Source organism: Ramlibacter sp. (genome assembly GCF_035554825.1).
In the GTDB taxonomy this organism is placed as follows: Bacteria; Pseudomonadota; Gammaproteobacteria; order Burkholderiales; family Burkholderiaceae_C; genus Ramlibacter.
Window position 1 is genome coordinate 57,672 of record NZ_DATMHS010000173.1, and the last position, 55,351, is coordinate 113,022.

The 55,351-nt window shown below is 68.0% G+C and carries 58 protein-coding genes and 1 tRNA gene (2 of these 59 only partly in view); 7 read left to right on the forward strand and 52 right to left on the reverse strand.

Annotation, left to right across the window (positions count from 1 at the left end):
- Positions 1-106, reverse strand: partial view of an acetylornithine deacetylase gene (gene argE / locus VNT59_RS21030; protein WP_325501788.1) — the 5' end (the start) only. Its footprint begins 1,070 nt before the window's first position; the window shows 106 of its 1,176 coding nt (coding positions 1-106); its start codon is at positions 104-106; its stop codon lies off the left edge, out of view.
- Positions 107-194: 88 nt separating this feature from the next.
- Between argE and VNT59_RS21035 the strand changes: the two genes are divergently transcribed.
- A complete protein-coding gene (locus VNT59_RS21035) occupies positions 195-1,388 on the forward strand; it encodes a M20 aminoacylase family protein (RefSeq protein ID WP_325501790.1) in 1,194 nt (397 codons plus the stop codon).
- A 7-nt stretch (positions 1,389-1,395) separates the two neighbouring features.
- Here VNT59_RS21035 and VNT59_RS21040 read toward each other — a convergent pair whose 3' ends face one another.
- Together VNT59_RS21040 and VNT59_RS21045 are read right to left on the reverse strand one after the other, a co-directional pair.
- Entirely contained in the window at positions 1,396-2,166 is a 771-nt protein-coding gene (locus VNT59_RS21040) for a type III pantothenate kinase (protein WP_325501792.1), read from the reverse strand.
- Positions 2,167-2,219: 53 nt separating this feature from the next.
- The gene (locus VNT59_RS21045) at positions 2,220-2,861 is read right to left on the reverse strand and encodes a helix-turn-helix transcriptional regulator (protein ID WP_325501794.1); all 642 of its coding nucleotides are present in this window, start codon (positions 2,859-2,861) and stop codon (positions 2,220-2,222) included.
- 187 nt (positions 2,862-3,048) lie between these two features.
- Between VNT59_RS21045 and VNT59_RS21050 the strand changes: the two genes are divergently transcribed.
- Positions 3,049-4,290, forward strand: coding sequence for a HAMP domain-containing sensor histidine kinase (locus VNT59_RS21050; protein ID WP_325501796.1), 1,242 nt, complete (start codon positions 3,049-3,051; stop codon positions 4,288-4,290).
- Between the two features lie 34 nt (positions 4,291-4,324).
- Positions 4,325-5,302, forward strand: a complete 978-nt coding sequence (locus tag VNT59_RS21055; protein WP_325501798.1) for a response regulator — start codon at positions 4,325-4,327, stop codon at positions 5,300-5,302.
- A gap of 35 nt (positions 5,303-5,337) precedes the next feature.
- On the opposite strand, the gene cqsA is transcribed toward VNT59_RS21055, so the two are convergent.
- Positions 5,338-6,603, reverse strand: coding sequence for an alpha-hydroxyketone-type quorum-sensing autoinducer synthase (cqsA, locus tag VNT59_RS21060; protein ID WP_325501800.1), 1,266 nt, complete (start codon positions 6,601-6,603; stop codon positions 5,338-5,340).
- Positions 6,604-6,737: 134 nt separating this feature from the next.
- The gene (secA, locus tag VNT59_RS21065; protein WP_325501802.1) at positions 6,738-9,500 is read right to left on the reverse strand and encodes a preprotein translocase subunit SecA; all 2,763 of its coding nucleotides are present in this window, start codon (positions 9,498-9,500) and stop codon (positions 6,738-6,740) included.
- A gap of 245 nt (positions 9,501-9,745) precedes the next feature.
- Between secA and VNT59_RS21070 the strand changes: the two genes are divergently transcribed.
- Positions 9,746-10,066 carry a DciA family protein gene (locus VNT59_RS21070; protein ID WP_325501804.1) on the forward strand — a complete coding sequence of 107 codons (321 nt, stop codon included), beginning with the start codon at positions 9,746-9,748 and terminating at the stop codon, positions 10,064-10,066.
- A 32-nt stretch (positions 10,067-10,098) separates the two neighbouring features.
- On the opposite strand, the gene VNT59_RS21075 is transcribed toward VNT59_RS21070, so the two are convergent.
- The 6 genes from VNT59_RS21075 to petA form a co-directional block, all read right to left on the reverse strand.
- Positions 10,099-10,173: transfer RNA gene (locus VNT59_RS21075), tRNA-Thr, on the reverse strand.
- A 35-nt stretch (positions 10,174-10,208) separates the two neighbouring features.
- Positions 10,209-10,718, reverse strand: coding sequence for a ClpXP protease specificity-enhancing factor (locus VNT59_RS21080; RefSeq protein ID WP_325501806.1), 510 nt, complete (start codon positions 10,716-10,718; stop codon positions 10,209-10,211).
- A 22-nt stretch (positions 10,719-10,740) separates the two neighbouring features.
- Positions 10,741-11,352: a glutathione S-transferase N-terminal domain-containing protein gene (locus VNT59_RS21085; RefSeq protein WP_325501808.1), complete on the reverse strand. Its 612-nt coding sequence runs from the start codon at positions 11,350-11,352 to the stop codon at positions 10,741-10,743.
- 96 nt (positions 11,353-11,448) lie between these two features.
- Complete coding sequence (locus VNT59_RS21090) at positions 11,449-12,207, reverse strand: cytochrome c1 (RefSeq protein ID WP_325501810.1); 759 nt, start codon at positions 12,205-12,207, stop codon at positions 11,449-11,451.
- A gap of 14 nt (positions 12,208-12,221) precedes the next feature.
- On the reverse strand, positions 12,222-13,667 hold the full coding sequence (locus VNT59_RS21095; RefSeq protein WP_325501812.1) for a cytochrome bc complex cytochrome b subunit: 1,446 nt from the start codon (positions 13,665-13,667) through the stop codon (positions 12,222-12,224).
- Between the two features lie 57 nt (positions 13,668-13,724).
- Positions 13,725-14,321: a ubiquinol-cytochrome c reductase iron-sulfur subunit gene (gene petA / locus VNT59_RS21100; protein ID WP_325501814.1), complete on the reverse strand. Its 597-nt coding sequence runs from the start codon at positions 14,319-14,321 to the stop codon at positions 13,725-13,727.
- A 138-nt stretch (positions 14,322-14,459) separates the two neighbouring features.
- On the opposite strand from petA, the gene mscL reads away from it, so the two are divergent.
- Positions 14,460-14,891 carry a large conductance mechanosensitive channel protein MscL gene (mscL, locus tag VNT59_RS21105; RefSeq protein WP_325501816.1) on the forward strand — a complete coding sequence of 144 codons (432 nt, stop codon included), beginning with the start codon at positions 14,460-14,462 and terminating at the stop codon, positions 14,889-14,891.
- Here mscL and pdxA read toward each other — a convergent pair.
- Together pdxA and VNT59_RS21115 are read right to left on the reverse strand one after the other, a co-directional pair.
- Positions 14,888-15,931, reverse strand: a complete 1,044-nt coding sequence (gene pdxA, locus VNT59_RS21110; RefSeq protein WP_325501818.1) for a 4-hydroxythreonine-4-phosphate dehydrogenase PdxA — start codon at positions 15,929-15,931, stop codon at positions 14,888-14,890. The genes mscL and pdxA overlap by 4 nt on opposite strands.
- Positions 15,928-16,683, reverse strand: coding sequence for a Nif3-like dinuclear metal center hexameric protein (locus VNT59_RS21115; RefSeq protein ID WP_325501820.1), 756 nt, complete (start codon positions 16,681-16,683; stop codon positions 15,928-15,930). Before VNT59_RS21115 ends, pdxA begins: the two co-directional genes overlap by 4 nt.
- A 133-nt stretch (positions 16,684-16,816) precedes the next feature.
- Between VNT59_RS21115 and VNT59_RS21120 the strand changes: the two genes are divergently transcribed.
- Together VNT59_RS21120 and VNT59_RS21125 are read left to right on the forward strand one after the other, a co-directional pair.
- Positions 16,817-18,073, forward strand: a complete 1,257-nt coding sequence (locus VNT59_RS21120; protein ID WP_325501822.1) for a GGDEF domain-containing protein — start codon at positions 16,817-16,819, stop codon at positions 18,071-18,073.
- 76 nt (positions 18,074-18,149) lie between these two features.
- Positions 18,150-19,298: a S1C family serine protease gene (locus tag VNT59_RS21125; RefSeq protein WP_325501824.1), complete on the forward strand. Its 1,149-nt coding sequence runs from the start codon at positions 18,150-18,152 to the stop codon at positions 19,296-19,298.
- A gap of 18 nt (positions 19,299-19,316) precedes the next feature.
- Here VNT59_RS21125 and tatC read toward each other — a convergent pair whose 3' ends face one another.
- From tatC to VNT59_RS21320, 39 genes are all read right to left on the reverse strand, one after another.
- Complete coding sequence (tatC, locus tag VNT59_RS21130) at positions 19,317-20,102, reverse strand: twin-arginine translocase subunit TatC (RefSeq protein ID WP_325501826.1); 786 nt, start codon at positions 20,100-20,102, stop codon at positions 19,317-19,319.
- On the reverse strand, positions 20,102-20,575 hold the full coding sequence (tatB, locus tag VNT59_RS21135) for a Sec-independent protein translocase protein TatB (protein WP_325501828.1): 474 nt from the start codon (positions 20,573-20,575) through the stop codon (positions 20,102-20,104). The genes tatC and tatB overlap by 1 nt, the downstream gene beginning before the upstream one ends.
- 93 nt (positions 20,576-20,668) lie before the next feature.
- Positions 20,669-20,911, reverse strand: a complete 243-nt coding sequence (gene tatA, locus VNT59_RS21140) for a Sec-independent protein translocase subunit TatA (RefSeq protein ID WP_325501830.1) — start codon at positions 20,909-20,911, stop codon at positions 20,669-20,671.
- Positions 20,912-21,061: 150 nt separating this feature from the next.
- Positions 21,062-21,424 carry a histidine triad nucleotide-binding protein gene (locus VNT59_RS21145; protein WP_325501832.1) on the reverse strand — a complete coding sequence of 121 codons (363 nt, stop codon included), beginning with the start codon at positions 21,422-21,424 and terminating at the stop codon, positions 21,062-21,064.
- A gap of 14 nt (positions 21,425-21,438) precedes the next feature.
- The gene (locus tag VNT59_RS21150) at positions 21,439-21,795 is read right to left on the reverse strand and encodes a hypothetical protein (RefSeq protein WP_325501834.1); all 357 of its coding nucleotides are present in this window, start codon (positions 21,793-21,795) and stop codon (positions 21,439-21,441) included.
- Positions 21,796-21,799: 4 nt separating this feature from the next.
- On the reverse strand, positions 21,800-22,192 hold the full coding sequence (locus VNT59_RS21155; protein WP_325501836.1) for a phosphoribosyl-ATP diphosphatase: 393 nt from the start codon (positions 22,190-22,192) through the stop codon (positions 21,800-21,802).
- A 5-nt stretch (positions 22,193-22,197) separates the two neighbouring features.
- Positions 22,198-22,587: a phosphoribosyl-AMP cyclohydrolase gene (hisI, locus tag VNT59_RS21160; RefSeq protein ID WP_325501838.1), complete on the reverse strand. Its 390-nt coding sequence runs from the start codon at positions 22,585-22,587 to the stop codon at positions 22,198-22,200.
- Positions 22,588-22,633: 46 nt separating this feature from the next.
- Entirely contained in the window at positions 22,634-23,413 is a 780-nt protein-coding gene (hisF, locus tag VNT59_RS21165) for an imidazole glycerol phosphate synthase subunit HisF (RefSeq protein WP_325501840.1), read from the reverse strand.
- A gap of 30 nt (positions 23,414-23,443) precedes the next feature.
- On the reverse strand, positions 23,444-24,184 hold the full coding sequence (gene hisA / locus VNT59_RS21170) for a 1-(5-phosphoribosyl)-5-[(5-phosphoribosylamino)methylideneamino]imidazole-4-carboxamide isomerase (protein WP_325501842.1): 741 nt from the start codon (positions 24,182-24,184) through the stop codon (positions 23,444-23,446).
- A gap of 24 nt (positions 24,185-24,208) precedes the next feature.
- On the reverse strand, positions 24,209-24,853 hold the full coding sequence (hisH, locus tag VNT59_RS21175) for an imidazole glycerol phosphate synthase subunit HisH (protein WP_325501844.1): 645 nt from the start codon (positions 24,851-24,853) through the stop codon (positions 24,209-24,211).
- 34 nt (positions 24,854-24,887) lie between these two features.
- A complete protein-coding gene (gene hisB / locus VNT59_RS21180) occupies positions 24,888-25,478 on the reverse strand; it encodes an imidazoleglycerol-phosphate dehydratase HisB (RefSeq protein WP_325501846.1) in 591 nt (196 codons plus the stop codon).
- Positions 25,475-26,551, reverse strand: a complete 1,077-nt coding sequence (hisC, locus tag VNT59_RS21185) for a histidinol-phosphate transaminase (protein ID WP_325501848.1) — start codon at positions 26,549-26,551, stop codon at positions 25,475-25,477. Before hisC ends, hisB begins: the two co-directional genes overlap by 4 nt.
- Positions 26,548-27,867 carry a histidinol dehydrogenase gene (gene hisD, locus VNT59_RS21190; RefSeq protein ID WP_325501850.1) on the reverse strand — a complete coding sequence of 440 codons (1,320 nt, stop codon included), beginning with the start codon at positions 27,865-27,867 and terminating at the stop codon, positions 26,548-26,550. The genes hisC and hisD overlap by 4 nt, the downstream gene beginning before the upstream one ends.
- Positions 27,864-28,529 (reverse strand): ATP phosphoribosyltransferase, encoded by a 666-nt coding sequence (gene hisG / locus VNT59_RS21195; RefSeq protein ID WP_325501852.1) that lies wholly within the window; start codon positions 28,527-28,529, stop codon positions 27,864-27,866. The genes hisD and hisG overlap by 4 nt, the downstream gene beginning before the upstream one ends.
- Before the next feature lie 4 nt (positions 28,530-28,533).
- Positions 28,534-29,799, reverse strand: coding sequence for a UDP-N-acetylglucosamine 1-carboxyvinyltransferase (gene murA, locus VNT59_RS21200; protein WP_325501854.1), 1,266 nt, complete (start codon positions 29,797-29,799; stop codon positions 28,534-28,536).
- 6 nt (positions 29,800-29,805) lie between these two features.
- The gene (locus VNT59_RS21205) at positions 29,806-30,051 is read right to left on the reverse strand and encodes a BolA family protein (protein ID WP_325501856.1); all 246 of its coding nucleotides are present in this window, start codon (positions 30,049-30,051) and stop codon (positions 29,806-29,808) included.
- 22 nt (positions 30,052-30,073) lie between these two features.
- Positions 30,074-30,829, reverse strand: a complete 756-nt coding sequence (locus VNT59_RS21210) for an ABC transporter permease (protein ID WP_325501858.1) — start codon at positions 30,827-30,829, stop codon at positions 30,074-30,076.
- Complete coding sequence (locus tag VNT59_RS21215) at positions 30,826-31,752, reverse strand: ABC transporter ATP-binding protein (protein WP_325501860.1); 927 nt, start codon at positions 31,750-31,752, stop codon at positions 30,826-30,828. Before VNT59_RS21215 ends, VNT59_RS21210 begins: the two co-directional genes overlap by 4 nt.
- A 58-nt stretch (positions 31,753-31,810) precedes the next feature.
- Entirely contained in the window at positions 31,811-32,083 is a 273-nt protein-coding gene (locus tag VNT59_RS21220) for an STAS domain-containing protein (protein WP_325501918.1), read from the reverse strand.
- 40 nt (positions 32,084-32,123) lie between these two features.
- Positions 32,124-32,786: an ABC transporter substrate-binding protein gene (locus VNT59_RS21225; RefSeq protein ID WP_325501862.1), complete on the reverse strand. Its 663-nt coding sequence runs from the start codon at positions 32,784-32,786 to the stop codon at positions 32,124-32,126.
- Between the two features lie 117 nt (positions 32,787-32,903).
- Positions 32,904-33,731, reverse strand: coding sequence for a VacJ family lipoprotein (locus tag VNT59_RS21230; protein ID WP_325501864.1), 828 nt, complete (start codon positions 33,729-33,731; stop codon positions 32,904-32,906).
- Entirely contained in the window at positions 33,728-34,207 is a 480-nt protein-coding gene (gene mlaD, locus VNT59_RS21235) for an outer membrane lipid asymmetry maintenance protein MlaD (protein ID WP_325501866.1), read from the reverse strand. Before mlaD ends, VNT59_RS21230 begins: the two co-directional genes overlap by 4 nt.
- Positions 34,208-34,220: 13 nt before the next feature.
- On the reverse strand, positions 34,221-35,003 hold the full coding sequence (gene mlaE, locus VNT59_RS21240; protein WP_325501868.1) for a lipid asymmetry maintenance ABC transporter permease subunit MlaE: 783 nt from the start codon (positions 35,001-35,003) through the stop codon (positions 34,221-34,223).
- Between the two features lie 37 nt (positions 35,004-35,040).
- Complete coding sequence (locus VNT59_RS21245) at positions 35,041-35,859, reverse strand: ABC transporter ATP-binding protein (RefSeq protein WP_325501870.1); 819 nt, start codon at positions 35,857-35,859, stop codon at positions 35,041-35,043.
- Positions 35,860-36,024: 165 nt separating this feature from the next.
- Positions 36,025-37,491 (reverse strand): glutamate synthase subunit beta, encoded by a 1,467-nt coding sequence (locus VNT59_RS21250; protein ID WP_325501872.1) that lies wholly within the window; start codon positions 37,489-37,491, stop codon positions 36,025-36,027.
- Between the two features lie 61 nt (positions 37,492-37,552).
- On the reverse strand, positions 37,553-42,277 hold the full coding sequence (locus VNT59_RS21255; RefSeq protein ID WP_325501874.1) for a glutamate synthase-related protein: 4,725 nt from the start codon (positions 42,275-42,277) through the stop codon (positions 37,553-37,555).
- A 130-nt stretch (positions 42,278-42,407) separates the two neighbouring features.
- Positions 42,408-43,112 carry a transposase gene (locus tag VNT59_RS21260; RefSeq protein ID WP_325501876.1) on the reverse strand — a complete coding sequence of 235 codons (705 nt, stop codon included), beginning with the start codon at positions 43,110-43,112 and terminating at the stop codon, positions 42,408-42,410.
- A 42-nt stretch (positions 43,113-43,154) separates the two neighbouring features.
- Positions 43,155-44,033, reverse strand: coding sequence for an SAM-dependent methyltransferase (locus VNT59_RS21265; protein WP_325501878.1), 879 nt, complete (start codon positions 44,031-44,033; stop codon positions 43,155-43,157).
- A 5-nt stretch (positions 44,034-44,038) separates the two neighbouring features.
- On the reverse strand, positions 44,039-44,686 hold the full coding sequence (locus tag VNT59_RS21270) for a hypothetical protein (protein WP_325501880.1): 648 nt from the start codon (positions 44,684-44,686) through the stop codon (positions 44,039-44,041).
- 34 nt (positions 44,687-44,720) lie between these two features.
- Positions 44,721-45,956, reverse strand: coding sequence for an MFS transporter (locus VNT59_RS21275; RefSeq protein WP_325501882.1), 1,236 nt, complete (start codon positions 45,954-45,956; stop codon positions 44,721-44,723).
- Position 45,957: 1 nt separating this feature from the next.
- Positions 45,958-47,088: a deoxyguanosinetriphosphate triphosphohydrolase gene (locus VNT59_RS21280; RefSeq protein ID WP_325501884.1), complete on the reverse strand. Its 1,131-nt coding sequence runs from the start codon at positions 47,086-47,088 to the stop codon at positions 45,958-45,960.
- 1 nt (position 47,089) lies between these two features.
- Positions 47,090-48,196 (reverse strand): 3-dehydroquinate synthase, encoded by a 1,107-nt coding sequence (aroB, locus tag VNT59_RS21285; RefSeq protein WP_325501886.1) that lies wholly within the window; start codon positions 48,194-48,196, stop codon positions 47,090-47,092.
- 10 nt (positions 48,197-48,206) lie between these two features.
- Positions 48,207-48,746, reverse strand: a complete 540-nt coding sequence (locus VNT59_RS21290; protein WP_325501888.1) for a shikimate kinase — start codon at positions 48,744-48,746, stop codon at positions 48,207-48,209.
- Positions 48,728-50,929, reverse strand: coding sequence for an Ig-like domain-containing protein (locus VNT59_RS21295; protein ID WP_325501890.1), 2,202 nt, complete (start codon positions 50,927-50,929; stop codon positions 48,728-48,730). The genes VNT59_RS21290 and VNT59_RS21295 overlap by 19 nt, the downstream gene beginning before the upstream one ends.
- A 28-nt stretch (positions 50,930-50,957) precedes the next feature.
- Complete coding sequence (pilQ, locus tag VNT59_RS21300) at positions 50,958-53,087, reverse strand: type IV pilus secretin PilQ (RefSeq protein WP_325501892.1); 2,130 nt, start codon at positions 53,085-53,087, stop codon at positions 50,958-50,960.
- On the reverse strand, positions 53,084-53,626 hold the full coding sequence (locus tag VNT59_RS21305; RefSeq protein WP_325501894.1) for a pilus assembly protein PilP: 543 nt from the start codon (positions 53,624-53,626) through the stop codon (positions 53,084-53,086). The genes pilQ and VNT59_RS21305 overlap by 4 nt, the downstream gene beginning before the upstream one ends.
- Positions 53,623-54,294: a type 4a pilus biogenesis protein PilO gene (locus VNT59_RS21310; protein ID WP_325501896.1), complete on the reverse strand. Its 672-nt coding sequence runs from the start codon at positions 54,292-54,294 to the stop codon at positions 53,623-53,625. Before VNT59_RS21310 ends, VNT59_RS21305 begins: the two co-directional genes overlap by 4 nt.
- A gap of 2 nt (positions 54,295-54,296) precedes the next feature.
- Entirely contained in the window at positions 54,297-54,992 is a 696-nt protein-coding gene (locus VNT59_RS21315; RefSeq protein ID WP_325501898.1) for a PilN domain-containing protein, read from the reverse strand.
- On the reverse strand, positions 54,989-55,351 hold the 3' portion of the coding sequence (locus VNT59_RS21320; protein ID WP_325501900.1) for a pilus assembly protein PilM. Its footprint extends 717 nt past the window's final position; 363 of the gene's 1,080 nt are visible here — the last part of the coding sequence; its start codon lies beyond the right edge, outside the window — the gene reads right to left on this strand; its stop codon occupies positions 54,989-54,991. Before VNT59_RS21320 ends, VNT59_RS21315 begins: the two co-directional genes overlap by 4 nt.

Here is a 55,351-nt window from a genome sequence, read left to right on the forward strand (position 1 = left end):
AGTGGATGAGCGCCAGGTTGGAGTTGGCGCTGACGGTGTTCATCCGGATCAAGGTCCGGGCCAGCTCGAGCGCACGGCTGGACGGCGCGGCAATCGTGGAATGCATCCGGGGATTTTCGCGGATATCCGGCCGGACGTCGGCGCGCACGGCGGGCCGGCGCTAGACTCGCGGCTTCCGCGACCGAGATTTGCCCATGAACCTGCTCGATTCCGTTCTGACCCAGGCTGCCGCCATCACGGCGATCCGCCGCGACATTCATGCCCATCCCGAGCTGTGCTTCGAGGAAACGCGCACGGCGGACGTCGTCGCGGCCAAGCTGACCGAATGGGGCATTCCGATTCACCGCGGCCTGGGCACCACCGGCGTGGTGGGGATCATCAAGAACGGCACGGGCTCGCGCGCCGTCGGTCTGCGCGCCGACATGGACGCCCTGCCGATGCAGGAATTCAACACGTTCGGCCACGCCAGCAAGCACGCGGGCAAGATGCACGCCTGCGGCCACGACGGCCATGTGGCGATGCTGCTGGCCGCGGCGCAGCACCTGTCGAAGAACCGCAATTTCGACGGCACGGTCTACGTGATCTTCCAGCCGGCCGAAGAAGGCGGCGGCGGCGCGCGCGAAATGATCAAGGACGGCCTGTTCGAGCAGTTCCCGATGGAAGCCGTGTTCGGCATGCACAACTGGCCGGGCGAGCAGGTCGGCAAGTTCGCCGTGAGCCCGGGGCCGGTCATGGCCTCGACCGCCGAGTTCAAGATCACCATCCGCGGCAAGGGCAGCCATGCCGCGCTGCCGCACAACGGCACGGACCCGGTGCCGATCGCGTGCGCCATGGTGCAGGCGTTCCAGACCATCATCAGCCGCAACATGAAGCCGATCGACGCCGGCGTCATCTCGGTCACCATGATTCACGGCGGCGAGGCGACGAACGTGGTGCCCGACAGCTGCGAACTGCAGGGCACGGTGCGTGCGTTCAAGGAGGACGTGCAGGACCTGATCGAGCGGCGGATGCGTCAGGTCGCCGAGCACGTCTGCGCCGCGCACGATGCGAAGTGCGAGTTCGAATTCCGCCGCAACTACCCGGCGACGGTGAACTCGGCGGCCGAAGCGGAGTTCGCCCGGCAGGTGATGGCTTCGATCGTCGGGCCGGACAACGTGTCGGTCCAGGAGCCGACGATGGGCGCCGAGGACTTCGCGTTCATGCTGCAGGCCAAGCCCGGAGCCTATTGCTTCATCGCCAACGGCGACGGCAGCCACCGCGAGATGGGCCACGGCGCCGGCCCGTGCATGCTGCACAACCCGAGCTACGACTTCAACGACGACCTGATTCCGCTGGGCGCGACCTACTGGGTACGCCTGGCCGAAGCCTGGCTGAATCGCAAGGCCTGACCCGCCCTCAGCGGGCCTGCCGGCCCTGCGCGATCACCAGCAGGCCGTCGAAGATCAGCGTCTCGACGAGTTCGAACGGCATCACGATGTGGGGCGCCATCTTCCAGCCGGCGCCGCCGGTCATGTAGCACACCGGCTCGGCGCCGCAGCGCCGCCACAGGTGCTGCACCATGCGTTCGATGGCGCCTGCGATGGCGTAGGTGCCGCCGCTGGTGAGCGCATCGCTGGTGTTGGTCGGGAATTCGCGCACTTCCCCGGTCGGCACATGCAGCCCGGCCGTGCCCGATTCGAGCGCCCGCAGCATGATGCCGTGGCCCGGCAGGATCAATCCGCCCAGGAACCGCCCGTGCTGGTCCACGGCTTCCACGGTGACCGCCGTGCCGACCATCACCACCACCATCGGCCGGGCCGGACCGCGCGAGAGCATCCGGTGCCGCGCCCCGATCATCGCCACCCAGCGGTCGGCGCCCAGGCGGCTGGGATGGTCGTAGCCATTGATCAATCCGGCTTCGGCGGCGCTGGGCACCACCCAGTGCGCGGGCACCGACCACAGCTCCTCCATCTGTTCCTCGACGCTGCGCCGCACCGGATGCGCCGCCACGCAGCACCCCAGCATGCCTTGCGGCGGCGGCAGCGCCGACCACGCGGTGTCCGCCAGCTTGTGGATGTTGTCCAGGAAATCGACGCCGTGCGCCAGCACCGGCGCGGCCGGACGCGGCGCTTCGAACAGCGACCACTTGAGCCGGGTGTTGCCGATGTCGATTGCCAGGAAAGCCATGGTGCGCCGATGGTAAACCCAGCAGAGGGCGGGGGCCCGGGCGCCGGGGTTTCCTAGATGGCGCCGAGCCAGCAGGCGCGCTGGATGGCCGCCATCTTGTTGTCGACCCTCAGTTTGCCCATCGCATTGGCGAGGTGGTAGTTCACCGTGCGCTCGGTGCAGCCGAGCCGCCCGGCCGTCTCGCGAGCGGTAAGGCCCTGGAAGGCCAGGACCAGGCATTCGCGCTCGCGCGGGCTCAGCGTGCAGCGGGCCTGGGCGATCGCCCGCTTCACGAGCGGCCAGATGTTCATCGCGGACCACACCAGCGAAGCGGCCTCCGCGCGGTCGGTCAGCTCGCGCGGGCTGAACATGAAGCATTCGAACGCCCGGCCCGCGGGCAACGCGAACTCGACCCGCACCACCGTCTGGTAGCCGTGCGCGAGCCACAGCATGCGCCAGCGGCTCGAATTGAGCTGATCCGACTTCGCGATGTGCTGCCATGCCACCAGCGGGGCGTCCGAATCGCGCCACGGGGCGCCGAAGTCGCGGCTTTGCGCCAGCGCCTGCGCCGCGTCGGCCAGCACCGGCGGGTGCACGGCCACCACCTCGCGGTCCTCGCTGCCGCCGAAGGGGTCCGGCCCGAGCACCGCCACCGCCTCCACCGAAAACTCGCGCAGCGCGGTGATCCAGTCGCTGAGCAGCCCATCGAGGCTCACACTGTCAAAGTTAACAGGTACGCCCATGGCGCCATTTCTTCCGGTCTGAGAGGCCTGTGACAATAGCATCATTCGCCGCCGCCGCAGCCTGGGGCGGCCGTCCTGAGAGGGGACCTGTTTGTCTTCGATTCGTACGGTTTACGTCGGTGCCAACGAGGTGCTGCGATCGTGGGCCTCGAACGAGGTGGTGCGTCCACTCGTCGAGCCGATCCTGCATCCGTCGCGCTGGCGCATCCGCGCCCTGGGCCTGACCACCACCTTCGGCCACCCCTTGTTCTACTGGGCCTGGGCCAAGCTGCTGCCGCAGCCGTACGAGAGCCTGTTCCTGCGCATCCTCATGAGCGTGCTGGGGATCAGCCTGCTCGTGTTCCCCGCCATCACCGCGACGCCGCCGCGCAAGGCGGCGGTTGTGGTCTTCACGGCCATCTTCTGGGTCACGCTGCCCTTGTTCTTCTCGTGGATGTACTTCTGCAACTCCGGCAATCAGGTCTGGCTGGCGAGCTTCGGCGCGATGTTCCTGATCTACTACCACGTCACTGACTGGCGCATTGCCACGATCGGCAGCGCCAGCGGCGTGCTGGTGGCGTGGCTCGCGTTCGAGGCGTTCGGCCCGGCGACGCCGGCCTGGTCCTTCGTCCATGTGGCGTCCAACACCTTGGTGCTCGCCTTCTGCTGGATCATGGGTGTGATTCTCGCGATCTCTTCATCCAACCTGCGGCGCGAGCAGCTCAATTACACGCTGGCGACCATGGGCATCATGGCGCACGAGCTGCGCACGCCGCTGGCGACCGTCTCGCTGATCGGCGACGCCGTGCGCAACGAGGCCCCCCACTGCGGACCCGAGGGCGCCGCAGCGCTGGAGAAGCTGGCCGGACGGCTGTACGCCACCGTGCGCAACATGAATCACCAGATCGACACCCAGATCGCCAATGCCCGGCTGACCCGCCTCCCGGCGCACCACGACACGGTGAGCGCGGCCGAGCTGGTGCGCGAAGCGGTGGCCGGCTACCCGTACCGCACGACTCGCGAGCGCGAGTGCGTGGCCGTGGAGGTGCAGCAGGACTTCCAGTTCCGCGGCTCCCGCGCGCTGTTCCTGCAGGTGGTCGACAACCTGGTGAAGAACGCGCTGCGCTCGCTCGCAGCGGCGGAGCACGCGAGCCGGCCCGGCGACCTGCGCCTGGAAGTGCGCACCAGCGGCGGGCGCGGCCAGATCGTCGTGCAGGATCGCGGCGTGGGCATGGACACGCGGTTGAAGGCGCTGATCTTCACGCCCTTCTTTTCCACCGACCGCGGCACCGGCCACGGCCTCGGGCTGGCCTTCTGCCAGCGCGTCGTGGAAAGCGCCGACGGCAGCATCCATGTCCAGTCGGAGTTGACGCAGGGCGCCCGGTTCACGATCGAGCTGCCGGTCCTGGGGGCCGGGACATGAACGCCTCACCCTCCACTCACACCCGCCGACCATCATGAGTTTTTCGCTCTTCCACCGACCGGGCACCGTGGTGTTCCTCGACGACGATCCGGACTATCTCGAGATGCTCGCGATGGTGCTGCCGCGGCACTGGCACGTGAAGCTCTTCATGCGCCCGGTGCAGTGCATCAACTACCTGCAGCAGGAGCCGCCGTTCTGGGAAGCCGATGCCTGGCACCAGCAGCAGCTGATCGACAACTGGCGCGAAGGCAAGCCGCTGATCCCGCAGCTGCTCTCGTACTGGTCGACCTACACCGAGCGCTACGCGCTCACCCGGGTGTGCGTCTTCGACTACTCGATGCCGGGCATGGACGGCCTGGAAGCGCTGGGGGAGCTCGTCGACTGGCCGGGCTCGCGGGTGCTGCTGACGGGCCAGGCCGACGAGCAGGTGGCGGTGCGCGCGTTCAACCGCGGCCTGATCGAGCAGTTCATCGCCAAGCAGTCGTCCGACATCTCGCGCCAGCTGATCGACGCGGTGGAGCATCTGCTGGCCACGCCCAACGCGCGCCATTCGCAGACCTGGCGGGTGACGCTGGGGCCCGAGCAGAGCGCGCTGCTGCGCCTGCCCTCGGTCGGACGCGACCTGTCGACGTTCGCGGCCAAGCAATGGGTTGAGCATGTCGTCATCGGCGACCCGTTCGGCATCCTGGGCATGGACGCGGCCGGCCGCGTGAGCTGGCTGCAGCTCGAGACCGCCGAGGGCCTCAAGGCGCTGGCCGAGCTCGCCGAACTGGAAGGCCTGGCGCCGTCGAAGCTCGATGACATCCGGCACGGCCGGTTGCTCGCGGACCTCGAATTGCGGCAATCGCTGGGCCAAGGGGGTGCGCCCGACCTGGCGAAGGCGTTTGCGCTCGGCCAGGAACGGGTCCTGGTCGGCGCCCTGTTTCCGGTGAACTCACCGCTGTGCCCCGATCCCGGCAACAGCTACAACAGCTGGCTCGCGCGGCAGAAGCGGCGGCACGTGCAGGACTGATGCCGTGGCGCCCGAGGTCCTCCCCGCGACCGCGGCTACGCGGCGTCGTTGCCTCGCGCCAGGCGGCGGGCGATCGGCCACTCCCACGGCTTGACGCTGGGTGCGATCTCCTTGGCCACCGCCGCGACGTGGTCCATCTCGGCATCGGTCAGCGCCGCGTTCAGGGTGAGGCGGACCATGGCGCGATTGCGGCTGGTCGCCGGAGCGCAGAACACCGCGCCGAAGACGCCGCGGGCCTCCAGCGCGTCGCGCAGCACCAGCGTGTCGGCCTCGGCGCCGGCTTCGAGCGAGATGATCTGCTCGGTCCCCTGGTGGATCGGGTAGCCGTGTTCGACGAAGGCGCTGCGAACCCGCGCGGTGTTCGCGCGCAACTGGCGCCGCGCATTGTCGCTTTCCTTGATCACCTCGAAGGTGGCCGCCAGGCCCGCCACCTCGTGCGGCAGCAGGCACGAACTGAAGATGCTGGGATGGCTGTGGCACATGAGGTAGTCGCGCAGCTCGGTCGGCATCGTGAAGAAGCCGGCCCGTCCGGCGAAGGCCTTCGCCAGGCTGGCGCTGATGAAGTGCACGCGGTCGGTCAGGCCCAGTTCGGCGCACAGGCCCTTGCCGCCGGGACCGTGGGTGCCCAGCGAGTGCGACTCGTCGACCAGGATCATGCAGTCATGCTGTTCAGCCACCTCGACGATCTCGTGCAGCCGGGCGACCGCGCCGGTGGTGCTGTAGACGGAGTCGACGACGACGACGCCCGGACCGTGGCGGGTCGCCATCTTGGCCAGGTGGGCCGGGTCGTTGTGGCGGAAGGCATACGACGGCGCACCGGCCGCCTTGGCCCCTTCCCACAGCGACATGTGGGCCAGTCCGTCGAGATACACCGGCGTCTGCGGGTCGGCGATCACCTGCAGCAGGCCGAGATTGGCGGTGTAGCCGGACTGGCACAGCAGGCCCTCCTCCTTGCCCACCCACGCCGCCAGCACGCTCTGGAACTGGGACGCGGCACTGCCGTCGTGCTGGAACACGCCGGACTGGACGATGAATTCCTGGCCTTGCCGCAGCGAATCCAGCTGGGCCTGGACGATCCTGGGGTTGCCCGTGACGGCCAGGTAGTCGTTGCCGTCGAGCCGGACGGCGTCGGAGCCCGGCACCTTGCCGTGGGTGACGAACTTGCCGCCCCATTCGTCTTCCCACCGTGACTTGAAGTCACGGTCGATGCGCGCGCGCAGTTTGGTGGAGAGGGCCGGGCCCGGGCGGCGGGCGACTGCGGGGGTGGTGGCGGTGGTGGTGCGGTCGATGACTTCTTGCATGGAAAACTCCTCGAGAGTTCCGCATTGAAGAAGTTCTTGGGCCGCAGCCCGACCGAACCCCTGTCAGATCTGACAGGGTTTGTTACACTTTGTTTCCAAACGTTGTCGGCGCCGGCCCGCCGGTGGCCCCGCGTTCAGGCCAGCTTGCCGTGGCAGTGCTTGTATTTTTTCCCGCTGCCGCAGGGGCAGGGATCGTTGCGGCCGACGTGCCGGACCGGCGCCGCCTGCGGCGTTTGTTGCCGGGCTGTGTTTTCGTCCAGCTTGCTTTCGACCTCGCCGGTCTCGGTCGGCGCGGTGTAAGTGACGTTGGAGATCCGCTCGGCGCGGCTTTCCATGTCCTCCGCCGCCTGCTCCAGCTGCTCGCTCGATTGCACGGTGACCGTCATCAGGACGCGGCTGACCTCGTTCTTCACCGAGTCGAGCAGCTGCCCGAACAGTTCGAAGGCCTCGCGCTTGTACTCCTGCTTCGGCTGCTTCTGCGCGTAACCGCGCAGGTGGATCCCCTGCCGCAGATAGTCGAGCGCGGACAGATGCTCGCGCCAGTGGGTGTCGATGCTCTGCAGCAGCACCACGCGTTCGAACTGTGTGAAGTTTTCCTCCCCGACCTGCTGCACCTTGGCAGCGAACGCGTCGTTGGCGGCCGCCAGCACCCGCTCGAGGATGTCCTCGTCGGTGATGCTGCTGGCCGCCTGGACATGCTGCTGCAAGTCGAGCTGGATGCCCCATTCCTTGGCCAGCACCTGCTCGAGGCCGGCGACGTCCCACTGCTCCTCGACCGATTCGGCCGGCACGTACTGGTGCACCAGATCCGTGAAGCAGCCCTCGCGCAGCGACGCGATCTGCGCCGACAGGTCCTTCGCGTCCAGGATGTCGTTGCGCTGCTGGTAGATCACCTTGCGCTGGTCGTTGGCGACGTCGTCGTACTCCAGCAGCTGCTTGCGGATGTCGAAGTTGCGGGCCTCGACCTTGCGTTGCGCGCTTTCGATGCTGCGCGTGACGATGCCGGCCTCGATGGCTTCGCCGTCGGGCATCTTCAGGCGCTCCATGATCGCCTTGACGCGGTCGCCGGCGAAGATGCGCATCAGCGGATCGTCCAGGCTCAGGTAGAAGCGCGACGAGCCGGGATCGCCCTGGCGGCCGGATCGGCCACGCAGCTGGTTGTCGATGCGGCGCGACTCGTGGCGTTCGGTCGCGATGATCCGCAAGCCGCCCTGGCCGACGACGAACTCGTGGTCCTTCTGCCACTGCGCGCGCAGCTGCGCGATCTTTTCCTGTTTCGCGGCCGCATCGAGGGTCTCGTCCGCCTCGACGGCTTCCACTGCCTTTTCCACGTTGCCGCCGAGCACGATGTCCGTGCCGCGGCCGGCCATGTTGGTCGCGATCGTGATCATCTTGGGCCGGCCGGCCTGCGCCACGATCTCGGCTTCGCGCGCGTGCTGCTTGGCGTTGAGCACCTGGTGCGGCAGGTCCTCCTTCTTCAGCAGCTCGTCGATGATCTCGGAGTTCTCGATCGAGGTCGTGCCCACCAGCACCGGCTGGCCGCGCCCGTAGCACTCGCGGATGTCCTTGATCGCCGCCTCGTATTTCTCGCGCGTGGTCTTGTAGACGCGGTCGAGCTGGTCGTCGCGGCGGCTCGGCTTGTTGGGCGGGACCACCACGGTCTCGAGCCCGTAGATCTCCTGGAACTCGTAGGCTTCGGTGTCGGCGGTGCCGGTCATGCCGGCCAGGCGCGTGTAGAGGCGGAAATAGTTCTGGAACGTGATCGAGGCCAGGGTCTGGTTCTCGGCCTGGATCTGCACGCGTTCCTTGGCCTCGACGGCCTGGTGCAGGCCGTCGCTCCAGCGCCGGCCCGACATCAGGCGGCCGGTGAACTCGTCGACGATGACCACCTCGCCTTCCTGGACGACGTAGTGCTGGTCGCGGTGGTACAGGTGGTTGGCCCGCAGCGCCGCATACAGGTGGTGCATCAGCGTGATGTTCGCCGGGTCGTACAGCGACGCGCCTTCGGGAATCAGGCCGTGACTGGCGAGGATGCGCTCGGCGTTCTCGTGGCCCTGCTCGGTGAGGAACACCTGGTGCGTCTTCTCGTCGAGCGTGAAGTCGCCGGGCTTGGTGACGCCCTCGCCGGTGCGCGGATCGGCCTCGCCTTCCTGCTTGGTGAGGAACGGCACGAGGCCGTTGATGGCGATGTACAGGTCGGTGTGGTCCTCGGCCTGGCCGCTGATGATCAAGGGGGTGCGCGCCTCGTCGATCAGGATCGAGTCCACCTCGTCGACGATCGCGTAGTTCAGGTGCCGCTGCACGCGGTCCCCCGACTCGTACACCATGTTGTCGCGCAGATAATCGAAGCCGAACTCGTTGTTCGTGCCGTACGTGATGTCGGCGTTGTAGGCCGCCTGCTTTTCCTCGCGCGACATGTTCGGCAGGTTCACCCCCACGGTGAGGCCGAGGTAGCCGTACAGCTTGCCCATCCACAGGGCGTCGCGGTTGGCGAGGTAGTCGTTGACGGTCACCACGTGCACGCCCTTGCCCGTCAACGCGTTCAGGTACACCGCGAGCGTGGCCGTCAGCGTCTTGCCCTCGCCAGTGCGCATTTCGGCGATCTTGCCTTCGTGCAGCGCCATGCCGCCGAGCAGCTGCACGTCGAAGTGCCGCATCTTCATGACGCGCTTGGAGCCTTCGCGCACGACGGCGAACGCCTCGGGCAGCAGATCGTCGAGCGTGGTGCCGGCAGCGACCCGCTCCTTGAACTCCTGCGTCTTCGCGCGCAGTTGCTCGTCGTCGAGTTGCTCGAATTGCGCCTCGAGCGCGTTGATGCGATCGGCCTTCTTCCGGTATTGCTTGAGCAAGCGGTCGTTGCGCGAACCGAAAATCTGGGTCAGGAAGTTCTTGGCCATGAACGCGGTGCTGCCCTGCCGGGGCCGGGGCGGCCGGCAGGACAGCGCAATCCTTTGATGATCAGGATGAAATAGGGCTGCGCCGGCCCAATAGCAATGGCTGGCCGCAGCGGCAAAACCACCGATTTTACCTGGGGGCCGCCTGGGCGCGTGCGGCGCGGCGCGCTGGCGCGCGTCCAGGCCAGTGGGCGACTTCCGCGCCGCAAGCCGGGCATCCCCGATAATGAAATGCACACCGATCCCAGATGCCGCCCTCGCCCCAACGCCGCCCGCACCCCGTCACACTGCAGCAGGCCGCGGAGGAATCGCCGACGCTGGCCCGACTGGCGCAGCTGGCCCGCGAATCCGCCGAGCAGCTCAAGGCGGTCGAGTCGTTGATCCCGGCGGCGCTGCGCTCCGCCGTGCAGGCCGGGCCGATCGAGGAGAACTCCTGGTGCCTGCTGGTGGACGGCAACGCCGCGGCCGCGAAACTGAGGCAGCTGCTGCCCGCGCTTCTCAACCGCCTGCGCGAACGCGGGTCGCAGGTCACCGCCATCCGATTGAAGGTCCAGATCGCGCGAAGGTAGGCGGCCGCTGCCGGTTCCCCTGGCGGGGACAGTGGTGCCGATTGTCGGATTCGAACTGACGACCTACCGCTTACAAGGCGGTTGCTCTACCCCTGAGCTAAATCGGCGGGACCTGAATTCTAGGGCGCGACCCGGGCCAGGGTCACTTGACGCGCTTGAGCGCCGGCCGCGGCCCGCTGGGCGGACGGGGCGGCTCGGTCTCGGGGCCGGTGTTGGAAGCGGGCGGCTCCGGCGTGACCAGTTGGACGACGCGCGGTTCGTCGTCGCTGCCGGCGCCGGCCGCCGGCACGCTGGACAGCGGCGAAGGCTTTTCCTCGCCGGCCGCCGCCGGCACCGCCACCGGGAACGCCATGCCCTGGCCGTTCTCGCGGGCGTAGATCGCGATCACCCGGCTGACCGGGACCATGATTTCGCGGGCCGTGCCGGCGAAGCGCGCCTTGAACTCGATGAAGTCGTTGCCGAGCTTGAGCGAACTGGTCGCGTCGAAGCTGATGTTCAGCACGATCTCGCCGTTCTTGACGTACTCGCGCGGCACCTGCACGGTGTCGTCGACCAGCACCGCGATGTACGGCGTCAGGCCGTTGTCCGTGCACCAGTCGTAGAGGGCACGGATCAGGTAGGGACGGGTGGACGTCGATTCCAGGGCGTTCATCGGGCAGGCGCGGCCGCCATCCTCACTTGCGCATGACCTTTTCGGACGGGGTCAATGCCTCGATGTAGGCCGGACGCGAAAAGATGCGCTCGGCGTACTTCAGCAGGGGCGCCGCATTCTTCGACAGCTCGATGCCATAGTAGTCCAGGCGCCAGAGCAGCGGCGCAATCGCGACGTCCAGCATCGAGAAATTATCGCCCAGCATGTACTTGTTCTTGAGGAACACGGGCGCGAGTTGCGTCAGGCGGTCGCGGATGTGCGAGCGGGCCTTTTCCAGCGCCTTCTCGTTGCTCTTGGCCAGACGCGACTCGAGCGTGCTCACGTGCACGAACAGTTCCTTCTCGAAATTGAGCAGGAACAGGCGCACCCGCGCACGGTCCACCGGATCGCCGGGCATCAGCTGGGGATGCGGGAAGCGCTCGTCGATGTACTCGTTGATGATGTTCGACTCGTACAGGATCAGGTCGCGCTCGACCAGGATCGGCACCTGCCCGTACGGGTTCATCACATTGATGTCTTCGGGCTTGTTGTAGAGGTCGACGTCGCGGATTTCGAAGTCCATCCCCTTTTCGAACAGGACGAAGCGGCAGCGGTGGGAGAAAGGACAGGTGGTTCCCGAGTACAGCACCATCATGATGGAAGCTCCTTCAAATCAAAAAGAGTGGACGCGGGTCGCGGCCACTCCAGCGGGCAGATCGCGCGGCCGGTTCGTGGCCGGCCGCGTCGCCACTTAGGTTATGTCTTTCCAGTAGGCGGCATTGAGCCGCCATGCGATCACCGTGAAGCCGACGAGGAACAACAGCACCCAGACGCCGACCCGCAGCCGCGAGTTCTGGGCGGGCTCGCCCATCCACTGCAGATAGGCGACCAGGTCGCCCATCGCTTCGTCGTACTGGCGCGGCGTCATCGTGCCCGGGCTCAGCTGCTTCCAGCCGCTGAACACCCTGGTTTCGTGGCCGTGCTCGTTGCGGGTCTCGAACACCGGCTCGCGCTCGCCCTGCAGTTCCCACAGCACGTGCGGCATGCCGACATTGGGGAACGTCAGGTTGTTCCACCCCGTCGGCTTGGTCGGGTCGCGGTAGAACGTGCGCATGTAGGTGTAGAGGTAGTCCGCACCCGTGCCGCCGTGGCCCGCGCGCGAGCGGGCGATCAGCGTCAGGTCGGGCGGCGTGCCGCCGAACCAATCCTTCGCTTCCTTCGGATTGATCGTCGCCTTCATCGTGTCGCCGACCTTGTCGGTCGCGAACAGCAGGTTGTCCTTGATCTGCTGCTCGGACAGGCCGATGTCGCGCAGCCGGTTGTAGCGCATGAACGCCGCCGAGTGGCAGCTCAGGCAGTAGTTGACGAACAGCTTCGCACCGTTTTGCAGGGCCGGCAGGTCGTTCACCTTGGCCGGCGCCCGATCCCAGGCGATGCTTTCGCCGCCGGAGGCATGCGCGGCGCCCGCGATACCCGCGGCCATCAGCAACGAGAGGATGAGTTTCTTCATTCTTGTGTCCACCCCTAGTGCGCGGCAAACGTGATGCGCTGCGGCAAGGGCTTGAATTCGCCCAGCCGGCTCCACCAGGGCATCAGCAGGAAAAAGCCGAAATAGAACAGCGTGCCGACCTGCGACACCCGCTCGCCGATGGGCGACGGCGGCTGCGTGCCAAGGTACGCCAGCACCAGGAAGTCGATCACGAAGACCCCGAGCATCAGCTTGTGCCAGCCCGGACGGTAGCGGATCGACTTCACCGGGCTGTGGTCCAGCCACGGCAGGAAGAACAGGATCAGCACCGAGCCGATCATCACCACCACGCCCCAGAACTTCGCGTCGATGCCTTCCAGGAAGCGCACGTGGGTGAAGGCGAAGGCATTGAACATCCAAAGGAACGCGACCATCAGCACGATCAGCAGGCCCTTGGTCATCGACGAGGCGCGGGTCTTGAGCAGCACGTAGCCGACGCTGAGGACGAGGATCAGCGACAGCGCGTACATCATCTCGGTGGTGATCGCCCGCAGCATCGAATAGAAGGGCGTGAAATACCACACCGGCGCGATGTGCGCGGGGGTCTTCAGCGGGTCGGCCGGGATGAAGTTGTTGTACTCGAGGAAGTAGCCGCCGAACTCGGGCGCGAAGAACACGATCGCCGTGAACACCAGCAGGAACACGGACACGCCCAGGACGTCGTGGACCGAGTAGTACGGATGGAAGGGGATGCCGTCCACCGGATGGCCGTTGGCATCGAGCTGCGCGCCCGGCCCCTTGATCTCGATGCCGTCCGGGTTGTTCGAGCCGACGTCGTGCAGCGCGAAGATGTGCGCGACGACCAGGCCCAGCAGCACCAGCGGCACGGCGATGACGTGGAAGCTGAAGAAGCGGTTCAGCGTGGCGTCGCTCACGACGTAGTCGCCGCGGATCAGGAGCGCGAGGTCCGGGCCGACGAACGGAATCGCGGAGAACAGGTTCACGATCACCTGGGCGCCCCAGTAGGACATCTGGCCCCACGGCAGCAGGTAGCCCATGAACGCCTCGGCCATCAGCACCAGGAAGATGGCGCAGCCGAAGATCCAGACCAGCTCCCGCGGCTTGCGGTGGCTGCCGTAGATCAGCCCGCGGAACATGTGCAGGTAGACGACGATGAAGAACGCCGACGCGCCGGTGGAGTGCATGTAGCGGATCAGCCAGCCCCAGGGGACGTCGCGCATGATGTACTCGACCGACGCGAACGCCACGCTGGCGTCGGGCTTGTAGTTCATCGTCAGGAAGATCCCGGTGACGATCTGGATCACCAGCACCAGCAGCGCCAGCGAGCCGAAGAAGTACCAGAAGTTGAAGTTCTTCGGCGCGTAGTACTCGGACATGTGCGTCCGGTAGGCCGCCCCCGCGGTGGGGAAACGGTTGTTCCACCAGTTCGCGAGCTTGTCCGTCGCGCTGGCATTCGGTGAGATTTCCTTGAATTCAGCCATGTCGTCCCTCTGATCAGTTGCACCGGCCGCCGCGCAGGGCGCGCCGCTGCAAGGTCATCATCCTTTCTTGTCTTCGCCGATCACCAGCCGGCTGTCCGAGAGGTACATGTGCTGCGGCACCTCGAGGTTGTCGGGCGCGGGTTTGTTCTTGAACACCCGGCCCGCCAGGTCGAAGGTGGAGCCGTGGCACGGGCACAGGAAGCCGCCTTGCCAGTCGTCCGGCAGCGAAGGCTGCGCCCCCTTCTGGAAGCGGTCCGAGGGCGAGCAGCCCAGGTGCGTGCAGATGCCGACGGCGACCAGCACCTCGGGCTTGATCGAGCGGTGCTGGTTGCGGGCGTACTCGGGCGTCGGGTAGGCGGCACGCTCGGACTTCGGGTCGGCGACTTCGCCGTCCGTCTTCTGCAGCGTGGCCAGCATTTCGGGCGTGCGCTTCAGGATCCAGACCGGCTTGCCGCGCCACTCGACGGTGATCTTCTCGCCCGGCTGCAGGGCCGAGATGTCGACTTCGACGGGGGCGCCAGCGGCCTTCGCGCGCTCGGACGGCTGGAAGCTGCTGACGAACGGAACGGCGGTGAAGGCTGCGCCCGCGGCGCCGGCGCAAGTGGAGGCGATCAGCCACGTCCGCTTGCTGGCGTCGGTTGGGGTGTCACTCATGGGGCTCCTCGAGGTGGGGCTTGATTTGGGTCAACCCGCGATTCTAGCTGACGGTTTCCGGGCGCCTGCCGCGCGGCTGCTCGGCATCCGTGCGCGAATGCCCGATACTCCACCCGGCCAACAACACAGGAGCGTGCGATGGGAATGATGCGTGAGTTCCGCGAGTTCGCGATCAAGGGCAACGTGATCGACCTGGCGGTCGGGGTGATCATCGGCGCGGCCTTCGGCAAGATCGTCGAATCGGTGGTCGGCGACCTGATCATGCCCGTGGTGGCGGCGCTGATCGGCCGGATCGACTTCTCGAACCTCTTCGTCGTGCTCGGGCCGGTACCGGCCGGCACCGCCATGACCCTCGATGCGCTCAAGAAGGCCGGCGTGCCGGTGCTGGCCTACGGCAACTTCCTGACCATCGCCGTGAACTTCCTGATCCTCGCGTTCATCATCTTCCTGATGGTCAAGCAGATCAACCGGCTCAAGCGCGAGGCGACCCCCGCCGAGAAGGCGCCGCCGGCGCCGGCCGAGGAAGTGGTGCTGCTGCGCGAGATCCGCGACAGCCTGCGCCGCCCCTAACCGGCCAGCTGGCGCGCCATGCGGATCGCCGCGAGCAGGCTCGCGGGGTCGGCGCGCCCGGTGCCGGCGAGGTCGAAGGCCGTGCCGTGGTCCGGACTCGTGCGCACCAGCGGCAAGCCGAGCGTCACGTTGACGCCCTGCTCGACGCCCAGGTACTTCACCGGAATCAGCCCCTGGTCGTGGTACATCGCAACCACGACGTCGAATTCCCCCGGGTGCTGCGCCACGTTGCGAGCACGCATGAAGATCGTGTCGGGCGGCAACGGCCCGCTGGCGAGCATGCCGGCTTTGCACGCGGCTTGCACCGCCGGGGCAATCACCTCGACTTCCTCTCGCCCCATCAATCCGCCCTCGCCGGCGTGCGGGTTGAGCCCGGCCACGCCGATGCGCGGGGCGCGGCCGAGCGCGCGTGACAGCGCCTCGTGGGCAATGCGCACCGTCTGCAGCACGTTGTCGAAGGTGACGGCCGCGATCGCCGCGCGCAACGCGACGTGAATGCTGACCAGCACCGTGCGCAGTTCGTCGTTGGCCAGCATCATCCGGACGGGCATGCGCTCGACGGGACAGCCGACATGGGCGGCGGCCTCGGCCTGCAGCAGTTCGGTGTGCCCCGGAAAGCGCACCCCCGCCGCGGCGAGCGCCTGCTTGTGCAACGGCGCCGTGACCACGCCCGCAAGCTCGCCGCGCAGCGCGGCGCGAGCCGACCAGACGACGCAGTCGGCCGCGGCGCGCCCGGCTGCCGCGCTCACCGCGCCCCAGGCCGGCGGCTCCAGCGCGGGGGTGGCCTGCAGCAACGGAATGCAGCGCGCGGGCACGCGCCATGCGTCGGCCGACGTTTCGATCTCGGCCACCGGCAGGTCCACGCCGTGCGGGCCGCGGATCGCCGCGGCGGCGCGCCGCATCACCGCGAGGTCGCCCGCGACGAAACAGCCTTGCGCCGCCTGGGGCTGGTCGCGAAAGACCTTGGCGATGATTTCGGGGCCGATGCCGGCCGGATCGCCCATGCTGATGGCCAGCGGCGGTGGCAAGGCGTGCGTCATGCCGGATTGTCGATCTCGATGAACTGGTGTTCGATGCCGAGCTGCGCCGCCACATGGCCGGCCACCGCCGGCGCGCCGAAACGCTCGCTCGCGTGGTGGCCGCAGGCCAGGAAGGCGACGCCGCACTCGCTGGCGTAATGGGCTTGGGGCTCGGAGATTTCGCCCGTGATGAACGCGTCGGCGCCGGCGGCGATGGCGGCCTCGAAATAGCCTTGGGCGCCACCGGTGCACCAGGCAATGCGGCGCAGTGGCCGGTCGTCGCCGCCCACCAACAGCACGTCACGGCCGAGCGCACGCCGCACGTGGCCGGCGAATTCAACCCCGGTCCAGTCGGGGCCGTCCAGCCGTCGGCCGATGAAGCCGAGGTCCTGCTGGCCGAAGCGGCCGCTCGCCGCAAGCCCCAGCGTTCGTCCGAACTGCGCGTTGTTGCCAAGCTCGGCATGGGCGTCGAGCGGCAGGTGGTAGGCGAACACGTTGATGTCGTGTCGCAGCAGCAGCGCGAGGCGCTGCTTCATCCAGCCGGTGACGCGGCCATCCTGGCCGCGCCAGAACAGCCCGTGGTGCACGAAGACCGCGTCGGCGTGGGCTGCAATGGCCGCCTCGATGAAGGCACGGCTGGCGGTGACGCCCGAGACGATCCGCCGCACCTCCTGGCAGCCCTCCACCTGCAGCCCGTTGGGTGCGTAGTCGCTGAACCGCTCCGGCTGGAGCAGGGTGTCGAAGGCGTGGAGGAGCTCTTGCGCGGTGGCCATCGGTGACATCGGGTGGTAGCGGCCGATTGTCGGCCAAGCCGCTGCGCTCCTTGGGCCCGGTTGCCATTGAGCACTTTATTCGTATACTGACGCATGAGTACCTTGGTTCACAAAAAGCAGAGGAGACAGCCTCATGAGCGCGCAGGAACTTGCACTGTGGAGCATGGCGCTCGGCGCCATCGCCGCGCTGGCCGTCGGCCGCGTCGCCTCGTTCGTGCGCGCGCCCAGCGCGGCCCAGGCACAGGGCGCCGGCTACCACGCGGCCGTGCTGGCGCTGGTGCTGCTCCTCAGCGGCGTCGCCGGTCACTTCGCCCCGGCGGTCCCGGCGAAGGCGCTCCACGTCGCCCAGGTGCTCGCCGGCCCGTTCTGCGTGGGCGTCTCCGACCTCTGGATCCGCCGCTGGCTGTACGCGCCGCAACGTGACCGGCTGATGGCATCGGCGTTGCGTCTGGCGGCCGTGCTGCTGCCGGCTGCGGGCCTTGCCGCGCTGGCGCTGCCCGCGCCATGGGAACTGCCGGCCGCTGCGGCCATTTCGCTGATCGGCGGCAGTCTGACCCTCTGGCTCGCTGCGCGCGCCTGGCTGCTCGGCGACGCGCTGGCGCCCGTGATGGCGGCGGGTTGCCTGTTCACGTTGCCGGCGATCGCCGGCCTCTATGCGGTGGCCATGCAATGGCCGCTCGCGCCGTGGCTGCAAGGCGTGTTCGCGCTCTGCGCCGCGCTGTCGAACGCGCTCACCGGCCTGGGGCTGTGGCAGCGCGAGCGCCAGGAAGCGCGGGCGCGGCGGCATCCTGCCATCGCCTCCACGATCGATCCCGTGACACGGCTGCGCAGCGGCCGCACGTTCGTGCACAAGCTGCTGCGGGCGCAGCGGCGGCGCGTGCGCTCCGGACGCGACGGCGGCATGTTCGCCGTGCTGGTGTTCGACATCGAGCGCGTTCGCACCGAAGCCGGCACCGCCGGCGTGAACGAGCTGTACATCGGGCTCGCCAGCCGCATCCAGCGGCAGGTGGGCAGCGTCAACATCGTCGGCCGCTACTACGAAGGCTGCTTCGTGGTGCTGGTGGAGAGCATCCCCTCGACGCTGTGGCTGCGGACGCTGGCCCTGCGCCTCGCCACTGCGCTGCGCCGCCCGATGGTGATCACCTTGCGCTCCGGCGAGCGCGCCAAGCTCGCGCCGGACATCGGGGTCGGCGTGGTGCACCTGTCGAGTCCGGCCGCGGCCGTCGAGGACATCCTGGCGGACGGGCAGCGCATGGCCATGGCAGCGCGGGCCATGCGCTCGCGTGCCGCGATCCGCGACCCGCGCAGCGGGCAGGTCGTCGCCATCGAGCTGGCGCACCTGGGGTCGCAGCGCCAGCGGCGCACCGGGGCACTGCGCTCGGCGGCCTGAGGCGCGGGTCCGCCGGCGCGCGAGCGGCAGCGCGCGTCTACACTTGCGAGCGAACCCTCATCCACTGCCTACCCCCATGCGTCGCTACTGGCTGGTTTTTTCCCAGGCCGTCACTGTCCTGCTCGCCGCCTATTTCGTGGTGGCCACCCTCAAGCCGGAATGGCTCGGTCGCACCGGAACCCCCTCGGGCCTCGGCGTGCCGCTGATCGAGGCCCCGGGTCCGGCATCCGGGCCGCCGCCGGCCGGCAGCTTCCGGCTGGCGGCGCAGCGGGCCTCTTCCGCCGTGGTGAGCATCAACACGCTCAAGGCCGGCCATCCGCAGATCGACGATCCCTGGTTCCGATTCTTCTTCGGCGACCGCGGGGCGCAGCCGCAGGCCGGCCTCGGCAGCGGCGTCATCATCAGTCACGACGGCTACATCCTCACCAACAACCACGTGGTGGAGGGCGCCGACGAGATCGAGGTCGTGCTGCAGGACAGCCGGCACGCGCGCGGCAAGGTGATCGGCACCGATCCGGACACCGACCTGGCCATTCTCAAGATCACCCTGGATCGGCTGCCGGTCATCACGCTCGGCAACTCGGACGCGCTGCAGGTCGGCGACCAGGTGCTCGCCATCGGCAACCCCTTCGGCGTGGGCCAGACCGTGACCAGCGGCATCGTGAGCGCCCTCGGCCGCAACCAGCTGGGGATCAACACCTTCGAGAACTTCATCCAGACCGATGCCGCGATCAACCCGGGCAATTCCGGCGGGGCCCTGGTGGACGTCAACGGCAACCTGATGGGAATCAACACGGCCATCTATTCGCGCTCCGGCGGCAGCATGGGGATCGGCTTTGCGATCCCGGTCTCGACCGCCAAGCTGGTGCTGGAAGGCATCGTGAAGGACGGCGTGGTGCGGCGCGGCTGGATCGGCGTCGAGCCGGCAGACCTGTCGCCCGAGCTGATGGAAACGTTCGGGGTCAAGGCCAACCGCGGCGTGCTGATCACCGGCGTGCTGCAGAACGGCCCGGCCGCCCAGGCCGGCATCCGCCCCGGCGACGTCATCATCGACGTCGCCGGCAAGCCGGTGGCCAATGTGTCCGAGCTGCTGACCAACGTGGCGGCGCTCAAGCCCGGCCAGGCCATCAGGTTCCGCGTGCTGCGACGCGACGATCCGGTGGAACTGAACGTGACGCCGGGCCTGCGGCCGCGGCCGCCCAAGACGCCGCAAGTCGAGCGCTGACCGGCGCCGGAGGCGGCCTCAATCCGCCGCGGCGGCGCCCTCTTCCGGCGCCTGCGTCTTCTTGATGAAGAGCTGCGCGGCCCAGATCCCGGCTTCGTAGAGCAGGCACATCGGCACAGCCAGCGACAGCTGCGAAACGACGTCCGGCGGCGTGATGACGGCCGCGATGACGAAGGCCAGCACGATGAAGTACGGCCGGAATTCCTTCAGCTTGGCAACGCTGACAAAGCCCATGCGCGCCAGTACCACCACGACGATCGGCACCTCGAAGGCGCAGCCGAACGCGATGAACATCGTCAGCACGAAGCTCAGGTACGCCTCGATGTCGGGGGCGGCGGTGATGCTCTTGGGGGCGAAGCTCTGGATGAAGGCGAACACGCGGCCGAAGACGAAGAAGTAACAGAACGCCACGCCGATGAAAAACAGCAGGGTGCTGGAGATCACCAGCGGCAGCACCAGCTTCTTCTCGTGCGAATAGAGCCCGGGCGCGATGAAGGCCCAGGCCTGGTACAGCACCACCGGCAGCGCGATCAGGAAGGCCGCCATCATGAGGATCTTCAGCGGCACCATGAACGGCGAAATCACCGACGTGGCGATCAGGCTGGCGCCCTTGGGCAGATGCGCGACCAGCGGCGCCGCGAGGATGTCGTAGAGCGCGCCGGGGCCGGGATAGACGAACAGCACGGCCGCGACGATGCCGACCGCGATCATCGCCTTGATGAGGCGATCGCGCAGCTCCACCAGATGGGCAACGAACGGCTGCTCCGTCCCGGCGAGCTCGTCTTCTTGGTTCTGTTCGGCCATCAATTGAATTTGTGGGGCCGGTACCGCGCCACGCGGGCCGCACCGGACAGCGCCTTGGTGCGGATGCCGTTGCGCGCCTTGTACCAGCTGGGGGTCGCCCCCTGCTTCAGGCGCCATTTCTTCTTCGGATGGCGATATTCCGGATAGGACGGCGCCGGCTCCAGCGCCGGGCCGGCGGCGGTGCCGCCCCAGCTGCGCTCGAGGTCGCCGGCCGTGGCCTGCAGGGAGTTTTCCACGTCGCGGGCGGCCGCTTCGACGTCGCGCGCGGCCGTCTCCACCGTTTCCTTCATCTTCTTGAGCTCTTCGAGCTCGATCGAACGGTTGACCTCGGCCTTGACGTCGGCCACGTACCGCTGCGCCTTGCCCAGCAGCGTGCCGACCGTGCGCGCGACGCGCGGCAGCTTTTCGGGGCCGATGACGATCAGCGCCACGGCGCCGATCACCAGCATCTTTTCTATGCCGAGATCGATCATGCGTATTCAGTAGGAGAGCCCGGCCGCAGCCGGGCGCCCTGGCGCGTCGAAGCGGGCGGCGGCGCCGCGCCGAAGGCTGCGCTCACCGCGGGGTCAGGACTTGTTGCGGGCCTCGACGTCGATCGTGGTCTTGTCCGCGCCGGTGGGCTGGGACGACGTGACTTGGCCGGACGGGGGCACCGGCGCATCCGCCGCGCCACCCTCGCGCAGCCCGTCCTTGAAGCCCTTGACGGCGCCGCCCAGGTCGGAGCCGATGTTCTTCAGTTTCTTGGTGCCAAAAACCAGCACGATGATCAGCAGGACGATCAACCAGTGCCAAATCGAAAACGAACCCATGTCTATACCTCCTGCCGAACGGCCTGATAGGAAGGAGTCGCGCCATGCGAGCGCAGCGGACGGAAACGGGGAAGCATGTTGACTCCAGTACAACCTGTGGATTCTAGTCGGGCAGCAGAAGTTCAGCCCTTGATGGGGAAGAGACCCGATTCAGCCCTTGAGCCACGGCCGGGGCCCGCCGAAGACGTGGACGTGCAGGTGGTGCACCTCCTGCCCGCCGTCGTCGCCGGTGTTGATCACCACCCGGTAGCCGCCCTGCGGATAGGGCCGGCAGCCTTCCTGGAGCGCCAGCTTGGGCGCCAGGGCCAGCATCCGGCCGAGCAGCGGCGCATGTTCGGCCTCGACCTGGGCCAGCGAGGGAATGTGGCGCTTGGGGACCATGAGAAAGTGCACGGGCGCCCAGGGATTGATGTCGTGGAAGACGAGGATCTCGTCGTCCTCGTGCACCTTGCGCGAAGGAATTTTTCCTTCGACGATCCTGCAGAAGATGCAGTTGGGATCGGCAGCGCTCATGTCCGCAGTCGGTTTCAGGTGGGCAGTCGCCCGTCGTTGAAGCGCAGCCACCCGCGCAGGCAGCGGTACAGGTACCACAGCCCGATGATCGTGTAGGCGGCCATGCCGGGGAAGAAAAACAGGAGCCACAACGGCCCGGTCACCACCAGCCACAGCACGGTCCACCAGAAGGTGGCGATCATGTAGCCGTGGTGCGCGACGTAGAGGGGATCGTTCTCGTCGGAGCGCTTGACGTAATTGATCACGAGCGCGATCACCGCCAGCGTCCCCATGCTGGCCCAGGCAATGGTGTGCAGGCCATACAGGACATGCATGATGGAGCGGTCGGCGGGGGTCTTCGCCGCCAGGGTCGCGTCGTTGGGATAGGCCATGTCTTCACTCCCCGCTGCGCTCGCGCTGGCCGGACCGGCGCAGCGCCTTTTCCTCGATGCCGCTGGTCCCTTCGCGCCGCACCAGCTCCGCGATGACGTCGGCCGGCCGCAGCCCGTAATGGGCCAACGCGATCATCGAATGGAACCACAGATCGGCCACCTCGCCCACCAGCTTGCGCCGGGCTTCCGGCGTGCCGGCCGCATCGAGGTCCTTGGCCGCCATCACGGTCTCGGTGGCCTCCTCGCCGATCTTCTTGAGGAACACGTCGGGCCCGCGCTGCAGCAGGCGGGCCACGTAGCTCTTGTCCGGATCGCCGCCGCGATCCGGTTTGCGGCTTTCGATCACCGCCGCGAGCCGCTCGAGCAGGGCGTCCGGGTTGGAGTCGTCTGGTGCCATTGTCCTCACTTGTAGATGGTCTGCGGGTCTTTCAAGACCGGTTCCACGGCCTGCCAGGCGCCGCCGCGAAGGACCTGGAAGAAACAGCTGTGCCGGCCGGTGTGGCAGGCAATGGAAGGATCGTGCCCCTGCTGCGTCACCTTCAGCAGCACGACGTCGCTGTCGCAGTCCAGCCGCACCTCGTGCACGGTCTGCACATGGCCCGACTCCTCGCCCTTGAACCAGAGGCGCTGGCGCGACCGGCTGTAGTAGACGGCGCGGCCGAGTTCCACCGTCTGGCGCAGCGCCTCGCGGTCCATCCAGGCGAACATCAGGACGTCGTTGGTGCCGGCTTCCTGCGCGATGACGGGCACCAGCCCCTGGGCGTCCCACTTGACCTGATCGAGCCAATCCATGGCGGTATTGTGACGGAAGGCGGCGGGCGCAGCGCCCCGCGCGGGGTCAGAGACGGACCGGGATGCCGCGCTCGGCCATACGCGCCTTGGCCTGGCTGACGGTGTATTCGCCGTAGTGGAAGATGCTGGCGGCCAGCACCGCGTCGGCGTGACCGAGCTGGATGCCGTCGGCGAGGTGGTCGAGGTTGCCGACGCCGCCGGATGCGATCACGGGGATGGAAATGGCGTCGCTCACCGCGCGCGTCAGTTCGAGGTCGAAGCCGGCCTTGGTGCCGTCGCGGTCCATGCTGGTGAGCAGGATCTCGCCGGCGCCGCGCCGCGCCATCTCCGCCGCCCAGGCGAGCGCGTCGAGACCGGTGTTGCGACGCCCGCCGTGGCTGTAGACGTCCCAGCCGGCGCCGCGCTGCGCGGCAGCTTCGCCGCTGCGGCGCTTGGCGTCGATCGCGACCACGATGCACTGGGAGCCGTAGCGGTCGGCCGCGGCCGAGATCACGTCCGGATCGGCGATCGCCGCCGAGTTGAAGCTGGTCTTGTCGGCGCCGGCGTTGAGCAGCCGCCGCACGTCTTCCACCGTGCGCACCCCGCCGCCCACGGTCAGCGGAATGAACACCTGCGAGGCGACGGCCTCGATCATGTGCAGGATCAGGCCGCGGTCGTCGCTGGTCGCGGTGATGTCCAGGAAGGTCAGTTCGTCCGCGCCTTGCTGGTTGTAGCGGGCCGCGATCTCCACCGGATCGCCCGCGTCGCGCAGCTCCAGGAAGTTGACGCCCTTCACGACCCGGCCGCCGGTGACGTCCAGGCAGGGGATGATTCGCTTGGCGAGCATGTCAGTTGGCGGCCGGCGGCCGGAAGGCATTCATTTGCCGAGCTCGTCGGCCTTGGCCTGGGCGGCGACGAAATCGAGCTCGCCGGAGTAGATCGCCCGGCCGCAGATCACGCCTTCGACGCCCTCGTCCTCCACCGCGCACAGCTTCTCGATCTCGGAGATGTGCGACAGGCCGCCGGAAGCGATGACCGGAATGTGCAGCGCCTGCGCCAGCTTCACGGTGGCTTCGATGTTGATGCCGGTGAGCATCCCGTCGCGGCCGATATCGGTGTAGACGATCGCCTCCACGCCCCAGTCCTCGAACTTGCGCGCCAGGTCCACCACTTCGTGGCCGGTGAGCTTGCTCCAGCCGTCGGTGGCGACCTTGCCCTCCTTGGCATCCAGGCCGACGATGATGTGGCCGCCGAACGCGGTGCAGGCGTCCTGCAGGAAGCCCGGGTTCTTGACGGCGGCGGTGCCGATGATCACGTAGCGCAGGCCGCCGTCGATGTATTTCTCGATCGTGTCCAGGTCGCGGATGCCGCCGCCCAACTGCACCGGGATCTCGTCGCCGACCTCCTTCAGGATCGACTTGACGGCCGCGTAGTTCTGCGGCTTGCCGGCGAAGGCGCCGTTCAGGTCCACCAGGTGCAGCCGGCGCGCGCCCTTGTCGACCCAGTGGCGCGCCATCGCGGCCGGGTCCTCGCTGAACGTGGTGGCGCGTGCCATGTCGCCTTGCTGGAGGCGTACGCAGTGGCCGTCTTTCAGGTCAATCGCGGGAATGAGGAGCATGTTGCCGGGAGCAGCAGTCGGGAATCAGGGAGTCCAGTGCAGGAAGTTGCGATAGAGGGCGAGGCCCTGGTCGGCACTCTTCTCGGGATGGAACTGGGTCGCAAAAATATTATCCCGTGCGATGGCGGCGGTAAAGCGCGTGCCGTAGTCGGCCTCGCCGGCGCTGTGCCGCGGATCGGACGGGCGCACATAGTAACTGTGCACGAAGTAGAAGTAGCTCGCCTCGGGGACACCCTGCCAGATCGGGTGCGGCTGCGTCTGGAACACCTGGTTCCACCCCATCTGCGGCACCTTGAAGCGGCTGCCGTCGGGCTGCAACCGGCCGGCAAGGTCGAATTTGAGCACCTGCCCATGGACCAGGCCCAGGCCGTCGGTGGGCCCCTCCTCGCTGCGATCGAGCAGCATCTGCATGCCGACGCAGACGCCGAAGAGCGGCTTGCTCGCCGCCGCCTCCAGCACCGACGCCCGCAGGCCGGAATCGGCCAGTTCACGCATGCAATCGGGCATCGCGCCCTGGCCGGGCAGCACCACCCGCTCCGCGGCGCGGACGTCCTCCGGGCGCGACGTGACCAGCACCTCGTAGCCGCTGTCTCGGGCGACGTGCAGCACGGCCTGGGCCACCGAGCGCAGGTTGCCCATGCCATAGTCGACGACTGCCACTGTCTTCATGCGGATCTGCTCGCGGCGCGCGCTGGGACGGCGGTCAGAGGCTGCCTTTCGTGGAAGGCACCATGCCGGCCGAGCGGGGATCGAGTTCGACTGCCATGCGCAGCGCGCGGCCGAAGGCCTTGAACACGGTCTCGCACTGGTGGTGCGCGTTCTCGCCGCGCAGATTGTCGATGTGCAGCGTGACGAAGGCGTGATTGGCGAAGCCCTGGAAGAACTCGTGGGCCAGCTGCGTGTCGAAGGTGCCGATCATGCCGCTCTTGAACGGCACGTTCATCACGAGGCCGGGGCGGCCCGAGAAATCGATCACGACGCGCGACAGGGCCTCGTCCAGCGGCACGTAGGCGTGGCCGTAGCGGCGGATGCCCTTCTTGTCGCCCACCGCCTGGTACACGGCCTGCCCGAGCGTGATGCCGACGTCTTCCACCGTGTGGTGGCCGTCGATGTGCAGGTCGCCCTCGGCCTGGATGTCCACATCGATCATGCCGTGGCGCGCGATCTGGTCCAGCATGTGGTCGAAGAAGCCGATGCCGGTCGCAAAGCGGCCCTGCCCGGTGCCTTCCAGGTTCACGCGGGCGGTGATGCGGGTTTCCGCGGTGGTTCTCGAGACTTCAGCAGTGCGGGTCATAAGGAGGACTGCAGGGCCGCGAGCAGCTGCGCGTTCTCCTCGGGCGTCCCGACGGTCAGGCGCAGGCAGTTGGCCAGCAATGGGTGCATTGTAGAAACGTTCTTGACCAGCACGCCGCGGGCCTTCAGGCCGTCGAAGGCGCGCCTGGCGTCGGGCACGCGCACCAGGATCATGTTGGCGTCGCTGCGCCAGGTCTGCACGCCCGGCAGCGCCGCCAGCGCCTGCTGCAGCCGCGCGCGCTCCTCGCGCACCGCGGCGGCCTGCGCCGCGAACACGTCGGCATGCTCCAGGGCGAACAGCGCCGCCTCGCAGTTGAGCACGCTGACGTTGTAGGGCGGCCGCACCTTGTCCAGCTCGGCGACCAGCGCCTGCCGGCCGATCAGGTACCCGATCCGCACGCCGGCAAGGCCGAACTTGCTCATCGTGCGCATCAGCAGCACATGCTGGTGCCGCTGCAGCCGGCCGATGTAGCTGCGGCCGGCGAACGGCTGGTAGGCCTCGTCGATGACCACCAGGCCGGGCGCGGCCTCGATGATCCGGTCGATCGCGGCGTCGTCCCACAGGTTGGCCGTCGGATTGTTGGGATAGGCGAGGTAGATGATCGACGGCCGCTCGCGCTCGATCGCCTCCAGCATGGGCCGCTCGTCCAGCTCGAAATCGGCGGTCAGCGGCACGCCGGTGAATTTCAGCCCCTGCAGCTGTGCGCTCATCGCGTACATCACGAAACCGGGCACCGGCGCCAGGATGCCGGCGCCGGGGACGTCGCAGGCCATGGCCAGCAGGGAAATCAGCTCGTCGGAACCATTGCCGAGCATCAGGTCGAAGCCGTCGGGCAGGCCCGCGTGCGCAGCCAGGGCGGCGCGCAGGTCGTGAATGCGCTCGCCCGGATAGCGGTTCAGCGCCAGCCCGGCGAGCCGCTCGCCCAGCGCCGTTCGCAGCGCGGGCGGCAGCCGGTACGGGTTTTCCATCGCATCGAGCTTGACCATGCCGGCAGACGGCTGGATGGCGTAGGCGTGCAGCCCCTGGACGTCGCGGCGGATCAGTGGCCGCAGCCGCTCGGCCAAGCCGCTCATCGCTTCATCCTCATTTCGGCCGCCCGGGCATGCGCCTGCAGCCCTTCGCCATGGGCGAGTTCCGAGGCGATCGCGCCCAGACCCTGCGCCCCCGCCTCGCTCACCTCGATCAGGCTGCTGCGCTTCTGGAAATCGTAGACCCCCAGCGGGCTGGAGAAACGCGCGGTGCTGCTGGTCGGCAGCACGTGATTGGGCCCCGCGCAGTAGTCGCCGAGCGATTCGCTGGTGAAAGCGCCGAGGAAGATGGCGCCAGCGTGGCGCAGGAGCGGCTCCCAGCGGTGGGGCTCGGCGCTGGCGATTTCCAGGTGCTCGGGCGCGATGCGGTTGCTGATCTCGCAGGCCTCTTCCATGCTGCGGGTGTGGATGAGGGCGCCCCGGCCGTTGAGCGATGCCGCGATGATCCGCGCACGCGGCATCTGCGCCAGCAACCGGTCGATCGCCGCCTGGACCTGGTCGATGTAGCCTGGATCCGGGCACAGCAGGATGCTCTGCGCGAGCTCGTCGTGCTCGGCTTGCGAAAACAGGTCCATCGCCACCCAGTCCGGCGGCGTGGAGCCGTCGGCCAGGACCAGGATCTCGCTCGGCCCGGCGATCATGTCGATGCCGACCTGGCCGAAGACGCGCCGCTTGGCGCTCGCCACGTAGGCGTTGCCGGGCCCGGTGATCTTGTCCACCCGCGGCACCGTCTGGGTCCCGTATGCCAGGGCGCCGACGGCCTGGGCGCCGCCGATGCGAAACACGCGGTGCACGCCGGCGACATGGGCGGCCGCCAGCACCAGCTGGTTCTGCTCGCCGCGCGGCGTCGGCACGACCATGACGATTTCGGGCACGCCGGCGACATGGGCCGGGATCGCGTTCATCAGGACCGACGACGGGTAGGCCGCCTTGCCGCCCGGCACGTAGATGCCGACGCGGTCCAGCGGCGTGACCTTCTGCCCCAGCAAGGTGCCGTCGGCGTCACGGTAGCTCCAGCTCTCGCCGCTCGCCTTGCGCTGCGCCTCGTGGTAGCGGCGCACCCGCTGCGCGGCGGCCTCCAGGGCGCGGCGCTGCGCCGACGGCAGCGCGTCGCAGGCGCGCTCGAGCTCGCCCGGCGACAGCTCCAGTTCCGCGAGCGAGGCGGCCGACAATGCGTCGAACCGCTTCGTGTAGTCCAGCACGGCGGCGTCCCCGCGCCGGCGCACGTCGGCCAGGATGTCGGTCACGCTTTGCTCGACCTGCGCGTCGGTCTCGGCCGACCAGTGCAGGCGCGCGGCAAAGGCGGCGTCGAAGTCGCCCGCGCTGGTGGCGAGCCGCAGCGGCTTGGCGTGCAACGTCATGCCGGTCCTTCCTCGCGCGTGGCGGCAGCGAAGGCGTCGATGACGCGGCGCATCGCCGGCTGTTTCAGTTTCAGGGCCGCCTGGTTCACGACCAGGCGCGAGCTGATGTCCATGATGCGCTCGACCTCGACCAGCTGGTTGGCCTTGAGCGTGTTGCCGGTGGACACCAGGTCGACGATCGCATCGGCAAGGCCGGTGAGCGGCGCCAGCTCCATGCTGCCGTACAGCTTGATCAGATCGACGTGCACACCCTTGGCGGCGAAGAAATCGCGGGCGATGTTCACGTACTTGGTGGCGACCCGCAGGCGCGAGCCCTGCCGCACGGCGTTCGCATAGTCGAAATCCGCGCGCACGGCGACACTGACGCGGCACTTGGCGATGCGCAGGTCCAGCGGCTGGTACAGGCCGGCGCCGCCGCCCCAGCTGGCGCCATGTTCGATCAACGTGTCCAGGCCGGTCACGCCCAGGTCGGCGCCGCCATACTGCACATAGGTCGGCACGTCGGTGGCGCGGACGATCACCACGCGCACGTCGGGCTGGTTGGTCGCGAGGATCAGTTTGCGCGAGCGCTCCGGATCGTCGAGCACCTCGATGCCGGCCGCCTGGAGCAGCGGCACCGTTTCCTCGAAGATCCGGCCCTTGGACAAAGCGAGCGTGATCATGGCGTCACCGCACCCGCTCGATGTCGGCGCCGATGGCGCGCAGCTTGGCTTCCATCTGGTCGTAGCCGCGGTCCAGGTGGTAGATCCGGTCCACCAGCGTCTCGCCTTCGGCCACCAGTCCGGCGATCACGAGGCTGGCGGAGGCCCGCAGGTCGGTCGCCATCACCGTGGCGCCCGAAAGTTTCTCCACCCCTTCGATGACGGCGAACTTGCCTTCCACCTGGATATTGGCGCCCAGCCGGACCAGTTCATTGACGTGCATGAAGCGGTTCTCGAAGATCGTCTCGGTCACCTTGGACGGCCCATCCGCGATCGCATTGAGCACCATGAACTGCGCCTGCATGTCGGTGGGAAAGCCCGGGTATTCGCTGGTGCGGAAGCTCTGGGGCGCCAGGCGCCCCTGCGCGTGCAGGTGGATGCCGTCCTCCACCGCATTCACGCTGGCGCCGGCGTCGCGCAGTTTCTCGATCACGGCCTCGAGGTGGTCGGCGCGGCCATGGCGCAGCACCACGTCACCGCCGGTCGCCGCGACGGCGCACAGGAAAGTGCCGGCCTCGATGCGATCCGCGACCACGCGATGGGTGCAGCCGTGCAGCTTGGGCACGCCGCGCACCACGATGCGGCTGGTACCGTGCCCCTCGATGCGCGCCCCCATGCGGATCAGCATTTCCGCCAGGTCGGTGATCTCGGGCTCCTGCGCGGCGTTCTCGAGCACGGTTTCGCCCTCGGCCAGCGCCGCGGCCATCAGGAAGTTCTCGGTGCCCGTCACCGTGACCATGTCGGTCCGGATGGCGGCGCCCTGCAGCCGCTCGCGCCCCTTCGGCAGTTTGGCGATCATGTAGCCGTGCTCGACGACGATCTCGGCGCCCATGGCCTGCATGCCCTTGATGTGCTGGTCGACCGGCCGGGAACCGATGGCGCAGCCGCCCGGCAGCGAGACGGTGGCCTCGCCGAACCGCGCCAGCAGCGGGCCGAGCGCGAGCACCGCGGCGCGCATGGTCTTCACCAGCTCGTACGGGGCTTCGGGCGAGCTCAGCCGGGAGGCGTCGATGCGCACGCAGCCTTCGGCGGTGTGCTTCACGGCGACACCCATGTTGCGAATCAGGGTGAGCATCGTGGCCACGTCCTGCAGCCGGGGTACGTTCTCGAGCACGACCGGCTCGTCGGTGAGCAGCGCCGCGCACAACTCGGGCAGGGCGGCGTTCTTGGCGCCGGAGATGCGCACCTCGCCCTGCAGCTGGCGGCCTCCGCGAATCAGTAGCTTGTCCATGTGCTGTCAGGCCTTCTGAGCGGCTTCCCACTCGGCGGGCGTGAGCGCGTGGATCGACAGCGCATGCACCTCGTCCGTCTTCATTCGCGCGCCCAGCGTCTCGAACACGCGCTGATGGCGCTTGATCGAGCGCAGGCCTTCGAACTCGGGCGAAACCACGAGCGCCGTCCAGTGGCGGCCGTCGCCGTCGACGTCGATGTAGTCGCAGCGCAGCTTGGCGCTGATGATGGATTTGAGTTCGTCAGCAGTCATGGTGGTGGCCGGCGGCTGGAGTTCAGCTCCGGATTTTGTAGCCGATGCGCAGCAGGTGCACGGCGATCGCGCTCACGGCGACCATCGCCGTGGCCACGATACCCAGGCTGAGCCAGGGCGACACGTCGCTCACCCCGAAGAAGCCGTAGCGGAAGCCGTCGATCATGTAGAAGAACGGGTTGAGATGGCTCACGTCCTGCCAGAAGCCGGGCAGCGAATGGATCGAGTAGAACACGCCGGACAGGAACGTCATCGGCATGATGACGAAGTTCTGGAAGGCCGCCATCTGGTCGAATTTCTCGGCCCAGAGTCCGGCGATGATGCCCAGCGCCCCCAGCATCGAGGCGCCCAGCACCGCGAAGACGACGATCCACGCCGGCGCGACGAACGCCGGACGACCGAAGAAGCTGGTGACCGCGAACACGCCGACGCCGACGGCCAGCCCGCGCGCCACCGAGGAACCGACGTAGGCGACGAACCAGCTCCAGTGGGACAGCGGCGTGAGCAGCACGAACACCAGGCTGCCCATGATCTTGCTCTGGATCAGGGACGACGAGCTGTTGGCGAACGAGTTCTGCAGCACGCTCATCATCACCAGCCCGGGCACCAGGAACGCCGTGTAGCTGACCTGGTTGTAGACCTTGACATGGTCCTGCAGCACATGGCCGAAGATCAGCATGTACAGCACCGCCGTGAGCACCGGCGCGGCGACGGTCTGGAAGCTCACCTTCCAGAACCGCAGCACTTCCTTGTAGAACAGGGTCTGCCAGCCCGTCATGCCGGCACCGCCTGCTGCGTATGCTGCGACATCACGTCCAGGAACACGTCCTCGAGGTCCGCCTTGCGGATTTCCACGTCTTCCACCCGCAGCCCGGCCTGGCGGATGCCGGCCAGGTACTGCTCGATCTCCTGCGCGTCATGCGCGGGCAGTTGCACGATGCGGCCGGTCACGCGCGCCTTCTCCGCGAATTCGCTCGGCAGCTGGCCGTCGACCTTGAACCGCAGCACGTTGCTGGAGGCGGCCTGCAGCAGCACGCTGGTGCGTTCCAGCGCCACCACCCGGCCGGTCTTGAGCATGGCGATGCGGCCGCACAGGGCCTCTGCCTCTTCGAGGTAGTGCGTCGTCAGCAGCACCGTGTGGCCCTCGCGATTGAGCTTGGCGATGAATTGCCAGAGCGTCTGGCGCAGCTCGACGTCGACGCCGGCCGTCGGCTCGTCGAGCACGATCACGGGCGGCTTGTGCACCAGCGCCTGCGCGACCAGGACCCGCCGCTTCATGCCGCCCGAGAGCTGGCGCATGTTCGATTCCGCCTTGTCGGCGAGCCCGAGGCTCTCGAGCAATTCGTCGATCCAGGGGCCGTTGTTGGTCACGCCGAAATAGCCGGACTGGATCCGCAGCGCCTCCCGGACGTTGAAGAACGGATCGAACACGAGTTCCTGCGGGACGACGCCGAGCTGGCGCCGCGCATTCGCATAGTCGCGCTGCACGTCGAACCCGCGCACCGTCACCTGGCCGGCGCTGGGCCGCACCAGGCCCGCCAGGATGCTGATCAGCGTGGTCTTGCCGGCGCCATTGGGCCCCAGCAGCCCGAAGAACTCGCCTTCCTGGATGTCGAACGACACGCCGTCCAGCGCCTTGAGCGCGCCGGCCCGGGACACCGGATAGGTTTTCGAGACCGACTGGAAGGAAATCGCGGGCATGGGAGCCTCCGATTCTAGCCAGCCGCCCCCGGCGGCGCCCCGGGGCGCCCGAGCTTCCCTACGGCGCGGCCGGAAGCAGTTCGGCCACCCCGTACAGCGTGGCCAGTTCCCGCAGGCGCGCCGGCAGGCGGCCCACCGAGAAGCTCTTGCCCAGGGCCAGCGCTTCGCGGCGGCAGTCCAGCAGCACGGCGAGCGCGGACGAATCGAACTGCGTCAGCGGGCCGGCGTCGGCCACGACGGCCGATTCAGGCAAGGCCCGCATCGCCTGCGCCAGCATCTGGGCGCACGGACCCGCCTGTTCGTGGGTGAGGCGCGCGGGCAGGACCAGCATGTTCATGCGCCGCGCCGGTCGCGGCGGAGGCGCGGCGCCATCAGCCCTTCTTCCCGTTCGCGCCGCCGTTGGCGGCGTTGGAGCGGTTGCGCTCGGCCAGGGTGGCGATCAGGCCGTCGATGCCCTTGGCATTGATCTCGGGCGCGAACTGGCTGCGATAGGTATCCACCAGCCACACCCCCAGCACGTTCAGGTTGTAGATGCGCCAGCCGGCGCCCTGCCCCGGCGTCTTCTCCATGCGGTATTCGAGCTGGATCGGCTCCCCCTTGCCGCGGATTTCGCTGCGCACCACGACATCGGTGTCGCCCGGCGAAGCGCGCAACGGCAGGATGCTGATGGTCTGGTCGTTCACCTGCGACAGCGCGCCCGAGTAGGTGCGAATCAGCAAGGTCTTGAACTCGTCCTGCAGCCGCTTCTTCTGCTCCGGCGTGGCCTGGCGCCAGGCAGGTCCCACGGCGGCGGCGGTCATGCGCTGGAAGTTCACGTTCGGCATGATCTTGCTGTCGACCAGGGCCATGATCTTCGACGTGTCGCCGGCCTGGATCGACTTGTCGGACTTGATCGTGGCGAGCACTTCGTCCGACAGCCGCCTGATCATCGCGTCCGGCGTCTCGTCGGCCGCCAGCACCAGGGAGGGCAGGCCCGCGAACGCAGCCATGGCCAGCACACCGGCAGCCAGTCGCCCGAGATCTCGTCGCTTCATTCACTTTCCTTTCGCGGAAACTCCGCAGTTCAACCGTTGGAACCGGAATCCGCCCATCGGTTCCGGCCGCCGCCGCGCGCGCTGCAACAGCGGGCAACGGCGGCGGCCCGGGCTCCTTCAACGCGCCGGCGGCGGGCTGTCCTCCTCGGGCTCGGGTGGAATGTACCCGTCGCCGGTCCGCGACGGCGGCTCGTTGGCCGTGCCCGGCCGGCGGCCATCCCTCGGCGCGGGTCCGGGCTCGTAGATCTCCGCCCGCCGCCGCTGCAGGTGCGCGTCGCGCGTGAAGCTGTACTTGTCGAGCGAGGCTTCGCTGAGCACCGAAGTCACCCGCAGCAGGTCGGCCCGCTGGTCCACGGCCCGCAGCGTATAGAGCGACCAGCGCACGTCCCAGTCGCTGATCTGGTGCAGCGGATCGGCCGCGCGGTCGAACGGCAGCGCCGCCGCGTCGCGCACCGTCGACGGCCCGAAGAACGGCAGCATGAGGTACGGGCCGGCCGGCACGCCCCAGCGCCCCAGGGTCTGGCCCAGATCCTCCTTGTGCCGCTCGATGTTCAGCTCGCTCGCGATGTCGAGGATGCCGGCGAAGCCGAACACCGTGTTCACCTCGAAGCGCAGGATGTTCTCCGCCGCGTTGTGGAACTTCAGCTGCAGCGCGCTGTTGACGGCGGACCAGACGTCGCGCAGGTTGCCGAAGAAATTGCTCACGCCGGTGCGCGCCAGGCCCGGCACCGTGTTCCGGTAGGCCGTGGCCGCCGGCTTGAGGGCCACCGCATCCACGGCCTCGTTGAACTCCATCATCTTGCGGTTGAACGGCTCGAACGGGTCGCGCGGATTGGCGTTGGGGCCGCTCGCGCAGCCGGCGAGCAGGCCCAGCAGGAGGGCCGCGACGGCGAACAGGGCGCGGCGCGGCGCCGCAGCGGGGGAAATCGGCGTGGGGATCTTCATTTCTTCGCGCCCGGCGCGCTGGCGTCGGCGGCCTTGTTGTACAGGAACTGACCGATGAGGTTCTCCAGCACCACGGCGGATTGGGTCTGGGCAATGGTATCCCCGGCGGCGAGGTTCTTCTCGTCGGCGCCCGCCTGGATGCCGATGTACTGCTCGCCCAGCAGGCCGCTGGTGAGGATCTTCAACGAGCTGTCCTTCGGGAAGCCGTAGCGGTTCTCCAGCGCCAGCGTCACGCGGGCCTGGAAGCTCTTGTCGTCGAAGCTGATCGACTCGACCCGGCCGACGACCACGCCGGCGCTCTTGACCGCCGCCTGGCGCTTGAGGCCGCCGATGTTGTCGAACTTGGCGATCACCTGGTAGGTGGGCTGGAAGCTGAGCGACAACAGGTTCGCCGACTGCAGGGCCAGGAACAGGATCGCCACCGCGCCGATCAGCACGAACAGCCCTACCCAGACATCGCTCCTGGAGCGTTCCATTGCGCTTTCTCCTTCAAATGCTGAACATCATGGCCGTCAGGACGAAGTCGAGCCCCAGCACGCTGAGGGACGACACGACCACGGTCCGCGTGGTGGCCCGTGACACGCCCTCGGGGGTCGCCTGGGCCTCGAAGCCCTCGAACACGGCGATGAACGTGACGGCGACGCCGAACACCAGGCTCTTGACCACGCCGTTGCCCACATCTTTCCACACGTCGACGCCGCCTTGCATCTGGCCCCAGAACGCGCCCGGATCGACGCCGATCATCAGCACGCCGACCACCCAGCCGCCGATCACGCCAACGGCGCTGAACACCGCCGCCAGCAGCGGCAAGGCGATCACGCCACCCCAGAAGCGGGGCGCGAGCACGCGCCGCACCGGGTCGACGGCCATCATTTCCATCGCGCTCAGCTGTTCGCCAGCCTTCATCAGCCCGATCTCGGCCGTGAGCGAGGTGCCGGCCCGCCCCGCGAACAGCAATGCCGTGATCACCGGCCCCAGCTCGCGCAACAGGCTGAGCGCGACCATCAGGCCGAGCGCCTCGGACGAGCCGTAGCGTTGCAGGATGTAATAACCCTGGAGCGCCAGCACGAAACCGACGAACAGGCCGGACACGGCGATGATGGCCAGCGAATAGTTGCCCAGGAAGTGGACCTGGTCGCGCACCAGCCCGAAGCGCCGCATGCTGGCGCCGAACAACGCCACCAGGCGCGCGAACAGCCGGGCGCCATGGCCGAGATCGGCCAGCTTGCGCCTCATCAGGTAACCCAGGTTGGCAGGATGCAACCAGCTCATGCCTTGCTCCCGGCCAGGGCGGCCGTGCCCGACGACGTCATCCGCGGAACCCTCCGCCGAAATCCTCCGGCACGCTCGGGCCGGGGTAGTGGAAATGCACCGGCCCTTCCGGGCGTGCGTGAACGAACTGGTCCACCAGTGGATCGGTCGAATTCATCACTTCCTGCGGCGTGCCTTCGGCCGCGATGCGGCCGTTGCCGAGCACGATCACCCGGTCGGCGATGGCGAACACTTCTTCCAGGTCATGCGATACCACCAGGCTGGTGATCCCCAGGGTGTCGTTCAGCCGACGGATCAGCTGTGCCGCCGTGCCGAGGGAAATCGGGTCCAGCCCCGCGAAAGGCTCGTCGTACATGATCAGTTCGGGATCGAGCGCGATGGCCCGGGCCAGCGCCACCCGCCGCGCCATGCCGCCCGAAATCTGCGACGGCATCAGGTCGCGCGCGCCGCGCAGGCCGACCGCGTTGAGCTTCATCAGCACGATGTCGCGTACCAGCGCTTCCGGCAGGTGGGTGTGCTCGCGCAGGGGAAAGGCCACGTTATCGAACACGCTGAGATCGGTGAACAGCGCCCCGAACTGAAACAGCATGCCCATCCGGCGGCGCACGGCGTACAGGCCCGCCTGGTCGAGCCGGCCCACGTCTTCGCCGTCGAACAGCACCTCGCCCTGCCGCGGCCGGACCTGACCGCCGATCAGGCGCAGGATCGTGGTCTTGCCGCCGCCGGACGCACCCATCAGCGCGGTCACCTTGCCGCGCGGCACGGTCAGCGTGACGTCCTGAAGCACGACGCGCTCGCCATAGCCGAAGGTCACATGGCGGCATTCCACGAGGGCCGTGGGATGGGGATCGGTCATCCGGCGGGAAAGGCCGGATTGACGCCGGCCGGGAAATGAGGATGCAGGGATGATACGACCTTGCGCCAAACGGCTCAGCCGTCCGTCGGCCGCCGCCCCTGCCCCGGTCGGGAACCGGGCCCCGCCCGGTTTCCTCTGCGTTCAGCTTTCACAAATCGGAGAGGATCAGCGCGGCAGGTCGCTGAATCCCATCAGGTATTCGTCGACCGCACGCGCAGCTTGCCGCCCCTCCCTGATTGCCCACACCACCAGCGACTGGCCGCGGCGCATGTCGCCGGCCGCGAACACGCCCTTCACGTTGGTCGCGTAGCCGCCGTCGAAGTCGGTGCTGGCCCTGGCGTTGCCCCGGTTGTCCTGGTCGACGCCGAATCCTTCCAGGATCGAGGCGACCGGGCTGACGAACCCCATGGCCAGCAGCACGAGATCGGCCTCGTACACCTTCTCGGTGCCGGGTACCTCGACCATCTTGCCGTCCTTCCACTCGACGTGGACGGTCTTCAGGCCCGTGACCTTGCCGTTCTGGCCGACGAATTCCTTGGTGGCGATGGCGAACTCGCGCGTGCACCCTTCCTCGTGGCTGGAACTGGTGCGCAGCTTGTACGGCCAGTACGGCCACGTCAGCGGCTTGTTCTCTTGCTCCGGCGGCTGCGGCATCAATTCGAACTGGATCACGCTCTTGGCGCCGTGCCGGTTGCTGGTGCCCACGCAGTCGGAGCCGGTGTCGCCGCCGCCGATCACGATCACCCGCTTGCCGTCGGCCCGGATCTGCCCCTTGATCTTGTCGCCGGCGTTGATCTTGTTCTGCTGCGGCAGGAACTCCATCGCGAAGTGCACCCCGTCCAGGTCGCGCCCGGGCACCGGCAGGTCGCGCGACTGCTCGGCGCCACCGGTCAGCACCACGGCCTCGAACTGCTGGCGCAGCTCCTCGGGCGTGATTGTTTCCTTGGCCCAGTTGGTCACCTTCGAGCCCTTGGGCAGCTTGCCCACCATGACGCCGGTGCGCACCGTCACGCCTTCGGCCTTCATCTGCTCAACGCGGCGGTCGATCTGGAACTTTTCCAGCTTGAAGTCGGGAATGCCGTAGCGCAGCAGGCCGCCGACCCGGTCGTTCTTCTCGAACAGCGTGACGTCGTGGCCGGCACGCGCGAGCTGTTGCGCGGCGGCCATGCCGGCCGGGCCGGAGCCGACCACCGCGACCTTCTTGCCGGTCTTGACCTTGGCGATCTTCGGCGTCACCCAGCCCTGCTCCCAGGCCTTGTCGATGATCGCGTGCTCGATCGACTTGATCCCGACCGGATCGTCGTTGATGTTGAGCGTGCACGCCGCCTCGCACGGCGCCGGGCAGATGCGGCCGGTGAATTCGGGATAGTTGTTGGTGGAGTCCAGCACCGTGAAGGCGTCCCGCCAGTCCTGCCGGTAGACCAGGTCGTTGAAGTCCGGAATCACGTTGTTGACCGGACAGCCGCTGTTGCAGAACGGCGTCCCGCAGTCCATGCAGCGCGCGCCCTGGATGCCCGCCTGTTTGTCGGTGAGCCGGACGACGAATTCCTTGTGGTTCTTCAGGCGCTCCTGGACCGGGCGGTAGCCCTCCTCGAGCCGCTCGTATTCCATGAAGCCGGTGATTTTTCCCATGGTTCTTTCCTCGTGCGGGGCGGCGCGCCGCCGCTCCCGCGTTCCTGCCTGCCGTCCCTGATTACGCCGCTGCGACGCTGTCGTGCTTCATCGACACCTGCGCGTTGCTGCCCGCGCTGGCCTCCTCGACTTCGCGCTCGTACATCTCGGCCAGGGCGCGCTTGTATTCGTTCGGGAACACCTTCACGAACCTGGTGCGCGCGACCGTCCAGTTGTCCAGCAATTCGCGGGCGCGGCGGCTGCCGGTCCAGCGGTTGTGGTCCTGCAGCAGCTTTTTCAGCAGCGCCTCGTCGGTCTGGTCCTTGTGCAGCCGGGTCTTGCCGGCCTGCTGTTCGGCGGCCGGCGCGACCGGCCCCAGCGAGACCATCGCGGTGTTGCAGCGGCTGGCGAACTGGCCGTCCTCGTCGTACACGTATGCGATGCCGCCTGACATGCCGGCGGCGAAGTTGCGGCCGGTCTTGCCGAGCACCACCACGGTGCCGCCCGTCATGTATTCGCAGCCATGGTCACCCGTGCCTTCCACCACCGCCGTCGCCCCCGACAGGCGTACGGCGAAACGCTCGCCGGCGACACCGCTGAAGAACGCCTCGCCGGTGGTGGCGCCGTACAGCGCGGTGTTGCCGATGATGATGTTCTGCGTTGCGATGCCGCGGAAATCGATGCTCGGGCGCACCACGATGCGCCCGCCTGACAGCCCCTTGCCGGTGTAGTCGTTGGCATCGCCGATCAGGTACAGCGTGACGCCCCGAGCCAGGAAGGCGCCGAACGACTGGCCGCCCGTGCCTTCGAGCTGGATGCGGATGCTGTCGTCCTCCAGCCCTTCCGGATGGACCTTGGTCACCGCGCCCGAGAGCATCGCACCCACCGAGCGGTTCACGTTGCGCGCGCGCTCGATGAACGAGACCTTCTCGCCGCGTTCGATCGCCGGGCGCGAGCGCTCGATCAGGATCCGGTCCAGGCTCTTCTCCAGGCCATGGTCCTGCGCCTCGCTGTGGAAGCGCGGCACGTCGGCCGGCACCTGGGGCTGGGCGAACAGGCGGCTGAAGTCCAGGCCGCGCGCCTTCCAGTGCGCGATGCCCTTCCTGGTGTCCAGCAGGTCGGCACGGCCGATCAGGTCGTCGAACTTGCGGATGCCCAGCTGCGCCATGATCTGGCGCACTTCCTCGGCCACGAAGAAGAAGTAGTTGACGACATGCTCGGGCTTGCCGGAAAACTTCTTGCGCAGCACCGGGTCCTGCGTGGCGACGCCCACCGGGCAGGTGTTGAGGTGGCACTTGCGCATCATGATGCAGCCTTCGACCACCAGCGGCGCGGTCGCGAAGCCGAATTCGTCGGCGCCGAGCAAGGCGCCGATGGCGACGTCGCGGCCGGTCTTCATCTGGCCGTCGGCCTGCACCCGGATCCGGCCCCTGAGCCGGTTCAGCACCAGGGTCTGCTGGGTTTCCGCGAGGCCGATTTCCCAGGGGCTGCCCGCGTGCTTGATCGACGACCAGGGCGAAGCGCCGGTGCCGCCGTCATGGCCGGCGATCACCACATGGTCGCTCTTGCACTTGGCGACACCGGCGGCCACCGTGCCGACTCCCACCTCCGACACCAGCTTGACGCTGATCGACGCATGCGGCGCCACGTTCTTCAGGTCGTGGATCAGCTGCGCCAGGTCCTCGATCGAGTAGATGTCGTGGTGCGGCGGCGGCGAGATCAGGCCGACGCCCGGCACCGAGTAGCGCAGCTTGCCGATGTACTTGGACACCTTGCCGCCCGGCAGCTGGCCACCTTCGCCCGGCTTGGCGCCCTGCGCCATCTTGATCTGGATCTGGTCCGACGATGCGAGGTATTCCGCCGTGACCCCGAAGCGGCCCGAGGCCACCTGCTTGATGCGCGAGCGCAGCGAGTCGCCCGCGTTCAGCGGGTAGTCGACCTCGACGACCTCGCGGCCGATGATGTCGGCGACGGTCTGGCCCTGCTTGATCGGAATGCCCTTGAGCTCCTGGCGGTAGCGGGCCGGATCCTCGCCGCCCTCGCCCGTGTTGCTCTTGCCGCCGATGCGGTTCATCGCCACGGCCAGCGTGGTGTGGGCCTCGGTGGAGATCGAGCCCAGCGACATGGCGCCGGTGGCGAAGCGCTTGACGATGTCCTTGGCCGGCTCGACCTCGTCGATCGGAATCGCCTTGGAGGGATCGATGCGGAACTCGAACAGCCCGCGCAGCGTCATGTGGCGGCGGCTCTGGTCGTTGATCAGCTGGGCGTACTCCTTGTACGTGTTCCAGTTGTTGGCGCGCGACGCATGCTGCAGCTTGGCGATCGCGTCGGGCGTCCACATGTGCTCCTCGCCGCGGGTGCGCCAGGCGTACTCGCCGCCGGCGTCCAGCATCGTGGCCAGCACCGGGTCATCGCCGAAGGCCGCCTTGTGCATGCGGATCGCCTCTTCCGCGATCTCGAACACGCCGATGCCTTCGACGCGGCTGGCGGTGCCGGTGAAATACTTTTCCACGGTGCCGCTGTTCAGGCCGATGGCCTCGAACAGCTGCGAGCCGCAGTAGCTCATGTACGTGCTCACGCCCATCTTGGACATGATCTTGGACAGGCCCTTGCCGACCGCCTTCACATAGTTGTAGATCGCCTTGTCGGCCGACAGGTCGCCCGGCAGGTCACGGCAGATCGAGACCAGCGTCTCCATCGCCAGGTACGGGTGCACCGCTTCGGCGCCGTAGCCGGCCAGCACGGCGAAGTGATGCACTTCGCGCGCCGTGCCGGTTTCCACCACCAGCCCGGCGGTGGTGCGCAGGCCCTCGCGCACCAGGTGCTGGTGGATCGAGGACAGGGCCAGCAGCGCCGGAATGGCGACGCGCTGCGGCCCCACCGCCCGGTCGCTGACGATCAGGATGTTCTTGCCGCCCCGGATCGCGTCCACCGCTTCGGCATTGAGCGAGGCCAGTTTCGCTTCGACCCCCTCATGGCCCCACTCGAAGGGATAGGTGATGTCCAGCGTGTAGCTGCGGAACTTGCCCTGGGTCTGCTTGTCGATGTCGCGCAGCTTCTGCATGTCCGCGAAATCGAGCACCGGCTGGCTCACCTCCAGCCGCATCGGCGGGTTCACCTGATTGATGTCCAGCAGGTTCGGCTTGGGACCGATGAAGGACACCAGCGACATCACGATCGCTTCGCGGATCGGGTCGATCGGCGGGTTGGTCACCTGCGCGAACAGCTGCTTGAAGTAGTTGAACAGCGGCTTGTTCTTGGACGACAGCACGGCCAGCGGGCTGTCGTTGCCCATCGAACCGATGCCTTCTTCGCCGGCCTGCGCCATCGGCGAAATCAGGAACTTGATGTCTTCCTGGGTGTAGCCGAACGCCTGCTGGCGATCGAGCAGCTCGACGTCGCTGTGCGGCACCTTGCCCGACGTGTCGGACAGGTCGTCGAGCTTGATGCGCAGGTTCTCGATCCACTGCTTGTACGGCTTGCTGTTGGCGAGGTTGGCCTTGACCTCCTCGTCGTCGATCATGCGGCCCTGCTCCAGGTCGATCAGGAACATCCGGCCCGGCTGCAGGCGCCACTTGCGCACGATCTTGTCTTCCGGCACCGGCAGCACCCCGGACTCGGACCCCATGATCACCAGGTCGTCGTCCGTGACGCAGTAGCGGGCCGGACGCAGGCCGTTGCGGTCGAGGGTCGCGCCGATCTGGCGGCCGTCGGTGAACACGATCGAGGCCGGGCCGTCCCAGGGCTCGAGCATGGCGGCGTGGTACTCGTAGAACGCCTTGCGGCGCTCGTCCATCAACGTGTGCTGCTCCCACGGCTCGGGGATCATCATCATCACCGCCTGGCTCAGCGGGTAGCCGGCCATCGTGAGCAGTTCGAGGCAGTTGTCGAAGGTGGCGGTGTCCGACTGGGTGGGGAAGCTGATCGGGTACAGCTTCTTGAGATCGGTGCCCAGCACGGGCGAGCTCATCACGCCTTCGCGGGCCTTCATCCAGTTGTAGTTGCCCTTGACCGTGTTGATCTCGCCGTTGTGGGCGACATAGCGGTAGGGGTGAGCCAGCGGCCACTCGGGGAAGGTGTTGGTGGAGAAGCGCTGGTGGACCAGGCCCAGGGCCGAGACGCAGCGCGGGTCCTTGAGGTCGAGGTAATAGGTGCCGACCTGGTCGGCCAGCAGCAGTCCCTTGTAGACCACCGTGCGGCTCGACATGCTCGGAACGTAGTACTCCTTGCTGTGCTTGAGCTGCAGGTTCTGGATGGCGGCACTGGCCGTCTTGCGGATCACGTACAGCTTGCGCTCGAGCGCGTCCTGCACGATCACGTCGGTGCCCCGGCCGATGAAGATCTGCCGGATGATCGGCTCCTTGCTGCGCACCGCGGGCGACATCGGCATCTCGCGGTCCACCGGCACGTCGCGCCAGCCGAGCAGCACCTGCCCTTCGGCCTTGACGGCCCGCTCCAGTTCCTGCTCGCACGCCAGCCGCGAGGCGTGTTCCTTGGGCAGGAAGATCATGCCGACGCCGTATTCGCCGGGCGGCGGCAGCTCGACCCCCTGCTTGGCCAGTTCGTCCCGGTACAAGGCGTCGGGCATCTGGATCAGGATGCCGGCGCCGTCGCCCATCAGCTTGTCGGCGCCGACGGCGCCGCGATGGTCGAGGTTTTCCAGGATCTTCAGCGCCTGCTGGATGATGCCGTGGCTCTTCTCGCCCTTGATGTGCGCCACGAAGCCGACGCCACATGCGTCGTGCTCGTTGCCGGCCGCATACAGGCCTTCTGCTTGCAAATGGGAAATCTCGGCAGCCGTCGTCATGGCGCGCTCCTGCTGGTTCTGGGGGAAGCGGCGAGAATACTGCAGCGCAGCAAGCGTGCCAAGCGAAATAATAAGGGTCAGATTCCAATTATTTCCATAGATCAGATGCCACCATCAAATAAGGGACAGATTAAAGCGCCGGCGCTCGCCCAGCTGCACGCGGCCTGCCGGCGCGACTCTTGGTCACCCGGCGCTCGGTGCGGCGCTGCAGCTCGGCCACGTAATCCGCATCGCCCAGGGCCCAGCCACGCAGCACGGAATCGGTGAGGGCGCGCTCCTGCGCCGACGGGATTCCGCGCTGCACCAGGTCGCTGTAGGCCGCTTCCCGCGCGAAAGGTGTATTGCCCAGCCCCCACCAGAGCGGGTGCGGCGTGACCAGGCGGTCGATGCGGCGCCCGACGTAGTGCGCGTGGCTCGACCACGGGTAGTCCGCAGCGCTGTCCATGAGCCCTGCCCGGACCGGGTTGAGATCCAGATAGACCATGCAGGCCAGCAGGTAGCGCTCCGGCTGGATCAGCGTTGATCGGTACCGCCCCTCCCACAAGGTGCCGGTGCGCCCCTGGCGTTGGTTGAAGCCGCGGACGTAGCGGCGCCCCACGGCCTGCATCAGCCCCGGGATGCCTTCAGCCGTTTCGGGCGTGGCCAGCAGGTGAAAGTGATTGCTCATCAGCACATACGCGTGGATCGCGACCCCACTCTTGCGTGCGTGCTCGTCCAGCAGGTCCAGCAGCGACTGGTAATCGTCGGGCGCGGCGAAAATCGGCTGCCGGTTGTTGCCCCGCTGGATGATGTGGTGGGGATGACCGGGAACGGTCAACCGGGGGAGGCGGGCCATGGCGCGACTGCACTGGGCAGCTGAATATTGATCCGACCCCAATTATGCGATGCCGGCGTAACGCGTCGCTTCGAGTGACTCCAGTCCGAATTCGGCCAACAGGGCCCGCAGCCGCTGGCCGGCACTGCGCTTGCCGTGGCCGGTGCGGCGCGCCAGGATCAATTCGTTCTTGAGGCTGTGCTCCCAGCCCACGAGTTCGGTCACGGTCACCTGGTACCCCATTGCCTCCAGGTACAGGCAGCGCAAGACATTGGTGAGCTGGCTGCCCAGCTCGCGCGTGTGCAGCGGGTGCCGCCACAGCTCGGCCAGTGGCGTGCGCGACAGCGACAGCGCCTTGTTCTGGCGCAGCCGCGCCGCCAGTTCGGCCTGGCAACAAGGCACCAGCACCATGAAGCGGGCCTGCTTGCGCAGGCCGAAGGCGATCGCGTCGTCGGTGGCGGTGTCACAGGCGTGCAGTGCCGTCACCACGTCGATGCTTGCCGGCAGCGCCGCCTCGTCCTTCGCGTCGGCGGCACTGATGTTCAGGAACGACATCCGCTCGAATCCGAGCCGCCCGGCGAGCGCCCGCGCGCGTTCCACCAGCTCGCCGCGGGTCTCGATGCCGTAGATGTGGCCGCAGCCGCGCGGCTTGAAGAACAGGTCGTAGAGGATGAAGCCCAGATAGGACTTGCCGGCGCCGTGGTCCGCCAGCGTCGGCCGCTCCGGGGATTGGGGCAGCTCCAACAGCAGCTTCTCGATGAACTGGTACAGGTGGTAGACCTGCTTGAGCTTGCGGCGCGAATCCTGGTTGATGCGGCCCTCGCGCGTCAGGATGTGCAATTCCTTGAGCAGTTCCGTGGACTGCCCCGGACGCAGTTCGAGCGCGTCGGACGTGTTGGACGATGGATCCTTGAGCGTAGCCGCGGCTGCCGGGCGGGCCATGGCGGTCATCCGAAGCGGTTCGGCTGGCCGACAACCAGCTTGGCGAGTTCGTCCATGAGCTCGGCTGCCACCCGCACCGCCGGAAAGCGCCGCTCCAGCACGTCGAAGCCACTGGCGTTGAGGATGCGAAAGCCCAGCGCGCCCCGGTCGTGATCGGCCGTGATGTGCACGCTGCCGCGCGTTTCGGTGATGTATTCGAACTCGATCGCCTGCAAGGTGTTCTTCTCCGGATGGCGGATTTCGCGCCGCTCGTGCTTGACCGGTCCCATCATCAAGCGTGACTCGACGCGCTGCAGGTCGGGCGGGAAGTTGACCCGGACCCGGCCCTCGACGGGCTGTCCCACCTGCGGCACCACCCGCCAACCCATCGCGACGTATTCGAACGCTTCGCGCGCAAGAATCAGCTTCTTGCGCGAATCGACCCGGAATTCAGCCAGCTTCATGGCCGGCCAGGGAGTGCGGCCATCGAGACTGAAGCGCGGCGCGGCCGGCTGGATGACATTCAGCTGGCGCGCCAGGTCGCCCAGGTAGTCGAGCGCGAAGCGGCACGCCGCCTCGGTGCGGGCGATGCTTTCTTCCAGGTCCCGCCGCTGCAGTCCCTGCTGGTTCTGCAAGGCGTTGGCCTGCGATTTCAGTTGGTTGAGGAAGCTCACGACCGGCCGGGTACGTCGCCAAGACGCGACGATTCTACGTCCGCTGCCCCAGCCGATTCGGCGCCGCGAGCGGCCGGCTCACGGCGCTGCCGATCAGCGTGGACAGGGCCACTCCGGCCGCGGCGCAGCCGCCCGTGACCACCCAGCTCCACTGCCAGCCGCCCGCGCGGGCGGCCACCAGGGCCACCAGCGGCGGGCCGCAGAACTGCCCGAGCGAAGAGCACTGCTGCATCCAGCCGACCGTGGTCGAGACCGTCCCCTCGCCCGGCGCCAGCCGCACCGCCAGCGAAAACAGGGTGCCGGGGATGAGCCCGCCCACCGCAGAGAACACCAGCACGGCTGCATAGCGCAGGGCGGCGGCCGCGCGCGGACCCGGTTCGCCCCACACCGGCGCGAATGCCACGAAGGCCGCGGCGCCCATGGCCGCGAAGCCGAGGTGGAGCAGGACGTGCGGCCGGACACCACGCTGCAACAGGCGGCCGGATGCGATGTTGCCGGTGACGTTCACGGCCGCCGCCAGCGCCGTCGCCGCACCGGCGAGCGCCGGGCCGACGCCCGCCTGCGCGTACATCGTGGGCAGGAAGCCGATCACGGCCAGCCATTGGCTGGAATAGGCGGCGAAGCTCAGTGCCACCAGCCACGGTCCGCGTGCAGTGAGCGTGCGCCGCAGGCGCTGGCGCCATCCCGCGGCCGCGCCGTCGGCCGCAGGTCGGTGCGGCACGTCGGCCGGCAACACCCGACACAGCCACCAGGCGACCGCCCCGGAGAACCCCGCCAGCAGCCACCACCAGCCGGGCCATCCGGTGCCCGCGATCACCAGCGGACCGAGCAGCAGCGCCAACGCGGTGCCGAACGGCATGTAGGCGCCCCACAGGCCGAGCGCCGCGCTCATCCGCGCCGGTTCGACCAGGCGCCGGATGAGGCTCGGCGCCGGCATCGAGGCAAGCAGGAAACCAAGTCCTTCGGCGGCGCGCAGCGCCATGAGCGCCGAGGGGTTGCCCGCCCAGCCCCCCAGCACCCCGGCCGTCGACAGCAGCACCAGGCCGGCGACCATTGTCCGCTTCAGGCCGAGGCTGTCGGCCACCAGTCCCGCCGCCAGCCCCAGCGTCATGCCCGCGAGTTGGACCAGCGAGAGCAGGAAGCCGGCCTGGATCAGCGTGACGCCCAGGCTCTGGGCCAGCGCCGGCAGCGCCGGCGGCAATTTGCCCACGTGCAGGGCGGCGGCGATGCCGCCCAGGAAGACCAGCAGCGCCGGGTCGATCTTGCGCATCTCAGGTCAGCAGGCGCGTGCCCGTGAGGCGCTCGTGCTCGCGCATCGCGAAGCGATCAGTCATGCCCGCGATGTAGTCGGCCACGGCGCGGGCCCGGTTCTCGCGTGCCGCGAAGTCCGGCGGCATCTGCTGCGGCTGCGCCCGGTAGGCGTCGAACAGCTCGCGCACGACCTGCCGGGCCTGGCCCGTCATGGCCAGCACCTGCGGATGCCGGTACAGGTTGCGCAGGAGAAAACCCTTCAATGCGGCCGATCGGGTGCGCATGCCGTCACCGAACGCGACCAGCGGCCCCGCGCGTCGCGCGTCGTCGGCCGAGGCCGGTGCCGCCGCGCGCAAGGCCGCGCCGGTCGCGTCGATCAGGTCGTAGACCTGTGCGCTGAGCATCCGTCGAATCGATTCGTACAGCACGCGCCGGCCCTGCAGTCGCGGGTGCTCGGCGAGCGCCTGCGCATGGAAGGTCCGGAACAGGTCCACCTCGCCGAGCTGATCGAGCGTGATCAGGCCCGAGCGCACGCCATCGTCGATGTCGTGCGCGTTGTAGGCGATTTCGTCCGCGAGGTTGCACAACTGGGCCTCCAGGCTGGGCTGGGTCCGCTCCAGGAAGCGGCGCGCCACCCCGCCCGGCTCGATCGCCTCCAGGCGCTGCGCATTGGCCCGCGAGCAGTGCTTCAGAATGCCCTCGCGCGTCTCGAAGGTCAGATTCAGGCCGTTGAATGCGGGGTAGCGTTCCTCGAGTTCGTCCACCACGCGCAGGCTCTGCAGGTTGTGCTCGAAGCCGCCGTGCTCGCGCATGCAGTCGTCGAGCGCGTCCTGCCCCGCATGGCCGAATGGCGTGTGGCCGAGATCATGGGCCAGGGCGATCGCCTCGACCAGATCCTCGTTCAGGCGCAGCGAGCGCGCCACCGATCGCCCGAGCTGCGCGACCTCCAGTGAATGGGTCAGGCGCGTGCGGAACAGGTCCCCCTCGTGATTCAGGAAGACCTGGGTCTTGTAGACGAGGCGTCGAAAGGCCGTCGAGTGCACGATGCGGTCGCGATCGCGCTGGTATTCCGTGCGCGTCGGCGCCGGTGGTTCCGCATGGCGTCGTCCGCGCGACTGCGCCGCATCGCAGGCGTAGGCAGCGAGGCTCATCTCAGGCCGGACGGCAGCAATCGGCGATGACTTCGCGCACCAGCGCGTCGGGCGCGCTGCGCACGACCGCGAGGCCCGGACGTTCGATCAGGACGAAGCGGATCTCGCCGGCTTCGGCCTTCTTGTCCACCCGCATCAGCTGCAGGTAGCGGTCGGCGCCGAGCGCCGGGCCGACGGTCGGCAGGCCCGCGCGCCGCAGCAGGCTGGTCACCCGCTGCACCCAGGCGCGGTCGAGCAAGCCGAGCCGCCGCGACAGCTCCATCGCCATGACCATGCCGCAGCCGACGGCCTCGCCATGGAGCCACGCACCGTAGCCGAGTCCGGCCTCGATTGCATGGCCGAAGGTGTGGCCGAAGTTCAGGACGGCTCGCAGGCCCGACTCGCGCTCGTCTTCGCCGACGACGGCGGCCTTGATCTCGCAACTGCGCCTGACGGCGTGCGCCAGCGCGTCCGTGTCGCGCCGCATCAGTGCCTCGATGTGGCTTTCGATCCAGTCGAGGAAGCTGGTGTCGGCGATCGGCCCGTACTTGATCACTTCGGCCAGGCCGGCACTGAACTCGCGCGGCGGCAGCGTCCGCAGCACGTCGAGATCGCAGACGACCAGCCGGGGCTGGTAGAAGGCCCCGATCATGTTCTTGCCCAGGGGATGGTTGATGCCTGTCTTGCCGCCGACCGACGAATCGACCTGCGCCAGCAGCGTGGTCGGCACCTGCACGAACGGCACGCCCCGCATGTAGCAGGCGGCCGCGAATCCGGCCATGTCGCCGACGACGCCGCCACCGAGCGCGTAGATCACGGTCTTGCGGTCGCAGCCATGCCCCAGCAAGGCGTCGAAGATCAGGTTCAACGTGGCCCAGGTCTTGTGGACCTCGCCGTCAGGCAGCACCACCAGGTGCAGTTGCTGGTGGCGGGGCGCGATCGCTGCCTGCAGCTGCCGTGCATAGAGCGGCGCGACCGTCGTATTGCTGACGATGACGCCATGCGCGGCCGCGGGCGCCGCCGACCAGCTGGCCGGATCGCCGATCAATCCGGCGCCGATGGCGATCGAGTAACTGCGGTCGCCGAGGGCGATCGGCACCTGATGGAGAACGGAGGAGGCTGCGGCCATGGCCGCCAGTTTAAGGGCGCGGTGGCACGGCGCCGGCCAGTTCCAGCTGCATCAACACCATGTTCACCAGGGTCGACACCGAGGGGCGCCCGGTTTCGATGACATAGTGGCAGGTCTCGCGGTAGAGCGGGTCGCGCTCTTCATACAGCGTGCGCAGGCGCTGCAGCGGATCGGCCACCTGCAGCAGGGGCCGCTGGCTGTCGTGGCGCAGCCGCCGATAAAGCTCTTCCGGGGGGGACCGCAGGTAGACGACGTGGGCCGAGTCGCGCAGCCGCTGCCGGTTGGCAGGCCGCAGCACGGCGCCGCCGCCGGTGGCCAGGACCCCGTCACCAGGGCCGGTGAGCTCGGCAATGACCTGTTCCTCGATGTCTCGAAACGCCGCCTCCCCCTCGCGGGCGAAAAACTCGCGAATCGGGCAACCGATGCGCTGCTCGATCTCGTGGTCCGAATCGCGAAAGGGCAGCCCGAGCCGCCGGGCGAGGTGGCGCCCGACGGTGGACTTGCCCGAACCGGGCAGGCCGATCAGAACGATCAGTTGGCGCTGGTGCAAGAATCTGAGAGGCCGAACGGGCTGATCTTGTTGGGGGGATCGCTGGTGGCGTCAGAGATATCGGCGGCCAGGACCTCCAGCGACCAGACCTGAGTCTGCACCGATTCGGTGCCGCCCGCACTCGCCCGGGCGGTGACGATGGTGTCGACCCAGTTGGCGAAATTCTTGCCGTACTGGAGATAGAAGGTCGCAAAGCCACCGGCGTCGGTGGTGACCGACGGGGGTGTCACCACGACCGGCAGGCCGGGATCGAGTTTTCCGTTGCCGTTGAGGTCCTGCCCGATCACGATCCCGTCACGCCGCACGTCCTCGTTGGCGCAGGTCGCGGAGACAAACTGGACCCACTTCATCGATGTGCCGCCCGGCGGAATGGCCAGCGAGAACGCGCCCTTCTGGTACCAATCCGGGTACACGGACAGCGTGACGGCCTTGTTGCCGACCGGCGCGCCGTTCGCGTCCGTGACATAGACCGAGAATTGCTTCTTGTATACGGGCTCGCTCAGCTCGCCGAGCAGGCGGCCCTTGCCGATCGAGATGAACAGGGACTGGCCGCTCACGGTCAGCGTGGCGGTACCCGACACGGTCGTCCCCTGAACGGCCGCCTGCACCTGCACGCCGTTGTTCGCCGTGGTCAAGGCGCCGGGAATGAATTGGACGGAGACCATGCCGTTGGCGTCGGTCACGCCCGAACCAGGCGAGATGGAACCGTTGCTCAGGTCGCTCAGCGCCGTGAAATTGACGACGCGTCCGGGGACCGGGTTGCCGGCGGCATCCCGAACGGTCGCCTGCAGCGTCGCCTGATTGGTGGTGGATCCGGCCAGATTCGGCAGTACCGCGCCAGGATTGGCCTGCAGCACGACCGAAGCCGGCGTCGTTGCCACGAATGTCAACGGCAGCAAGGTCTGCGACGTGCCGGCCCGCGCCACGATGCTGGCGGGACCGGAGGTCGTGGAACTGACGCTCGTGGACGCCCGTCCATTGGCGTCCGTCGTCACGTTCGCCACCGAAATGGCGCCGCGTGTCGTGCTGAAGGTGACCGCCCGACCGGCGACGGGAGCACCGCCACTGAGCAGTCGCACCGTCACGCTCTGGGCTGCGCCGATCGCGACGGCGGTATTGGCGACCGGCGTTTCGAAGGCGAAATCTTCGGCGCTCACGGCGACACTCGCACTGGTGCTGGCGCCGAGCCCGCGCACCGACAGGGTGTCGGTCCCCGAATTGACCGCCCGGTACGTGAACCTGCCGGCGCCAAGCGCGTCGGTGACCAGTTGCGAGGGCGTCACCGTGTTGCCGATGGCAGAGGTGACGGCGAGCGAGGCGCCGGAGATCGGCGAGCCGTTCGAGTCGCGCGCCGTCACGGCAAAGCTGGTCGTCCCGCCGAGCAGGACCGAGCTGTCCCCGACCAGCGACAGCGTCGTGCCGGTGACCACCACCGTCATGGTCTGCTTCACACCGCCGGCGCTGGCCGTCACCAGAATGTCGCGATTGGAACGGTCGCCGCCGGGCGAGAGGCTGATGCTGGTCACCGGCTGGCCCGCGGAGCCTGTCTTGGGCGCCGGCAGGGCGCCGATGAGGTTGCCGGAGTTGGCGGTGAAGGTCACCGTCTGCGTCGGCATGGCGCGGTTCTGCGCGTCCTTCACCGCGACCGTGAAGCTCACGGTGGAGTTGGGCGCCGAGGAAAGTTGGGTGGACGAAGCGAACAATTCCACGGCCGCGGGAATCTGCGCATCCGGGGTCGAAATGGATCCGACCACCTGGACGCCCAGCGTCCCCGTCTTGGCCGCCTTGCCGGCCACGGTGGCGGCGGCGGAGATGGTGGCGGCGCCGGCGGCGCTGCCATTGGCAGGCGTGAGCTGGATCGTCGCCACGCCGTTGGCATCGGTCAGCGCCGTGCCGCCTGCGGGCACGAAGCCGATCAGGTTGGCGTCGCTGGTGAAGGTCACCACCGTCCCGGCGACCGTGGCGCCGGACACGTCGCGCACCGTGGCTCGCACGAACGATGCCGAGGTGCTGCTGACGTTGGTTGTCGGCGCCCCGGCCGCATCGACCAGCTCCATCGTGATGGTCGGAGTGGCGTTGGCGCCCCCACCGGTGGATGTCGTGCCGGCACTCCCGCCGCCACCGCCGCAAGCTGTCATCAAGGCAGCGAGCAGCAGGCCCGCCAGCAGTCTCATCAGGTGCATCTTCGCTCCTCTTTCCAGATCTGGGTTGTCAACGCGCGGCCGCGCGGTCGGCGATCATCTTCGGGGTGATGAAGACGAGCATTTCCTGCTTGTTGGAACTGCGCTGCCGGCTCTTGAACAGGTTGCCCACGGCCGGGAGGTCGCCCAGCAGCGGCACCTTGGCCTCGTTTTCGCTTTCCGTCAGTTCGAAAATGCCGCCGATGACGACGGTGCCGCCGTTTTCCACCAGCACCTGCGTCTTGATGTGCTTGGTGTTGATCGCGATGCCGGCCGCCGTCGTTTCGCCGCGGCTGTCCTTGTTGATGTCCAGGTCCAGGATGATGTTGCCTTCGGGCGTGATCTGCGGCGTCACTTCCAGCTTCAGGGTGGCGCGCCGGAATGCCACGGCGGTGGCACCGCTCGACGTGGCCTGCTGGTACGGAAATTCCGTTCCCTGCTCGATCATGGCCTTGGTCTGGTCGGCGGTGACGATGCGCGGGCTCGACACCAGCTTGCCCTTGCCGTCGGCTTCCAGCGCCGAGAGCTCCAGATTCAGGAACCGGTTGGCGGCGGCGCTGAACAGCGAGATCGCGAACGTCGACGGCGTGAAGCCGCCCTGCCCCACCGCCGGCAGGTTCACGAACGTGGTGTTGTTGGTGTCGAGCGTGCCGGAGCCTTCACCGGTGGTGGCCGACACCGCGTTGTACGTGCCGCCGATGGCGACGCGCGTATTGCCGTTGATCTGGTAGCCGGGATCGCCGCCGCGCACGCCGCGCAGGTCGCTGCCGCCCAGGCGCACGCCCAGCGACTTGCCGAAGGTGTCCGACGCCTCGACGATGCGGGCTTCGATCAGCACCTGGCGCACGGCGATGTCCAGCTTTCCGATCAGCTGCTGCACCTGCTCCAGCCGGGCCGGAATGTCGGTGACGAACAGCTGGTTCGTGCGCGGCTCGGCGATCACGCTGCCGCGCGTGCTCAGGATCCGGGCGGCGCCGGTTCCGGCCGTGATCTGGGTCGCGATCTCGGCCGCCTTCGTGTAATTGAGCTGAAAGGACTGCGTGCGCAGCGGCTCCAGGTTCTGGATCGCGTTGCGCGACTCCAGGTCGAGCTTCTCCTTGGCCGCGATCTCGTCCTTCGGCGCGATCCATAGCACGTTGCCGCTCTTGCGCATGCCCAGGCCCTTGGCCTGCAGCACGATGTCGAGGGCCTGGTCCCACGGCACGTCCTTCAGTCGCAGCGTCACGGAGCCGGTCACCGAATCCGAGGTCACGACGTTGAAGTTCGTGAAATCGGCGATCACCTGCAGCAGTGCCCGGACTTCGATGTTCTGGAAGTTGAGCGACAGCTTCTCGCCGGTGAAGCCCGGGCCCTGGCTCAGCTTGGTCGGATCCACCTTCAGCTGCCGGACCTCGACCACGAACTGGTTGTCGCTCTGGTACGCGGAGTGCTCCCAGGCGCCACGCGGCTCGATGATGACCCGCACCCGGTCTCCCACCTGCGAGGTGGTGACGCTGTTCACCGGGGTGCCGAAATCGGTCACGTCCAGCCGCCGGCGCAGGCCCTCGGGCAGCGACGACTTGAGGAATTCGACCACCAGGTTCTGGCCCTGCTGACGGATGTCGACCCCGACCTGGTTGCTCGGCAGCGCGACGATCACGCGGGCGGAGCTGTCGGGGCCACGGCGGAAGTCGAGGTCCCTGATCGGCTGGGTCTCCGCGTTGCGGCTTTCGGCAAAGACCGGCGCGGCCGACGGGGCCGGTCCAGCCACCGCGGTCTGACCGAGCACCACCAGCAGCGACTTGCCCTGCAACTGGGCGCTGTACGACGCCGCCGACTTGAGATTCACCACCAGCCGCGTGCGCTCGCCGGCCTGCACGATGTTGACCGAACGCACGTTGCCCTGGTTGATTTCGACCGTGTTGCGGCCCAGGCCGTTGCTGGCGCCGGGGACGTCCAGCGCGATGCGGGCCGGGGACTGGATCGCGAATCCGGCCGGCACGGCCTGCAGCGGCTGCGAGAAATCGATGCGTACGACTTCGACCCCGCCCTGGATCTGGGTGCTGACGGCCTCGACGACCGGCTGGGCCTGGGCGACGGCTGGCAGGCACGCCGCCCCGACCGACCACAGCAGGACCGCGAACGCCCATGCGCTGCGCCAGGGGACCAGTTTCTTGTTCATTTCGACCTCTCTTGCAGCTGCAATGTGGCTGGGCGCTCGATCCACTCACCCGCCGCGTCCTGCACGATCTCGCGCAGCACCACCTCGGTTTCGGTCACCTTCACGATGCGGCCGTAGTTCTGCCCCAGGTAATTGCCGGGACGCACCTGGTACAGCAGGTTGTCGACGCGCACCAGCGCCATCGGCTTGCCCTGCTTCAACAGGCTGCCGACCATCGCCATCGCATCCAGCGGGTACGCCTCCAGCGGCTCCTTGCGCCGCGCGAGCTCGGGCGCCACCAACGCCGCATTGGACGTCGACTGCGCCGATTCGCGCCGCAGTGCCTGCGTGAGCTTCTGGTTGCTGAACGGGTCGACCGAGCGCTCCTCGGTGTACGCCTGCGGCGAAAACCGCTTCGGCTCGGGGATCGGGTCGACCTTCGGCCGCGTCTGCGCCCGCTGCTGGCGCATCCAGTCCTGCAGTTCGTCCTGCCCGGACTGGCTGCAGGCGCCGAGCAACAGCGACAGCGCCGCGATGCTGATGACGCTGTGGCGGCTCATTTCTTCTTCCCCGCTGGCGCCGCCTTGCGCTGCGACGCCACTTCCTCGGCGTCCAGATAGCGGAAGGTCTTCGCAGTCGCGTCCATGGTGAGGTTCCCGTCCTTGACCGGCGCGAATGCGAGGTTGTTCAGCGTCACGATCCGCGACAGGTTGGCGATGTCCGAAGCGAAGGCGCCCATGTCGTGGAACCGGCCGGTCACCCGCACGGCGATCGGGAGTTCGGCGTAGTACTCCTTGACGCTCACCTGCCCGGGGCGGAACAGTTCGAAGTTCAGGCTGCGGCCGAGGCCGGCCTGGTTGATGTCCGACAGCAGCGCGTCCATCTCGGCCTTGCTGGGCAACTGCTTTTCGAGCTGGGTCACGTATTGCTGCACCTGCTCGCGCTGCTTCTTGAGCGCGTCCAGGTTGACGGCCTGCGCCAGCTTCTTCTTGTAGTCCTCGCGCAGCTTGACTTCCTTCTTCTGCTCGGCCTCGAGCTCCTCCGCCGAGCCGGTGAGCCACAGGAACCAGAGCACGGCGACGATGGCCGCCATGAGGAACGCGCACAAGGCGATCCGCGGCAGCAGCGGCCAGGAGCCCGGGTCGTTGGGGTTCAGGCCGCGGAACTGGCGGGTCACCGCCTGCTGCATGGCGGCGAAGTCGATCTTTGGCATGTTGACGCTCGCCATGGTCAGCTCCTGCGGGCCGAGGCAGCAGCGCCCGCCGCCGCGGCGGCCGCCGCGCTCGAGGCCGGCGCCGCCGCCGCGCTCGACGCGGCGGGAACCGCGCCGCCGGCCGCACTGGCGGCGGCAGCGGATTTCTGCTCGCTCGCGCGCAGCAGCCTGACGCGCATGGTGAAGTTGGAAACGCGGCGCTGGTCGCGCGGGCTGAGGTTCACGTTGCCGGCGGTGATCTCCACCAGCTCCGGACGCGCCAGCCAGGCGCTGTTGTTGCCGAGATTGCGCAGCAGCTCGGACACGCGCTCGTTCGACTGGGCCACGCCCTGGATCGACACCGTCTGGTTCTCCTGCTTCAGGCTCGTGACGTAGACCCCGTCGGGGGTCTGCCGCACCAGCTCGTTGAGCAGGTGCACCGGCATGTTGCGGTCGGCCTGCAGGTCTTCGACGGCCTGCTGGCGGGCGCGCAGCGCGGCGATTTCGGCCTGCAGGGTGGCGATATCCTTGATCTGCGACTCGAGGCGCTTGATCTCGCCCGTGAGCACCAGATTCTTGCCCTGCTGCTCGGAAATCTGCGCCGCGTACCAGACGTACACGCCGCCGGCGATCATCACCCCGGCCATGGCCGAAAGCACCAGCGTGACGTAGAACGCTTCGCGGCGGCGCTTGCGGGCCGCTTCCCGGTGCGGCAGCAGGTTGATCAGGATCACTGCAGGAACCTCCGCATCGCCAGACCGCAGGACGTGAGATACGACGGCGCTTCGCGCCGCATCTTCTTCTCGCGCACCGCCTGGCCGATCTGCATGCCTTCGAACGGGTTGGCCAGGTGGCAGGGGAAGGACGTCTGCGCCGTGACCGCATCGGTGAGCCCGGGCAGGGCGGCGGAGCCGCCGGCAAGCATCACATAGTCGACGCGGTTGTGCGGCGTGCTGGTGAAGAAGAACTGCAGGGCCCGGGCCACTTCCTGCGCCAGGCTGTCGACGAAGGGCTTGAGCACGCCGGTCGCATAGTCCTCGGGCAGGTCGCCGTTTCGCTTCTTGTTCTCGGCCTCTTCGGGCGAGAAGCCATA

Coding starts and splice junctions, on each gene's coding strand:
- cqsA (WP_325501800.1), bottom strand. CDS start 6,603: ATGCAAGAAGTCATCGACCGCACCACCACCGCCACCACCCCCGCAGTC.
- VNT59_RS21295 (WP_325501890.1), bottom strand. CDS start 50,929: ATGCACCTGATGAGACTGCTGGCGGGCCTGCTGCTCGCTGCCTTGATG.
- VNT59_RS21035 (WP_325501790.1), top strand. CDS start 195: ATGAACCTGCTCGATTCCGTTCTGACCCAGGCTGCCGCCATCACGGCG.
- petA (WP_325501814.1), bottom strand. CDS start 14,321: ATGAGTGACACCCCAACCGACGCCAGCAAGCGGACGTGGCTGATCGCC.
- VNT59_RS21225 (WP_325501862.1), bottom strand. CDS start 32,786: ATGAAGCGACGAGATCTCGGGCGACTGGCTGCCGGTGTGCTGGCCATG.
- VNT59_RS21280 (WP_325501884.1), bottom strand. CDS start 47,088: ATGAGCCTCGCTGCCTACGCCTGCGATGCGGCGCAGTCGCGCGGACGA.
- hisC (WP_325501848.1), bottom strand. CDS start 26,551: ATGAGCGGCTTGGCCGAGCGGCTGCGGCCACTGATCCGCCGCGACGTC.
- VNT59_RS21275 (WP_325501882.1), bottom strand. CDS start 45,956: ATGCGCAAGATCGACCCGGCGCTGCTGGTCTTCCTGGGCGGCATCGCC.
- VNT59_RS21210 (WP_325501858.1), bottom strand. CDS start 30,829: ATGACGGGCTGGCAGACCCTGTTCTACAAGGAAGTGCTGCGGTTCTGG.
- VNT59_RS21215 (WP_325501860.1), bottom strand. CDS start 31,752: ATGCCCGCGATTTCCTTCCAGTCGGTCTCGAAAACCTATCCGGTGTCC.
- tatA (WP_325501830.1), bottom strand. CDS start 20,911: ATGGGTTCGTTTTCGATTTGGCACTGGTTGATCGTCCTGCTGATCATC.
- VNT59_RS21305 (WP_325501894.1), bottom strand. CDS start 53,626: ATGAGCCGCCACAGCGTCATCAGCATCGCGGCGCTGTCGCTGTTGCTC.
- hisH (WP_325501844.1), bottom strand. CDS start 24,853: ATGAAGACAGTGGCAGTCGTCGACTATGGCATGGGCAACCTGCGCTCG.
- hisA (WP_325501842.1), bottom strand. CDS start 24,184: ATGCTCCTCATTCCCGCGATTGACCTGAAAGACGGCCACTGCGTACGC.
- hisG (WP_325501852.1), bottom strand. CDS start 28,529: ATGATCACGCTCGCTTTGTCCAAGGGCCGGATCTTCGAGGAAACGGTG.
- VNT59_RS21145 (WP_325501832.1), bottom strand. CDS start 21,424: ATGAGCGCTGCCGATCCCAACTGCATCTTCTGCAGGATCGTCGAAGGA.
- tatB (WP_325501828.1), bottom strand. CDS start 20,575: ATGATCGATCTCGGCATAGAAAAGATGCTGGTGATCGGCGCCGTGGCG.
- VNT59_RS21150 (WP_325501834.1), bottom strand. CDS start 21,795: ATGGCCTATCCCAACGACGCGACCCTGGCGGCGAAGACCCCCGCCGAC.
- hisF (WP_325501840.1), bottom strand. CDS start 23,413: ATGCTCGCCAAGCGAATCATCCCCTGCCTGGACGTCACCGGCGGCCGG.
- VNT59_RS21260 (WP_325501876.1), bottom strand. CDS start 43,112: ATGGCCCGCCTCCCCCGGTTGACCGTTCCCGGTCATCCCCACCACATC.
- VNT59_RS21310 (WP_325501896.1), bottom strand. CDS start 54,294: ATGGCGAGCGTCAACATGCCAAAGATCGACTTCGCCGCCATGCAGCAG.
- murA (WP_325501854.1), bottom strand. CDS start 29,799: ATGGACAAGCTACTGATTCGCGGAGGCCGCCAGCTGCAGGGCGAGGTG.
- VNT59_RS21090 (WP_325501810.1), bottom strand. CDS start 12,207: ATGAAGAAACTCATCCTCTCGTTGCTGATGGCCGCGGGTATCGCGGGC.
- VNT59_RS21120 (WP_325501822.1), top strand. CDS start 16,817: ATGAGCGCGCAGGAACTTGCACTGTGGAGCATGGCGCTCGGCGCCATC.
- secA (WP_325501802.1), bottom strand. CDS start 9,500: ATGGCCAAGAACTTCCTGACCCAGATTTTCGGTTCGCGCAACGACCGC.
- mscL (WP_325501816.1), top strand. CDS start 14,460: ATGGGAATGATGCGTGAGTTCCGCGAGTTCGCGATCAAGGGCAACGTG.
- hisI (WP_325501838.1), bottom strand. CDS start 22,587: ATGGATTGGCTCGATCAGGTCAAGTGGGACGCCCAGGGGCTGGTGCCC.
- VNT59_RS21070 (WP_325501804.1), top strand. CDS start 9,746: ATGCCGCCCTCGCCCCAACGCCGCCCGCACCCCGTCACACTGCAGCAG.
- VNT59_RS21205 (WP_325501856.1), bottom strand. CDS start 30,051: ATGACTGCTGACGAACTCAAATCCATCATCAGCGCCAAGCTGCGCTGC.
- mlaE (WP_325501868.1), bottom strand. CDS start 35,003: ATGAGCTGGTTGCATCCTGCCAACCTGGGTTACCTGATGAGGCGCAAG.
- VNT59_RS21040 (WP_325501792.1), bottom strand. CDS start 2,166: ATGGCTTTCCTGGCAATCGACATCGGCAACACCCGGCTCAAGTGGTCG.
- mlaD (WP_325501866.1), bottom strand. CDS start 34,207: ATGGAACGCTCCAGGAGCGATGTCTGGGTAGGGCTGTTCGTGCTGATC.
- pdxA (WP_325501818.1), bottom strand. CDS start 15,931: ATGACGCACGCCTTGCCACCGCCGCTGGCCATCAGCATGGGCGATCCG.
- VNT59_RS21220 (WP_325501918.1), bottom strand. CDS start 32,083: ATGCTGGTCCTGCCCGCGCGCCTCACCCACGAACAGGCGGGTCCGTGC.
- VNT59_RS21155 (WP_325501836.1), bottom strand. CDS start 22,192: ATGGCACCAGACGACTCCAACCCGGACGCCCTGCTCGAGCGGCTCGCG.
- VNT59_RS21250 (WP_325501872.1), bottom strand. CDS start 37,491: ATGGGAAAAATCACCGGCTTCATGGAATACGAGCGGCTCGAGGAGGGC.
- VNT59_RS21255 (WP_325501874.1), bottom strand. CDS start 42,277: ATGACGACGGCTGCCGAGATTTCCCATTTGCAAGCAGAAGGCCTGTAT.
- VNT59_RS21095 (WP_325501812.1), bottom strand. CDS start 13,667: ATGGCTGAATTCAAGGAAATCTCACCGAATGCCAGCGCGACGGACAAG.
- VNT59_RS21245 (WP_325501870.1), bottom strand. CDS start 35,859: ATGACCGATCCCCATCCCACGGCCCTCGTGGAATGCCGCCATGTGACC.
- hisD (WP_325501850.1), bottom strand. CDS start 27,867: ATGACGTTGCACGCCAAGCCGCTGCGGCTCGCCACCAGCGCGGGCGAC.
- VNT59_RS21125 (WP_325501824.1), top strand. CDS start 18,150: ATGCGTCGCTACTGGCTGGTTTTTTCCCAGGCCGTCACTGTCCTGCTC.
- tatC (WP_325501826.1), bottom strand. CDS start 20,102: ATGGCCGAACAGAACCAAGAAGACGAGCTCGCCGGGACGGAGCAGCCG.
- aroB (WP_325501886.1), bottom strand. CDS start 48,196: ATGGCCGCAGCCTCCTCCGTTCTCCATCAGGTGCCGATCGCCCTCGGC.
- pilQ (WP_325501892.1), bottom strand. CDS start 53,087: ATGAACAAGAAACTGGTCCCCTGGCGCAGCGCATGGGCGTTCGCGGTC.
- VNT59_RS21085 (WP_325501808.1), bottom strand. CDS start 11,352: ATGATGGTGCTGTACTCGGGAACCACCTGTCCTTTCTCCCACCGCTGC.
- VNT59_RS21265 (WP_325501878.1), bottom strand. CDS start 44,033: ATGGCCCGCCCGGCAGCCGCGGCTACGCTCAAGGATCCATCGTCCAAC.
- VNT59_RS21230 (WP_325501864.1), bottom strand. CDS start 33,731: ATGAAGATCCCCACGCCGATTTCCCCCGCTGCGGCGCCGCGCCGCGCC.
- VNT59_RS21055 (WP_325501798.1), top strand. CDS start 4,325: ATGAGTTTTTCGCTCTTCCACCGACCGGGCACCGTGGTGTTCCTCGAC.
- VNT59_RS21115 (WP_325501820.1), bottom strand. CDS start 16,683: ATGGCCACCGCGCAAGAGCTCCTCCACGCCTTCGACACCCTGCTCCAG.
- hisB (WP_325501846.1), bottom strand. CDS start 25,478: ATGACCCGCACTGCTGAAGTCTCGAGAACCACCGCGGAAACCCGCATC.
- VNT59_RS21080 (WP_325501806.1), bottom strand. CDS start 10,718: ATGAACGCCCTGGAATCGACGTCCACCCGTCCCTACCTGATCCGTGCC.